Genomic DNA, 41,986 nt, shown 5'->3' with positions numbered 1-41,986 from the left:
ATGGGAAACAGGTGAATATTCCTGTACCTGCCAGAAGTGACGAATGCGATATGTTGTCAGGTCTTAACGGATTGACCTGGCTTTTGGAGCATTCCAGGAAATAGCTCTGGCGTATAGACCGTACCCGAAACCGACACAGGTGGACTGGTAGAGAATACCAAGGCGCTTGAGAGAACGATGCTGAAGGAACTAGGCAAATTGCTCGTGTAACTTCGGGATAAGCGAGACCCGTTGGTGGGCAACCATTGGCGGGTGGCACAGACCAGGGGTAGCGACTGTTTATTAAAAACACAGGACTCTGCGAAGTCGAAAGACGACGTATAGGGTCTGACGCCTGCCCGGTGCCGGAAGGTTAAGAGGAGGTGTGAGAGCGCTGAATTGAAGCCCCGGTAAACGGCGGCCGTAACTATAACGGTCCTAAGGTAGCGAAATTCCTTGTCGGGTAAGTTCCGACCTGCACGAATGGCGTAACGACTTCCCCGCTGTCTCCAGCATCGGCTCAGCGAAATTGAATTCCCCGTGAAGATGCGGGGTATCCGCGGTCAGACGGAAAGACCCTATGAACCTTTACTGCAGCTTTACAGTGGCATCAGAGACATTCTGTGTAGGATAGGTGGGAGGCTTTGAAGCAGGGGCGCCAGTTCCTGTGGAGCCATCCTTGAAATACCACCCTGAATTTTTCTGATGTCTAACCGTGGTCAGTTAGCCTGATCCGGGACCCTGTATGGTGGGCAGTTTGACTGGGGCGGTCGCCTCCCAAAGTGTAACGGAGGCGCGCGATGGTGGGCTCAGGCCGGTCGGAAACCGGCTGTTGAGTGCAATGGCATAAGCCCGCCTGACTGCGAGAGTGACAGCTCGAGCAGAGACGAAAGTCGGCCATAGTGATCCGGTGGTCCCGCGTGGAAGGGCCATCGCTCAACGGATAAAAGGTACTCTAGGGATAACAGGCTGATCTCCCCCAAGAGTCCACATCGACGGGGAGGTTTGGCACCTCGATGTCGGCTCATCACATCCTGGGGCTGGAGCAGGTCCCAAGGGTTCGGCTGTTCGCCGATTAAAGTGGTACGTGAGCTGGGTTTAGAACGTCGTGAGACAGTTCGGTCCCTATCTGCCGTGGATGTTGGAGACTTGAGAGGATTTGTCCCTAGTACGAGAGGACCGGGATGAACATACCTCTGGTGCACCGGTTGTCGCGCCAGCGGCACCGCCGGGTAGCTAAGTATGGAAGGGATAACCGCTGAAAGCATCTAAGCGGGAAACCCACCTCAAAACTAGGTCTCCCTGAGGGTCGTGGTAGACCACCACGTTAATAGGCCAGGTGTGAAAGCGTGGTAACACGTGCAGCTAACTGGTCCTAATCACCCAATAGGCTCACTCTCTTACTGTCCCCTTAAAAGGACAGCCCGTGCACAGAAATCATCCATATAACGCCTACTTCTTCATAACCAACCGTCCTCCACACCCCTTACAGGGTGGACTGGATGACCTGGTGGCCATGGCGGGGAGAGATCCACCCGATCCCATCCCGAACTCGGCCGTGAAAACCCCCAGCGCCTATGATACTGTGGCTTAAGCCACGGGAAAGTCGGTCGCCGCCAGGTCTTCCAATCCACCCTACACAAATCTTACCCCTACAAATTTCAACACATCTTCAACCGCGGGGTGGAGCAGCCCGGTAGCTCGTCAGGCTCATAACCTGAAGGCCGCAGGTTCAAATCCTGCCCCCGCAACCATCTCAAATTGCGATCTTGGATCAAAGCGTGAACGCATACCAGCGTCCGCGCTTTTTTGCGTTCCAGACGCAATCGTCAGAATGCTGGCGAGATCGCCACGCACGTCAATCCGCATGCCATCATCAGACGGCGTGAGGATAATGGCTTCAATCAGCGAGCGCACAATCTCCGCAGCCTCCTGACGCTGGGTCTCCAGTTCAGAATTGAGAGCTTCATGCAGGCGGAAGATCTGCTCACGATAAACGCCGGCCATCTCCGGGTGAAGCAGGGGAGGCGGGGCTTTGGAACTGGCCAGAAGAGCCTCGAGTTCTGTCCTGCGGGTTTCAAGCTTCAGGCTCTGCTGAGCAAGGCTCTCCCTGCTCACCTGATCTTCCAGATACAGATCGAGAAGCTTCTCCTGTTTGCCCTTTACCTTCGAGAATTCTGCCTGAGCTGCCGTGATGTCGACAGCGCCTTGCAGACGCTGGCGGTTCACCTCTTTGGTGAATTCCTCGCAGAACAGTCTGAAAAGTTCCGGGTTCAGCAGACGATGTCGCAGGGCATCCAGTACCCGATCTTCCAGAACCTCGCGCCGGATGTTCTGAAGATTGGCGCAGATGCCCTTGTTGCGGGCGTTCGAACAGCCAAGCAGGTGTTTCGAGATCATGCTGTAACCCCCCTGACAGCAGCCACACCTCAGCAAGCCCGAGAACAGATATTTCGGACGGCGTCTTGCGCGGAAATGGTCGTGACTGTGACCGGCTCTGATATCCGGGCTGGCTTCAAGGGTTTTCTGGCGGGCCTTGACTGCATCCCACAGATCCTGATCAATAATCCGCAGGTCCGGTACGTCCCGTATGACCCAGGCGGCTTCGGGGTTGAGGCGGGAGACGCGTTTGCCGGTCTTCGGATCCTTGAGGTAATGCAACCGGTTCCACACCAACCTACCGATATATATCTCGTTATTCAGAATACCGGTGCCGCGCGTTCGATTGCCGTTGATCGTGGAAAATCCCCATGCGCCACCGGTCGGGCAGGGGACATGATCCTCATTAAGGGACACGGCAATCTTTTTCGCGGATTTTCCGGCGGCATAGTCCTGAAAAATGCGGCGGACGATCACGGCCTGAGCGTCATTGATGACACGTGCGCCGCGCATGACATTGCCATGTCCGTCTGTTTCTGCGACCACATCATAACCATAGGCATTGCCGCCACCGGACTTGCCCTGTTCCACGCGTCCACGCACACCACGATGGGTCTTCTCCGCCAGATCCTTCAGGAACAGCGCGTTCATGGTGCCTTTGAGACCGATATGAAGAGGGGTGATTTCTCCCTCGGAAAGGGTAAAGACCCGCACACCCATGAACTGAAGGTTTTTAAACAGGGTGGCGACATCGGCCTGATCGCGTGAGAGACGGTCCAGGGCCTCGGTCAGAATGGCCGTAAAGTGCCCCTGCTGCGCATCAGCGATCAGGGCCTGAATACCGGAGCGGAACAGAGAGGCGCCAGAGACGGCATGATCCGTATAATCCCGGACGATCGGCCAGCCCTGTTTTTCCGCGTAGGCGCGGCATATCCGGAGTTGATCCTCAATTGAGGCATCCCGCTGATTGTCAGAGGAATAACGGGCGTACAGGGCAACTTTCATCATGGACGGTCTCTCGAGTTCCTGTGAGAGACTGGCCGCAGATGGACTCCCCGAAAAGAGGCGTGTGGTTGCGCAGGCACCAGTCAGATAGCGGCATGTCATGTCAGGGAAAATGGTGAGGCGGCCAACAGATCGATCACTATTAGGGCCGTGTATGCGTGAGGATCCCTGATGCTCTTTGTGTGAGCACTGCATTACACCAGTTGACTGTGCCTGATCCACAGCGTTGTGGGCAAGATAAATTTCAGACTTTCCGTTCTGATGCGGTTGCGTTCTGGAGTGCATTCGAAGAGAGGCTCGAGAGGACATGGGCGCGTGCAGCCTGCCGCGCCAGACGTGTGACAAGTTCCTGTAATGCCCGTGCCATTTTTTGTGCGGGCGGTATCTGACATCCCTGTGTCTCCTCCAGGTCCTGAAACGATAGTCTGCTGCTCATGACATATCCCCTTCTGTGCCAATGAGCAGAAACTTTCAGATTCCGGGAAGAGGGTGGAGGCTTAAATGATTTAGCCTTCACCCGTTCCGGTTTCTGGTTTTTTGGTATTGGAATCCCGATAGCTTTGAAGCGCCTTGAAAAGGGGCTCGGGCAGAGGTGCAAGAGGCAGGGCGAATGCCCCTGAGGCGCAGGAGCGAGATGCGGCACTTTCCTGCGTCTGATCCATTGTGGTGGGCATTGCTGTCATGGCGTACGCCTCAGGGACATCACTTTCGATCTCGGGTGTTATCGCCGGATCAAGCAGTCTGTTCTGCGCTTTGCGAGAGCCATGCTGCAGTCCCCAGTTCCGAAACCAGCGGGTGTAAGACAGGGTTCGCCTGGCAATATCGAGATCTTCCGGAGTGTCCATGAAGCTATGTCCGGGACGGTAGTCCCGACCGCTCTGCTCCTGTGAACCGGTCCATGCAGAAAGAGGATGAGAGGGAAGATAACGTCCACACCAGATCACGTCCATGGCTGCGAGAAGAGGAAGAACGGAAGCATAGGATGCTTTGAGCGTTTTGAATGTCGCCAGGCTGAGCGTGTGTTTTCGGGATTTTTTACCAGTGTTTTTCTGTGTTGATCCTCCCCGAAACTCACAGGGTGGCACAAGCAGATCTTCGGCGCCGTGCGTCTCGTTCAACGCGTGCAGACAACGTTGCAGCGAGAGGGGAAGCTCGGGATGATATATGTATTGTCGTGCCGCAATGTGGAGCGCCCGGCCCAGAATGCCACGCGGCGTACCGGTTATCAGGGTGCGATCCTGCACATAATTGCAAAATTCATAGCGCGGTGTGGTCGAACCGGAACGTTCGTAAGCTTCGCGAATTTGACGCTGCAAGTTCCAAATCTGTTCTTCATGAAAAAAGACAGCCAGAGCCTGCGTCATGTCGCCAGAAACAGGTTTGGGCATGCGATCTGTCTGAAGAGAGGGATTTCGGGAGCCTGAGGCCAGAATGAGGTTTTGCAGTTCTGGGCTCAAGGCGTTGGAAAGGGCGTCGATAAAAGCGGCGAAGGTCGCAGTCTGGTGTCCGCGGGGTGGATTCTGGATCCGCAAGCGTAACCTGTGCTCCAAAAACATGATCTGCAAGTCTGTCGGAGTGATTTCAGAGCGCGCGCCATGACTTTTTTTCCGGATCACATTGATCAGGTGGCATTGCAGCTTGAGGTTAAGAGCCGGATCGTTTTGTTCAAATTCCAAGTTATTCAAGAGGTTTATCCATCATATTTCAAGTAAATATAAGAGATGTCTTGTGTAAAAATATCCAGACACGGAATACACCTGAAGAAATATATTTCTGATTTTATCAGAAAAAATCTTCTATACATGATGTTTACGATAAAACGCCAAAATCGCCAAATCCGAACGATATATGCACGAAGTGGACGAAAACAGGACAAAAACACGATAAATCGCAAAAAGTACCGTTTTTAGCGATTTAGGTGTCGAAATCGGGGTTTTGAGACAAAAAACGCGACAAAACTGCATACACGACATTTTGGTCGCATTTTCGGTCGTTGAGTGCGGTAACGGGAGTTTTTGCACAAAAACCCCCGATTTCGACACTTTTGGCTATAGAAATCGGACACTTACCACAAAATTGACACATTTCCTCGATTTCGACACTTATTGCACAAAAACCCTCGATTTCGACACTTTTGGCTATAGAAATCGGACGCTTGCCACAGAATTGACACATTTCCTCGATTTCGACACTTATTGCACAAAAATCCCCGATTTCGACACTTTTTGACATAGAAATCGGGCAGATAGCGTCATACATGGAGACAAAGTCCCGAAAACACGACCAAAAGTGTCGATGCTCGATTTCGACACTTATTGCACAAAAATCCCCGATTTCGACACTTTTTGACATGGAAATCGGGCAGATAGCGTCATACATGCAGAAAAGCGCCGAAAACACGACCAAAATGCAAGAGTTCAAAGGGGGTATGTCAGTGAGGCCATTTTTGCCCCCAAAACACCCCAAAATCGACCTCCAGAACACCCCCTCCAACACGACACTGGTAGAAAGAGAGAGAAGCACCACAAAACAAACATGCCATAAAACCCATCAGGATCGCCGTAGAGACGTGGAAGCGCCATTTAAGCTAATAGGCACCAGAAAAACGCCAAAACCCATTCAGGAGGCAATCCTGATGATTTTCTGTACAAGAGCCTTGCAAAAGAGACGCATATCATCATGAAAAGTGGAAAAAAATGCAGAAAAAATAAAATTACAAAATAGAATGATGATATGTAATAAAATTTCAAGGATTAAAAAAAGTGGCACGATACCGTGTTTTTGGTGCAAGCACCGAAAAACACTTCTACCGATTGCGCGCCTGACGGCACCCAATCGGATCGCGAGACACCCCGCTCGCAGCGCGAAAAGCATTACACATGAATGACTTGACGCAAAATATGTCGCGCAAGCACTCGTCCCAACCAACAAAAAAACTGCCGAAATACCGAGAATGATCTGTCATAAAAAATGCCCTTCCACTGCACGCGTTGCAAAAACTCTCAAAAAATAATTATCGAAATCGGAATATGGTCGAAATCGAAACGAAAAATTTTGCATGTCCGGTGATAGAGGGTCTTGCCGATGGCAGAGGCGGAATGTGCGTATAAAATTAACATTTCCACGGATTTGAGAGAGGCTTCATTTTCGAAATATGCCAGATGACGCAACAACGCGTTCAAATGTGTCGCCGAGAAACATGTATATTCTGTACAACATATCCGGTAAATCTGGTTTTTCATGACTTGATTTTTAGAAAAAGATCGCAGGACAGGTTTTTCCAAACGTTTGCAATCGTCTGAATATCCCTTTCGGGGCCGGAAACAGCCGATAAGGCGCACTTTGAGAATTACTGCAAAGCACTTCGTCTATACTTGTGGGCGGGAAAACTTACGCGTCTGTCTCAACTGTGTTTTTGCCGTGTTGCGGCGAGCAGATGTCAGCGTAAACGTGCGCATCATGGTGTCAGATATCCAGATTTTCTGGTGGCTTGCTGGTTGCATCGCTCATTACGCACGGTACGTGGACTCTCAGAAGCCTGTGACGCCTGCTCAGGAGAGAGCGTTCCCACGGAACTGTTCTGTCTGAAGCCGCATGTTTTCATAAGTGCATCGGGATTTGGACGTTTACGAGGCTGCTCTGCCTGCCTCCCCAGAAAAGGAAGGCCCCTCAGGGGCCGGTTTCCTTCGTGAACTCCAATTCAGGATTATAGACATGGCGACGCTTTTGACAAAATTCCGTGCTCTCGGGTCAACTTTTTCCCCGTTTTACCCAACGGAGCATGATCTTCAGGTGTATAAACGTCTGACCGAAGAACTGGGGGCTCCACCCAATGCCCATATCTGCCGCTTTCTTGGGGCAGAAGGACAACATCTTGTCTTTCTGGGAGATAGCGGTACGCGCGAATGGGCTCGCGTGCAGCGTCTCGCAGCGCAGCGCTGGCCCGGTCTGCCTCATCCCGGTCTTGTCGCCAGAGACGGGAAAACCATGGACTCCCTGCCTGAACGCATTGTCTATGACATGCTGCAGGGGCTTTTGCGCCGTCATATGAAGCTGGATGTGCATCAGCCCATCCTCCAGCAGGCTGGTGATTACCGTGCCGACATGACACTGAGAAAAGGTCAGGCCTCTCTCTTCATCGAGGTTGTTGGGTGCTGCGGATCTGATCGTATCACGCGCAACCAGAAGGAACAGGAATGGCTCCAGCGGTTTGATAAGCGCATGGCGTTTTACCGCGCACATGCAATTGCGCCCGTGTGTATCTGGCTGGATCAGTTTGCCCAACCCGGAACGCTGCGGAAGCTGTGCATCAATCTGGTGGATGCAATTGCGCTTGAGGGAGTCCGATCATGAACAACATGACACAGGCTTCCCAGAAGCTTCCGATCTGGAAACAGGGCACCATCCGGCTCATCGACATCGCACCGGGCGTGAGTGGGCGTTTTCGTCTCCGTCAGGGGCTGCCTGTCTCTCTGGCATGGTATGACATCCTCTTTCGTGAAGGACATATCCGCGTGGAAATCAATGGTCAGGTCTGTCACGGTCACCTCGAGGAGGTGCCGGGAGAGACGGGGGGATGCAGCCATGTCATCGATGACCGGCTGTTCAATGCGCTGTTCCCACACGGACAGACACTGCCTCTGTGTCTTGCAGGCTATAACATGGCGTTCCTGCACACTCTGCTCGGGGCGCCATGGGATGAGCCGCCGTATCTGTTGTGTCTGTATAAAATGTCCCGCATGTTCGATTTGGGCAAAACGGGGGATTATACGCTGGCTGAAATCGCCGAGTATACGGATCCTGAAGTGCATGTTCCGTGGTATGAGAATGAAGCTCTGACACGCGTGGAACTCGGGCGCGTTGTGCTGCGCAAACTTCTTTCGATGTGCCGGCTGAACATGATGATGGCGCTCTCTGGGGCCAAGGTGCCGCCTCCACCGACGTCAGAACCGTTTGGCAAGATCCGTGGGTGGCAGCAGATGGAAGGCGGGGCCTTTCGGGACTTTGAATAAACGCTCAGGCGTGCATCACGTCTGAGCGGTGAGGGGACTGCAAAGACATGCAGTCCCCTTTTATTTCTACTTGAGGCTTTACATGACAGGAGGCGTGAATGCCAAAAGAATACCCGGAGTATCGGGTTTTGTACCGTAAGGTACTATATTACTTCATGTCTTGAAGAAGCTTTCGAGGAGCATTGCCTCTCTCCCCATAAAAGGAAAAGCGTTGAACGCGTTTGTGTCACCGGGTTTCCCATGTTACTGCGCGCGAGGCGTGCGCGATGGGAAAAACCACCATGTGGACGGAAACACCCTGCTGACGGAGCGTCTTGTAAAAGATTTTGACGCCGCCTGTAACGTGTTGGATGTGGCATTGCGAATCTGACACATTCCCGGTCTTCTGCCTGTTCTCAGGCAGAAGACTTTTCCAGGTTGGGGAAAAAAAGCCGTTATTTCGGAAAAGAGGGAGGTACAAAGTTATTGTAAGGTCACCAGTGGTCATACATCATATCAGCTTGGCAATGTAACCTTGTATCTGAAGATCTTTATTCTAAGTTTGCGCTAGTCCATCTCTGTAAACGGAAAAAGAGGTCGTAATTCACCTTCCGTGTTACCTATATTGCTGTAGCGCTTGATGGAATTTTACGAAATTTTTTCCAAAATATTAACGAGCGGGATAAATTATGCCGGATACAGTAGAAGATAATAGTCTGAATTTCTTTTGGGGTAAGGCGCGGCCAGTAGCTGAAGCGGAAGAAGTTATATCTTCTATGCATCCACTTATTGCTCATATGCTGGATGTGGCAGCGGTGGCAATCTTACTCCCAGAGAGCAAATGTTTGGGGTTGGATTGTCGTCAATTAGGTATGCTGATTGCATTACATGATATTGGCAAGTTGACCCCTGCTTTTCAGTCGAAAGTTCCGGAATGCTGGCCAGAACAGGCATTTGGACGTTGTCCCGATGAGGTTGTGATATCACGTCACGATGCGGATGGCTTATTCCTGCTTGATCATGTCTGTAAGGATCAACTGGCACCGTTATTTGGTACAAATACAGATGGTCTTGATTGGTCACCTGCCGATAAAAAACAATTATGGCGTGCCGTAGCGGGGCATCATGGACAACCTGTTTCATCGGACGGAAATAAATCCCAGGATGCCGATCTTAAACTATTGGCGCCATATGCTCACAAAATTGTGGGGGTTTTGTTAGATATTTTTCGTCCGCCTCCCATTCCGTCATATTCTTTTCTGGAGGATCTGCTGCAACTGGAATGGCGCCTCGCAGGTTTGACTGTTCAGGCTGATTGGATCGGGTCACGGCAAGAATGGTTTCCTTATGTCCGGCCTGAAGACGTGGCTGATGCTTCAGGCTATTTTTGGAATCAGGCACTTCATCGGGCGCAAGCTGCGATTGCGAGTGCAGGCCTCAGCCCTGCACATATTTCACCATTTCGGGGTATTGCGAGTTTATTTCCTCATATTCGTAATCCTTCGCCAATTCAGGCTTTGCTGGAAGTGGCATCTTTTCCCGCTGACCCGACATTGATCGTGATCGAAGATATGACGGGTTCTGGTAAAACAGAAGCTGCATTGGTGGCTGCGCATCGGCTGATGGCATCTGGGCATGCCTCCGGGCTATTTGTCGCTTTACCGACAATGGCAACGGCCAATGCCATGTTTGATCGGCTGGCCATTGCGTATCGTAGTTTGTTCCAGCCATCCTCTCATCCTTCTCTCGCTCTGGCACATGGACGCGCTTTGCTGGATGAGCGGTTTGTCTCGGTTCTGGCCCCAGATGATGCACTGGATAGCACAACAGTAAACAAAGGCCGTGATGACACGGCCGAAATCTGTTGTTCAGCATGGCTGGGAAATGAATCACGTCGTGCGCTTCTGGCGCAGGTAGGAGTGGGGACTATTGACCAGGCATTGATGGCTGTCTTGCCAGTCCGGTTTGCAACCGTAAGGCAGGCTGGTCTGGCCGGTAAGGTGTTGGTGGTTGATGAATGCCATGCATACGATCCTTATATGCAGGAGGAAATGGTGGCTTTACTACGTTTCCATGCTGCTATGGGAGGCTCTGCAATTCTGCTTTCCGCGACACTGACCAAATCTGTGCGCCAGAAACTGGTGACGGCATTCAGAGAGGGGCTATGTCAGAAAGAGCCTGTCGGTTTGTCTTGTAAGGCTTATCCACTTGTTACGCTTGTTGGGAAAGATGGGGCGGAGGAACTTCCATGCGCGCCTCGTCCCGGTCTGGCGCGTAACATTGCTGTTCGGCAAATGAGCGATGCATCATCCATCATGGCATATGTTTCTGATGCGGCAGCTCAAGGTGCAGCTGTGGCATGGGTTCGTAACACGGTCGATGACGTTATTACCTCGGCAAAAGCTTTGGAGGCAGAAGGCCTTGATGTCATGGTGTTTCATGCGCGTTTTGCCATGGTGGACCGTTTGGCGATCGAGCGTGAGGTGCTTGCTCGGTTTGGAAAGAACGGAACCACTGCAGATCGATCAAGGGTTTTGATAGCCAGTCAGGTTATTGAGCAGTCTCTGGATCTTGATTTTGATGTACTTTGTACAGATCTGGCACCTATGGATCTGATTATCCAGCGCGCGGGCCGGTTACGCCGACATGAACGTGCGCAGCGTCCTGTTGATTGTGATGAAATTTGCATTTTTTCACCCGATCCGGTGACTGATCCAGATCCGCAGTGGATCAACCGGGTTTTGCCCGGCACCGCAGCCGTGTATCGTGATCCTGCCCTGTTATGGCGCACAGCAAAAGTGCTGCAATGCAAAGGGCAAATACGTAGCCCCGATATGATACGGGAGTTGATTGAAGAGGCTGCTGATACTTCTGATGTGCCAAATGGGCTCATGATGGCCAGTGATGAAGCAGAAGGAAAAGGCCGCGCAGCACGTGGCGCAGCTGTCCGGAATGTTTTGAATTATGATGCGGGATACACTCCAGATAGTGCGTTATGGGAGCGGGACGTTCGCATATCAACACGGTTGGAAGAGCGTCCGTACGTAACGGTACGTCTGGGCGTTATGCAAGAGGGACAGATATGGCCTTGGGCTGCACTACAACAAACGGCTCTTGCTTTACCGCATGAGCGGAAACGGGCTTGGGCGCTTTCTGAAGTTTCAGTGGCACAGCATATGCTTGCGGTATGTCCGGTTGCTGACACTCAGGTGGAAGCTCTTGATGCAGCCCGTGCAGAATGGTCGCGTTGGGAGCGTGAAGCAGAAGACCAGTTTCTTTTGTTGCTTCTTAGTGAGACTGAAGAGGGCTGGAAAGGCTACGGATCTAATGGAAAAGGGCAGGATGTTGATATCTGCTATGATGAAAAATATGGGTTTCAAATATTCAAAAGGAATCTAACATAAAAACAAAGAGGCATATTTGTATTTTTATTGAAAATTTTATTATTATATAAGGGGGTTGTTAGAATAAAAAATGGTGAACGAGGCATTAAATCTCATTTCAGATGCATGGCTGCCAGTTCGGCATAAGTCCGGTGTATCTAGCATTATTCGACCTGCTCAAATTGTAGAAGGGTTTAAAGAAGACCCAATTGTTGATTTTGGCTGGCCACGAGCCGATTTTCGTATTGCATCCTTTGAATTTCTGATCGGACTTGTCGCTACAGCCTGTCCACCCGCAAATCGAAGGGTGTGGCGGCAGAATTGGTGTAATCCACTGTCCGTTGAAAAGCTTGATGAAGCTTTTGCGCGTGTTGCAGATGCTTTCTGGCTAGATGGATCGGGGGCACGTTTCCTGCAGGATTATGAAGATCTTCAAAGCGGTCAGGAACTCGTGGAGAGGTTGCTGATTGATGCGCCTGGAGAAAGCACAGTGAAGCGGAATGCGGATCTTTTTGTACACCGCGGTCAAGTCGGACGCTTGGGACGAGCTACGGCGGCTATGGCATTGTTTACGCTACAATCATGGGCGCCGAGTGGTGGTGCAGGCAATATGACGGGCCTGCGTGGAGGTGGGCCACTGACAACATTGGTTTTGCCATCAGAAGACGCGCGTTTATGGGAAATTGTCTGGGCGAATGTTCCCGATGGGGAGGCTGTGAAAAGTAATGACATGGAAAGGGTTTTTCCATGGATGGCCCCTACAATTCTTTCTGGAAAAGGTGGAACGGATGTACGCCCCACAGAAAACGCACATCCCCTCCAATGCTGGTGGGGAATGCCGCGGCGGATCCGGTTGGATTTTGAAAATGTTGCTGAAGGATACTGCGACCTTACTGGTCAGAAAGACGAGGTTCTGGTGTCAGGGTGGCGACAAAGGCCCTATGGGCCGAAATATGCAGGTTGGATTGGAACGCCTTACGGGTCTGGGGCAGTAATTCATCCCCTTACGCCCAGATATCGACAAAAAGAAGGAACCGAATGGCTGGCCGTTCATCCGCAACCCGGGGGTATTGGTTATCGGCACTGGGCAGGTATTGTTGCCCAGAGTGCCGATAAAAACCGGTTGCCAGCAAGTTGTGTTGCGAATTGGCGTAACGAGCGGGCAGGAGAAATTGGTCTTCCAGAAAATGCCCGTTTGCTTACGGCCGGTTTTGATATGGACAATATGAAGGCGCGTAGCTTTGTGGAAAGCGAAATGCCACTACCGGGCTCATTGGATACCGAGTTGCAAAAAGCTCTTGATGCCTTGGCTCTTCAGTGCGTGAGCGCGGCAGTGCACGTGGCAGATATTTTGCGAGGAAGCGTTCGGGAGGCCTTGTTTGGCAAGGGTACAGTTTCTGTGGACGTAACGCTGCTTTCCAATGTGCGTGAACGGTTCTGGGCTAAAACAGAAAATTCTTTCTTTGCCATTTTGCAGGATGCAACTGGAACAGATGACGAAGGTATGGTGGCTCTAAGAAAATCCTGGCTGCACATACTGGCTCAGTCAGCTCTTGGGGAGTTTGATGCTACCGTTATTCTGGAACCTGACACGGGAATAACAGAAGCGCAGCGTTCAGCGCTGGCGCGCAGGCGTCTGGGAGCCGCCGTTTCAGGTATGGGCAAGGAGGGAAAAAAGATACGGAGTGAATTGGGTCTCCCTGAACTCGTCAAAAAGAAACAGAAGATAGCAGAGAAGGTATCCTGATGCTCCTCAGTAATAAGGAAGCCATTCGGCAGGTTGTAAACTGGTGGCATGGGTTACAACCTGATCCTGAGAGAAAACAACTTGGAGACCGTGCTACGCTAGCCCGCTTGCGACGATGTGCAACTGTAACAGAGGCTCTTTTTGAGCCACAAACGCAGGCACTTGTGCACAAGTGTGGTGCCAAGAAGGACTCTGAATTATCTCGTCTGGCATTGGTTGCGGCAGTTTTGGCGCATGTTCGGGCAAACAAGACTGGTGCATGTATGGCTCGGTTGATAGGACCATCTGATACAAGTGACAGTGCAACCGCGCTGTGCAAACCGGTTCGGTTTCGTAGGTTACTGGATATGGAAACCTATGATGACTGTTTGCGAAGCTTTCGACGGCTTGTTGTTATGGCGGGCGAACCTTTGGATGTCGCAGACTTGGCGCGTTCTGTCATAATGTGGCCGCGTGAAGATACATGGGATGATCTCGCAGGTGATCAGGTGCGGCGCCAGTGGGTCTATAATTACTGGAATGCGGGGATTCCCGAAAACAGTTCTGAAAAACATAATTGATTTAAAGGGAATATTGAAAAATGTCTCGTTTTCTTCAACTTCACCTTTTAACATTCTATCCACCCTCCAATGTTAACCGTGATGATACGGGTAATCCCAAAACCGCCACTGTAGGTGGCGTTACACGGTTGCGTATTTCCTCGCAGGCACTCAAGCGGGCTTGGCGTACATCAGATATTTTTTCATCAGCTCTGGCTGGGCATATGGGTCAGCGCACACAGCGTCTGGGTGAAGAAATTCTGGGATATCTGCGTGACAAGAATGTGGAAGAGAAAAAGGCTGTTGCCATCGCGCGGGAAGTTGCGGGTGTCTATGGCAAGGTGAAAAGCGAAAAGGATAAGAATCCTGCGCGGACAGAGCAGCTTGTATTCATTTCTCCTTCAGAGCGTGATGCTGCGCTTGCCATGGCGGATCGTTTGGCAGCGGGTGAAAAGGTGGATCTGAAAAAAGAGCAGGATACACTTTTGCACAGGGCTGATTCAGCGGCAGATATCGCTTTATTTGGGCGTATGCTGGCCAGTGCACCATCCTTTAATCGTGAGGCCGCTGTTCAGGTGGCGCATGCCATTACAACCCATCGTGTTACGGTTGAGGATGATTATTATACGGCTATTGATGATCTGAAGCAGGATGAAGAAGATGCAGGTGCAGGCTTTCTAGGCGAAGCTGGTTTCGGATCTGGTGTGTTTTATCTCTATCTTTGCATTAACCGTGATTTATTAAAGAAAAATCTTGGAGAACATGGTGAAACAGGTGTGGCAGAAGCAGCCTTGGGGGCATTGGCAGAGGCTGCCATGACCGTTTCACCTTCTGGAAAGCAGAACAGTTTTGCTGCTCTTGCCCGTGCGGGATATGTGCTGGCGGAAAAGGGAAATAGCCAGCCTCGTACATTGGCTGGTGCTTTTGCGCGGCCAGTTGGAGGAACAGACTTGATGGAACATTCCGTCAAAGCGCTGAAAGAGTTTCGTGAAGAACTGGCACGTGTTTATGGGGCAGGAGTGGATGAAACATGTGAGATGATCTTAGGAGATAAGAAAAGTGCGACGTTGGCAGATATTGTCGCGTTCTGTCGGTCGTAAGGAATATGGGGCATTTTCTGACATTTGCCATGGTAGCCCCCATGGCATCCTTCGGCACGCTCTCTGTCGGAGAAAGACGGGATGGTGAGGACCGACCTGCGCGGTCTGCCGTACTGGGATTGGTAGGGGCCTGTCTGGGCATTACACGTAAGGACGTGTCTGGACAGAACGCATTGGCAGAAGAGTATGGCCTTGCTGTTTTGTGTCATGCTTCTGGTCACGTGTTAACGGATTATCACACAGCTCAGACAGCACCTTCACGCCGAAACTGGCGGCCTACAACACGGGCACAGGAACTGGCTGATGCTCCTGGTGAGTTGGCGACAATTCTTTCACGTCGAGATTATCGGATAGGAAGTTGGTATCTCGGTGCCATTTGGGTGCGAGGCAGCACTTCTCACTGGTCTTTGGCAGAAGTGCGTGATGCCATGCAACACCCTGTCTTTACGCCCTCTTTGGGGCGTAAGGCTTGTCCACTGGGTCTGCCTCTTGCACCAGAACTTGCGGAAAGCGAGTGTGCGGTATCTGCTCTTTTGTCACGCCAGACAAATGGTCCCGAAAGTCAGGTTCATAACCGTTCTGGTTTGTTCAGGAATCAACTTTCCAAACGAAATACACCTACTGAAACACTTGTTGTCATGGATATTGCAGACGTGGCGGAACAGGGTGGTGGCCATACTGTTATTCGGCGTGAAATGCGCCGTGACCAACCTCTTTCGCGTGCACGATGGCAGTTCGGGCTGCGTGAAGAGGCTTTGCTTCTGTGTAAAAGGGAAACGGCGTGATGACTGTAGGTTTCCTTTCGCGCGTTGCATTACGGCGCGATGCGTCTGTGCAGGCACTGGCTGGACTTCTGGTTCCACAGGGAGAAGGTCGTCAGCATGGAGCCGCACATCATTTGCTCTGGGTATTGTTTGGTGATGACCCCAGTCGTATTCGTGATTTTCTATGGCGACAGACCGAGCCAGGACATTTCATGATCTTATCAGCCCGGAAGCCAGTGGATAGCCATGGGTTGTTCGAAATTGAAAGTCGAGAGTTTACGCCCAAATTAAGGGAAGGAAATCGGCTACGCTTTCTTTTAAGAGTAAACGCGACAATTGATCGAAAAGTGCCAGGACGTAAGCGCAGTCAACGCCATGATGTGGTGATGGATGCATTGTATAAATTGCCGCCAAGAGAGCGGGCTGCAGCGCGTGAAAGCCTTGTAACCACCGCAATGGAAGCATGGTTGGCCAGACAGGGGCACCGTACTGGTTTTGAGCTCAAAGAGGGTAAGCTGGCTATTGAAAGTTGTGATGTCTTGCATATTCCGCGTGCACAAGGGCAGGGGAAGGCAACTTTTGGTGTTGTCGATGTAACCGGAGAATTATGTGTAAGAACACCAGATCTTTTTACGCAGGCTCTTATGCAAGGTTTTGGCAGGGCACGTGCTTTTGGTTGTGGATTGATGCTTGTCCGGCGCACAATTTAAGGAGGCTTGATTGTGTCTCGTCCTTTACCGGGCTTACCACCACCGCGGCCAATTCCGTTAAAAGAGCGTTCATCAATTCTGTTTGTTGCAATGGGTCAGCTGGATGTGTTGGACGGGGCATTTGTTCTGGTCGATCAGAATGGTATCCGCACACATATTCCCATAGGTGGCTTAGCTTGCCTTATGCTGGAACCTGGCACACGGGTGAGTCATGCCGCCGCTGCATTGGCAGCGCGTGCTGGTACTTTACTGATATGGGTAGGAGAGGCCGGTGTGCGTCTGTATGCCTCAGGTCAACCTGGGGGCGCACGAGCTGACCGATTGCTGTTTCAGGCGCGGTTGGCACTTGATGATACGGCCCGTCTAAAAGTTGTGCGTAAGATGTATGCACTGCGTTTTGGAGAAGATGCACCAGAAAGACGGTCTGTAGATCAGCTTCGTGGTATTGAGGGTGCACGTGTAAGAGAGACATATCGTCTATTGGCGCATTCTCATGGTGCCGACTGGGATGGGCGGCGTTACGACCCACACGAGTGGGATACTGCGAATGTGGTTAATCGCTGTTTATCAGCTGCAACTGCAGCACTTTATGGCATTACGGAAGCTGCTATTTTGGCTGCTGGGTATGCGCCAGCAATAGGTTTTTTGCATACAGGCAAACCCCAAAGTTTTGTTTACGATATTGCAGATATTGTAAAGTTTGAAGTTGTGGTACCTGAAGCGTTTCGGGTAGCTGCAGCGGTGCAGCGCGATCGTCTGCTTGACGGCCAGAGGGTGACAGATCCGGTGGCGGCTGTAAGGCATCGGTGCCGAGATCAATTTCGCAAGACAAAGATTTTAGCGCGCCTTATTCCTCTTATTGAAGATGTATTGGCTGCTGGTGGAACTGAGGCACCATCCGTACAGCCCGAAGCAATGCCGGTTGCTTTTGCAGACCCGAAAGGTTTGGGTGATGTTGGTCATCGTGGTTGAAAATGCTCCGCCACGTTTGCGTGGGCGGTTGGCTGTATGGCTTCTGGAAGTGCGGGCTGGGGTTTACATTGGGAGTTATGGCCGGCGTGTGCGTGAAATGATATGGGGGCAGGTTTGCGCCTATATTGAAAATGGCAATGCTGTGATTGCATGGGCGGCCCCCAATGATGCTGGGTTTGAATTTGATACCTGCGGTAAGAATCGTCGCGTGCCTGTAGATCTTGATGGCTTGCGTCTTGTTGCTTTTGGGCCTGAAGCTGCTCTTCCTATACATCCTGGACCAACAACGACAATGCTTCCAAGGCGACGTGGAAAAGGGTAATATACGAACTCCATTCAGTTGGTAGTTTCTTTGACAATAGAATAATTCTTTAAAATCAAGTGCTTTCACGAAGAGTGTTCCCCGCACACGCGGGGATGAACCGGCCGGGGCTTTCTGATTGCTGACCTTATGGGGGTGTTCCCCGCACACGCGGGGATGAACCGCAGCATAAACACCTTCGATCAGATCATACATAGTGTTCCCCGCACACGCGGGGATGAACCGCGGCGCTTTGCCCTGTTCTGTCTGTTCCTGCAGTGTTCCCCGCACACGCGGGGATGAACCGGTCTCTTTTCTCATCTTATTTCTTGCAACCCGGTGTTCCCCGCACACGCGGGGATGAACCGCGGCGTAGAGCGCTTTACAACAGAAGTCGTGAGTGTTCCCCGCACACGCGGGGATGAACCGGAGCCGTCTGTCGTGGAGGCAAATACCTTTTGGTGTTCCCCGCACACGCGGGGATGAACCGGCTGCTGATGAGGCTGAGGCCAAGAAAAAGGCGTGTTCCCCGCACACGCGGGGATGAACCGATCTGGCAGTGTTGATCTATTGCCGCTTCGTAGTGTTCCCCGCACACGCGGGGATGAACCGTATTCTCCCCCGAATTCTACAGTTCCGAATTCGTGTTCCCCGCACACGCGGGGATGAACCGTTTCGTTCACGCTCCGTCATTTTCCACGCCATGTGTTCCCCGCACACGCGGGGATGAACCGAATGAGCACAGAACCAAACGAAAAATTCCTAAGTGTTCCCCGCACACGCGGGGATGAACCGGCGGTTCTGACGTGGTGGGGCGCATCGCTTCGGTGTTCCCCGCACACGCGGGGATGAACCGGTTTATCAAGGGTGTTGGAGAAGACATGCAATGTGTTCCCCGCACACGCGGGGATGAACCGGCCGATATTGATGCCGAGTATATTGATCGGGGGTGTTCCCCGCACACGCGGGGATGAACCGGCTACAACAGCGAGAAGCGGTTGGACGAATTAGTGTTCCCCGCACACGCGGGGATGAACCGACTTACTCACTTCACCGTCAGGGCTTGTTACTGTGTTCCCCGCACACGCGGGGATGAACCGATGCACTGAGCATGGTGCAGGATGCTTCTGACGTGTTCCCCGCACACGCGGGGATGAACCGGTTGCCCGTATCCAGCAACCCGGCTGCAAGATGTGTTCCCCGCACACGCGGGGATGAACCGGTTTATCAGTTCTTCGACACCAAAATCATTCAGTGTTCCCCGCACACGCGGGGATGAACCGCTAAAGTCCACATCACAAATGCCTCAAACTATGTGTTCCCCGCACACGCGGGGATGAACCGCCAGCTGGATGCGCTGGCCAAAACCTATTGGGGTGTTCCCCGCACACGCGGGGATGAACCGGCTATTGGATATTTTCGATCTGTTTTTTCCGCGTGTTCCCCGCACACGCGGGGATGAACCGTCGCCCACGGCCTTAAAAGATGTTGTGACTTCGTGTTCCCCGCACACGCGGGGATGAACCGATGTTAAACCAGAGCATCAGGAATATGCTCGTGTGTTCCCCGCACACGCGGGGATGAACCGACCGCCTGCGCTGGCGGCATCAATCGCGGCTGGTGTTCCCCGCACACGCGGGGATGAACCGCATGAGTGGAAAGTGTTCAAGATGGTTAGGGTGTGTTCCCCGCACACGCGGGGATGAACCGGTTAAAACGCAAGAAGACCGTATGATTCGAGGGTGTTCCCCGCACACGCGGGGATGAACCGAACGCAGGCGCGGCTGTTCTGATTTACAAACCGTGTTCCCCGCACACGCGGGGATGAACCGGTCGGACCCTGTCGTACCTTCGCGCGCCAAGGGTGTTCCCCGCACACGCGGGGATGAACCGGGTTCAAACGAACCCGTCTTATGTTCTGCCGGGTGTTCCCCGCACACGCGGGGATGAACCTCCTTCAACGGTTGGTTCAAATGGTTTCATTTCGTGTTCCCCGCACACGCGGGGATGAACCGCTTTACACAAATAACGGGAGCGGCCCTGCAACGTGTTCCCCGCACACGCGGGGATGTGAGTTGCCTAGGTTTTGTGGAGACAGAAAAAACCGGAGCAATTCAGACGCAGAGGAATGGTGGAGATCATGGATACGGACATCCTTTCGGCCGGCTCCCTTTCGGATGCGCCGCCATGGCTTCTGCACATCCGTCGGGTGGCTGCCATCCTTGCGACCGGTAATCACATACGGGTTTTCTTAGTCGTTTTTCGTATGGGTGAAGGTTTTTCCTCCATTGTGCCAGAATGACCTCTTTGTCCAGCCGAGGCTTCGTCATGGCGGGAGCCTGCTGGTTAAGGATGGTCTATCTGTCATGAAGAGCGTTTAAAAGAAGACGTCGCAGGCACGCTGGTTGACACTCTGGGTCAGCTATTATGCTTCATTATCACCGGCGGTCAGATCCATGATGCCACTCAGGCATCCGCATTGTTTGAAGGCCAGATTGCGGCTGTAGTTCATCGCCGATAAGGCTTATGACAGCGATGAATTGCGCAAACAGATTGCAGACATGAAAGCAGAGGCCTTCATTCCGTCAAGACGGAAGCGTAGGATCATCATCCCGCACGATTGGATTATTTACAAACAGCGTAACCGTATCAAGCGATGCTTCAATCGCTTGATACATTTTCATCGCTTCGCAATGAGCTATGATCGTATAACTATCCATTTCACGGCTTCGTTCGCCTCCTTTCAGTCATTCGTCATGGTATTTCCGAAATGAAAAATAGGTAACCTTAAAAATTTTTTATTTCATTTAGATATGTTTGATTATTTGAAATACCAGCCTCCGTGTTGGCTTGGCTCAGGGACATCAAGGCCATCGCGATCATACAGTTGTTTCATGGCGTGTTGAATCATGTCACCCTGCAAGATGGTATCGTATTCATGCAATTTTGAGGCAAGAGACGCGACATCGTTGTTGGAATCTCCCATGGGCCAGAGTGCCGACGTTGCCAGTTGTCGCTTGCGCTGCATAAGGCTCTGCAAGAGAAGGTCAAAAGACTGTTCCCGATAATTCGGATGGATTGCAAGCGGTACGTGAATCGTAACTTCTCGCGTTTGTCCCAATCTGTGAACGCGATCATTACATTGTTCTTCTACGGCAGGATTCCACCAGCGTGAAAGATGGATGACATGTGTTGCTGCTGTGAGAGTCAGGCCCGTTCCTGCGGCCTTTGGTCCAAGAACCAGAACGTCAAAGCCACCATTTTCATGAATATTTTTCTGAAAATTATTGACTATTTGCTGTCGTTTCTTGATGGGGGTGTCCCCGTTGATCAAATCTATCTTCTTCAGGCCCAGCTCCACTTTTGCCAATTCGATGAACCGATGCTGCATGCGGCGATGTTCGATAAAGACAAGAGCCCGTTCGCCTGCGGCACGGATACGTTTGAGAATATCGAAAGTTACTGACAGGCGTGCAGATGCCTTGATAAAGTCTTCTGTTTCCATATCTGCATCCAATGCAGGGTGGACTGAAACACTGCGAATATGATGGAGCATTTTTAGCGCGGCCCCAGCTCCCCCCTTTTGAAGCTTTGCTCTTGCCTCTTCGTATTTCTGTGCCTGAAGGGGGGGCATTTCCTGTGGATGCAGGAAACGGGACTTGGCGGGAAGATCTCGTGCGACTGTTTCCTTCAGGCGCCTGATGGCGAAAGCTGGCCGTGTCTGGAAAGATGAGAAGAGGCGCCGGTGCAGTTCTTCCATATTGCTCGGTTCTGCCGTACCGTAGCGCTCCTTGAAATCATGCAGGGAACCGAGTGCTCCCGGTGCCAGCGTATCCATGATCGCCCAGATATCTGTAGTGGAATTTTCAATCGGTGTTCCAGTCAGGCCAATTCGAAAATCTGTTCTGAGCGTGTGTGCCGCAAAAAACGAAAGCGTTCCTGGAGTTTTGATATTCTGTATTTCGTCAAACACGGTTACGGAAAAAGGTATACGTGCCAGAGAATGTTGATAGTTTGTGAGTGTTGAATAGGTTGTCAAAATCCAGGTAAGATGCCCGCATCCCCGTTCAATAGTGTTGTGGATATCAGAGAAATCAAGTTTCTCCTCTCCTGTTTCCTTGTCTGTTCCGTGCTGTCCCGGTCGCTTGCGTGCACTGATGGCGGTGCCATAAAGCCGCACCAGAAAGCCGAGGCCGGGTTTTGCAACGTGCAACTCTACCTCTTCTTCCCAGTTTTTAAGAAGTGATGTAGGTGCGACAATAAGAATGGGTCTGCGTGGGCCAGTCTGCTTCATGTGTTCGTTCAGCCAGACCAGAAACGAGAGTGTCTGAAGGGTTTTGCCGAGTCCTTGTTCATCAGCATTGAGAATCCCTGGTAAGCCCGCCTTCCAGGCTTGTATCTGCCATTGGAGACAGGAAACCTGATGATCTTTAAGGCGTGTCAAGATAGCTGAAGGAACGGCCTCTCTCATGGTGCTGTAACGAGGGTAAAGAGGAATATTCCATGAAAGATTTTCAGTATTTTCAAGAGTTTTTAGGATAATAGGCCCCTGTTTGGGGGGACAGTCATCATCTTCCCGTTCATCTTCTTCGGACACATGGTCTTGTTCCTCAATCTGCCTGTCTATAAATTCAAGCATCTGCGGCGTTGCGGGAAGTGTGTTACCGGCGATGGAAACGACACTTTCACCATTGGCAAGGCCTGCTTGCATCTTTTCACGTAGGGCATGTAATGCGGAAAGCGGCATGTTATTGATCAGCGTAGACGTTTCCGAAGTGAAAATTTCAGGTAACCACGTTGTGCCACTTGGGTCATTCCGACCGATCAGATTGCCATGGTAAACCTCAACACCGACAACCCGTTCGGAATACTCCTTCGTTTCGACAAAAGCTGGAACGGCGATGGCTTCGATAGCCTCTTCTTGCTCTTCAGGGGAGAGGTTCGCTAATTCTCCCTTGGCATATAGATCCGCTTCAACCGCTTCCGTAATGCGGGTACGCGGATTACGGATGAATGCACGTCGCTCTTGTGGTGAAGCGCGTTGCATCTCCTTCATAGTCTTTAGGACAGGAGCAACACTCGGGTCTATGACAAGGTAGTGACCCTGCGCGAGATTATAGGCCTTGAGAACATCGCGTTCACGAAATTTTCTCTGGAATCGAAGAAGATCTGGATGTTCCAGTTCACCGTTGGCTTCGGAAGACATTCCGTTTGTATCAAGCCGTCTTGAGGAAAATGGAACTACCTCAAAATCTGTCCCAGCCTCGTTTGGTGAAATTGAGAGGCAGTCAGAAAGCGAGATTTTCAAGCCCTGTAGAAAATCAGTCATCGACAGCCGTGTCGTAGGGTTTTCACCAGCCATTTCGATGCCGGGGTCCAAGGCCTGTCTGAAACGGGCAAGGGCTTCCCAGTGACGCGTGTCATCCTGGGTGCGAACAAAGCCATCGGCAACATCCAGCGCATCGAGCATCCATAAAGGAATACGCTGACCACCTGCCATGTCGAGAATGGCACCGGTGCGCTGAGGTCTTCGATGCTGACCGCCTCGTTCCCAATGATAAGTCAGGCGGAAGTTGGGACTTCCGATCACACCTTCTGCATCTGTGCATAGTGTCAGATCGGTGAGGGGAGGGAGACCAAGGATTTCGGCAGTTTCAGCATCAAGGGCAGCTACAAGGCGGTGACTCATGGTAATACGAGTTTTGGTAATTTCCAGATTTTCGCCCATTTCATCAGACAAAGCGCGCAGATCGCCCACTGCAAAGATAAGTCTGTGGTCCTGCTCGGAGAGATTCTCCAGATCCGGTTCTGAAGAGGACGGCATGAACATACGGGCTAGCAGCTTGCGGCGCGCGGGCTGCACATCAAGAACAATGGTCTCAGGAGAATAGGTAAAGCTGAAATTCATGAAAGGACGCTCCGGTGTGCACGTGACTGCCAGTCTCCGAGATGCGCAAAACTATCAAGGCAGGACCTTCGTCTTATATCGGCGACATCATAGCGCGCTTTGTACAGTTGAGGCGTTCCGGGCGCATCTGCATCAAAAATATGTAGTTTGAAATTATATGTACCTTCAATAACGATTTTCTTGCCAATCCGCATGAGCAGAAGTGATTTATCTTTTTCTCCAGTCTGACGCCCAAAACGTAAGGAATCTTCCCTCGTGTTGGAAGGCAGTTTTTCCAAGGCCGTGTGGTATCCTTCTTCGTTAAAAGCTACCCAGAGTTCATCGACACTTTCCTGTTCAAGCATTGTTTCCCAAAATTCTTCCCGATCTGACCACATGTGACCGTGTTCAACCTCTGCTAGAATCTGAAATAGGAAACGGAAGTCTGCCCGCATCAACCAGAGAAGAAACGTCTTTTCCAGTTCAGGATCAACTTCGTTCCATACCGGATGGCGGCTGGCCTTGGGGTGACCATAGAACTCGGTCAGATGATCGGTGAGGAGGGATGCGATTTCCTTGGGGGGCCGCTTCTGACGCCATGGTACCAACAAGGCGTTGATGGCAGCTCCGGCTCCGGTCTGCCTCAAGGCTTGGCCATCGGGTCTGAGCCAGTCCAGTAGACGGTTGATCTCCCGTTTCTGCCTGAGGCGTGGTGCGATCCGCCGAACAAAAGCGAGGTGGGCAAAGTCCATCAGGCCAGGTGCATGTGGCTGACGCAGACCCATGGCCCGCAGCCCGTGCCATGGGTCATCCATTGTGTCCATTTGTGCAGCAATCGTTTCAGGTGCCGTACGAGGATCAAAAAGATCTGGAATATGGGATATGAGATCCTGCCAGTGTGGACCGATGCGCGCCCTGTTTCTCTGAAGGGCAGCCGCCAACTCATGGGTCTGGCGGGCAGCTGGATCAAAGCTTTCCATATAGACGCGAACCATCGGGTTGATGAAACCACTACGGGTGGAAGCATCAAGTTCCTTCAGGAGAAAGGAACGAATGGAGGCAAACTCGGAATTGTCTCTGAACTCGGGAGAAAAAGCGAACCCTGCGCTTTGAATGACAAAGCTCAACGGAACACCGTGCCAATTATTGGTCTGGATATGGCGCAGCATTTCGCGCAAGATGCCTATGGGGCTACGTTCTGGGGTAATTGTTGGTAAGTCATCAAAGCGATCCAGCACACAGCGAATCGTTCGTAGAATATTTTCAAAATTTGGGGGTGGAGGAAGCCGCAAGGGAACCATGTTCGCAAGCTGTTCAGACAGCGGTGTCTGCGTATTCCCATTTTCCTTCACCTTACCCATGAGGAGCATCCATAAGGGCGGTCCGGAGATGTTCGATTTCTTCTGAGCGGGCTGGGACGTACATGATAAGCCGTAAATCGATCCGGCGATTTTCGGCTTTTCCTGCAGCTGTATTATTAGATGCAATTGGCCGCATTTTGCCATAACCCGCCACGGAGAGAACCGGCTGCCTTTGATAGCTCAAATGAGATGTAAGGCGTGGCTCCTTGGTAACCATCACGCGAAAGGTCTCGTCTGCCCGGTTGGTGGAAAGAACAAGGTTGCTTTGATCATCTCCGTCTGAGTCCGTATGGCCTTCGATCTGTACGGCCTCGATGACAGCAAAATTCGGGTTACATTCCGAGTGCCATGCAGATTGGGGGCCAAGCGTGTAACAGGGTAGAAGCTGTTGCAGACGAACGCCAACGGATTGCACGATATTCACGCGCTCTGGTCGCAGCATTGACGAACCAGACGCAAAAAGGCCATCACCTTGAAAATGAAGGGCATCAGATTGCTCACTCAATGTCACCTTGAGGTCAGGAAACTCGATATTCAGTTGATCTCGGAGTTTTTCCAGTATCTGTTTCCGTTCCATCATGGCTTGATCAATGTAATGTTCCAGCGGATTTGGCTGTTTCAATCTGGCGATCTCATCTTCGAGGTCATGAACCCTTTTTTCTGCCACATCCTTCTCGACCACGACCTGCCGGTAAATTGATAGTGGGATACTTTTCTCTGGATTATATTTGCTGGAAAAATAGGCCAGAAGCAGGATGACGATGAACAGAAAACTGACGGTCAGATCCGTCATTGAGACGAACGCCGTTTCTTCCTCGACCTCCTGGCTTTCCCGATTTCTCTGCCGTCCCCGCATTAGGAATGCCCCTGCTGCGGGGAGAATTCATTTTGCTGCTCAATAATACTTTGCAGTTTGGAAACGGCAGAGTTTAGTCCCTTTGACATCTCCTCAACGTGTGAACGGATCGATTGCATCGCCTGTTCGACCTGTATTGCGTAAAGATCAAAGGCCTTGCCAAGTTCTTCATCGATCGTATCAAGTCTTTCGCCCTGTCCTTGTAAGCGCTCAAGTACCTGCGTAACAGCTTCCAGCGTGGTTTCTATGCCGCGTCGCTCATCACCGAGCGTCTTACTTGCACTTGCCAACACCTGCGCGGCACTTTCTGCCGTGCTTTGCGCACTGCGTGTAACAAGCGAGACAGCATTATGCGTGCCTTCGGCCATTTGTCGCATGGCACTTTCAATTCTTTCTGTGGTGGCCCGAACAGGTTCGGCAGCTGCAATCAGATCCTGAGAGGAACTACGGAAAGTACCTGCCGCTTCTGCCCCGGCCTGAGCGCCATCGCGCACAGCGTCGGCAGAACGGCGCATCGCGGTAGCTCCTTGGTCCAACACCTCCACAAAACTGCCTAGCCTCTCCGAAATCGCAGTAATTGGCGCAATCAGCTCGCTATTGGCTCGTGTTGAAACTTCACTGGCCACGCGGGCAATATCGTTTCCTGCCTGACCAAATGCGGAGAGAACTGATTGTCCAGTGGCAGCAATCGAAACATTTGCCGTTTCTCCAGCTTCTTTCATACGCAGTTGCGCGGCCTCGGCACCAGCATGGGCTGCATCTTCCATTTCTGAGCGCATGGTTCTGGCTGCTTCGCTCAATTCCTGTGCCGCAGTCGACATCGCCCGTGCCCCTTCGGACGTGTTGTCGCGGATGCCCTCCAGTGTACGATTCATGACTGAAAGCAGCAGTTCTGCGCCTTGGTTAAGCGCACCAGATGTTGTCTGAGCGGTTTCCGACATCGTGCCGCGCAGGTCATCTACGGCTTGCCCCATGCGGACAATTGCCTGCTCCATTTCGGATCCCATCCGTCCGGAAGATGTATCCATTTGCGTTACAAGCTGCCCAATCCTGTCAGCCGCTGTGGCAAGTCGATCACTTGCTTGTGAAAGCGCAGCCCCTACACTTGAAGATAACTGGGATGAGAGATCTGAAGCTAGTTCAGACAGGCTATCAGAACCTTGCTGGCCAACCTTATCAAGGATTGGCTGCATGGCGGTAGTAATGGAATTCGATATTGCCGCAGGCAGTTCATCCCGTAGCGGCTTTCCTATTTCAGCCACCAGTTGGGTCGTAAGGGCCTGATTATGCTCCCGCGCTTCCTGCATGGCTTTCAGCTGATCAAAGCCGATTTGCTCAAAGCTTACAAATGTCAGTTTCTTTTCGATTGTTCCACAGAGCCCGTTCAAGGCCTTGTCAAGTTTGACGGTAAGATACCGCAGAAGCATTGTAAAAACGATGGAACAGGCAAGTCCCATAAGCGACATAATGAATTTCGCCGATGCAATTTGCAAAAGGTGTTGCATTGCTTGATCGGTGATCGCATTTGATTGTGCCATAGTCTGCAGAGCAGCGATCAAGCCTAAAAACGTACAGGCAAGGCCAACAGACACGAAGAGTCCTGGACAAATACGAAAAAAACCACTTCCAAAATGGAGATCTTCAACATTGAAGAATAGGGACGGCCTTACTGAATTATGTAAATGGGGTGGTTCCTTCGTATCGAATACAAGAGTCTCATCAAACTCATGCCATGCTTCCTGAAGAGAGCATTCGGCACTATTCGCTTTTGCGGCTTGTTCACTCCAGTGGGCAATGCTTTCTCTATCTTGGGGAAGACCGGTTTCTATTTTCTCACGCAGCTTTCTTATCGCGGTCAAGCGAGAACGATAGCGGCGAATAACCTGAACTGACGCAATTGCCAGCCAGATAAAGAGTATAAGAACAACAAGTCCCGGGCTTGGATCCCATACTAGGATTTGAGCAAAGTCCAAGACAAAATTACGGACAAAGATACCGACCGAGGAAAACAAAGAAAGCATGAAGACCCAGAGTATTTGACACTATATTATAATCGCATCTCCCCAGATGCGGCACAAGACATGTTATTACAGGATGTAGCGGGATTATGCATCATACGGAATGAGCATTGTTAGCAACTGTGTTTAAGCGGCGGAGCTAACCATCTAAAGACTTTGCCTATCATCGGCGAGATGACCAGTTAAGAAGAGGGCAGTCGGGCACTTTCAACGGCATGGAATAGTGGCAGTGGTAGGTATCCAAAAAACGCCACACTCCTGAAGAATGTGTTCACAATGCCCTTCATGTAGAATGGTGGTCCGGTTTGGGATGCCTGTTGTATAAGCAATTGGAAAGGCCCGTTGATCGCATTTCGTTGAGGGAAAGGCGATCAAAATGTTCTGTTGGGGGCCATGGGATATTACGACAGAGGTTATACAACGCGATCTGATCAGGCGAGACCGTGCACTTGGGTGCTTGGTTAAGTCGACCTGCCGCTCAATCTGAGCGATAGGACTTTGAAGCATGATGTTCGCTTTGCGAAACACAGATCAGAACTCTGTATGATCAATGTTAGGCGAAAGTGGACATGGCTCTGAATAATTAAACGGTCCGTTTGGCGAGGGCAGGGGGCTTATTGATTTCCGTGAGAGGGTTAGGCGCGGACAGAAAAAAGTGTATCGAAACAACCTATTAATCCCACTTTGTTCTTAACTTGCCAGTGCTGCAATTTGAGAGCCAATCCTGCCCCCGCAACCAATTCCATCATAATTCCCTACAAATCGACGTCTGATCGCCATGAAATACTGGTGCATCAGACAGTTACACGCGTCTCGCCCCTCGAAAGAGGGTTGGGCAATCACGCGCGTCTACGTATCGCCATGGCCTACAGGGCCACCTCAAATGGTTTCTCCGATCGTTTGTTCAATATTCATCGAAGGAACCAGATCAATGTATGAAGATCAGGAAATGCGCGAGGAAATCCGTTCCCGCATGAAGGGCCGGATCCGGTTCAATGTCGCCACAGACAGGATCGAAGTGATCGTAGGGGAGCCGGACGAACTTCTCCGGTGGGAGCCGATCAACCGGCTCACCATGCTCCAGCATCTTCCACCGTCGGTGGTAGAGAGGCTTTGGGACATGTTTGCCGATGCGGCAGGATCAGGCTTCTATGCCGAAGATCGGTTGGCCGGGGTGAAATTTCTTGGGTTACACAGAGTGGCAGAGTATCTTGAGGAAGAGGAAGGCATCCGGATTGAGGAAATCCCGATGCCTTCGCGCTCTGCACCAGCACCAGCTATGAGTCTCAACACCTATCTTGCGGGGCGAGATCGGACAACAATCGCCGAAATCCTGAAGGCCGTTCCAGACACCGTCGAAAAGGAATTACCTCTCAGGCTCAAGCATGCCGGCGACTTCCATCTGCGAAGCCGCCGGATACCGCTTCAGTATCAGTTCTCCTTTTCCATGATGAACCAAGGAGAACTCAAGAGGCGGGGGTAAGGGCCCTCCCATGGAAATATTTCGTGCGAAGGGTAGAATGGGGGTGAGCGGACAGTCTGTTTTTTCTTAACCAAGAAAAAACAGAGATATTTTTAATGCTTTGAGAACCATTTCCAGAATCGAGGATTCTTTTTTTCTTTGGTTTGTAAAATCGATGTTTCCGTAAAGCCTCCCTCTCTATGTTCTTTAGGAGAAAAATCTTGAATTGTATTATCGTTTATTACTTCATCAAGGAATAATTCGAACTGTTTTCGTGCTCTGTCGCGGTCATATTCTAATAAATTAATATACTTTCCCACCTCGTTTCCAATTTTATCATCTTTCGAATATATTTCTGTTGATGAAATACTAATTATAAAATTTACCAAATTCACGACGATTTTTTCTTTCTTTTCTTTTTTAAGTGAAAGTAAAAATTTTATTAGACTTTTGTTGTGTGTCATTGCCAAACATGCTCGGGGAGAGTATGGGAATACGTGTATAGATTTCTTATCCCCGATATCTGGAAAAGATGCATATGGGTAATTTGACGTGATAAATGAATTATTAGGCTCATTTATATTAATTATTATATATTCTATTCCTTGATATAAATTTAATAATGCAGAAGAATCTAAACAATTATCCAGCAATACCAATTTTGATAAATTGTTATCCTCCATGAGATTCTTAAAAGAATTATCGAATGCATCTTTTCCAAACGAAGAAACAATCTTATTATAAATATCTGATCCTTCTCTTAAAACATCTCGCATACCAATCTCAGTATTCTTCATAATTTTCGGATTACGGGCCTGCAAAAGGTAAATATATTTTATAAAATATTTGATATCTTCTTCATCTAAAATATCTAAGATTCCGGATTGGTTTTCGATAATTTTTTTTAAAGTTACCGATCCTTTATCATCAACTTCTCCAAATATGCTTTGCTCAAAATTTAGATTTTCTATATTTTTTGTGTTATGTTTTAAACATAATATATTTATAAATAATTTTATTATTACGTCATTTCTATATTTTGGTTTTATACTATATAAATAACACGAAGAGGATGTTTTCTTTATTGATCTTTTTCGCGTTGATAATTTATTTGTTTCTTCTATTATGCTTGTTTTCCAAATTTTATTCTCACCTACGGACCAACTTCTTAAAAAAATTGAGGATTGTAATGGTGGTTTCGTGGTTCGTCATTCATTTGGTTAATCTTCCTTGATTTGACGCAGACTTATAATCTAATTTGCAGAATTTTTTTTAAAAATTGCTTCGAGCACCTGTCTGCTCTCATATCTTACCTGATCGGCGAAACGTCTGGAAAGAGGGCATGAGCAGCCTGTCCGCTTGCCGTGTGCAAAGCGGACTTACAGCTTTCGCCTATCTCGGTCATAAGAAGAGCCGTTCCAGTTTCCGTAAAGCGGACGGTCGGCAATAATTCTCGTTTCCGCCGATGTCCTCCTCCAGACTTCTGATTGCTGCATGTGCAGCTGATCAGGAGAAAGTATCATGGAAAAGAAAACGCGTTTTCCATCGCCTACGCTGAAGGCGTCCGTGCCTTGGAATGCAGGAAAAATGGTTGGCGCCAAGCGGGCGCTCAAAGAAAAGCACGTCTGGGCTATTCGGTTTTGGCTGGGGAGCGAACAACGTGTCAGAGACAGAGCTTTGTTTGATCTTGCTCTCGATAGCAAACTCAGAGGCTGCGATCTTGTCAGCCTTCGTATCGGCGACATCGTTACCAGTGGTCAGGTGCGCCACCGAGCCATGGTCGTCCAGCAGAAAACTCGGCGACCTGTGCAATTCGAAATTACAGAAACAACGCGAGAAAGCGTGCGGGCGTGGCTGGAACATCGAGGTGGTGGCTTGAATGAGTATGTTTTTCCAAGTCACCTAAGCGCCAAAGCTCACCTGAGCACAAGGCAATACGCCCGGCTTCTGGATCAATGGGTTCAGGCGGTGGGACTGATCGCCGGGGAATATGGAACTCATTCGCTCCGCCGGACTAAGGTTGCCATGATTTACAAACGAACCGGTAATATCCGAGCCGTGCAGATCCTGCTGGGTCATTCAAAACTGGATAGTACGGTTCGATACCTTGGGGTGGATGTCGAGGACGCTCTGGCTCTGTCGGAAGTCTCTGATCTCTGAAACAAACATGCCTCAGGAATTCTCTACCTCCTCCCTATGTGTACATGTTATGATGCCACATAGGGAGGAGACCATGAGCCAGCATCTTTCAGATAACGCACCATTACCACGGAAAATCGGTGTTCGGGAGTTCCGGGGAAACCTGACAGCGTATCTGCGTCAGGTCAGGCAGGGCAGTACGATCTTGGTGACGTCTCATGACCAGGTCGTAGCCGAACTGCGGCCGCCAGCCTCTTCCTATCGCCCCCGTCGTCAACCCGGCGCATTGCGCGGACGGATCAGAATAAGCGAAGATTTTGATGAGACACCGCCGGACCTTCTTGAAAGCATGGAACGCGACCTGTGAAGGTGCTGCTTGATACGCATGCGTTGCTGTGGTGGCTTTCGGACTCCGACCGGCTGGGTGAGACTGCACGAGAAATCATCGCAGACCCGGTTCACGATATTCTGGTGAGTATCGTGTCACTCTGGGAGATTGCGATCAAAATCCGTATCGGAAAGCTGGATGCGGATATGAATGATATTCTGGCAGCCATTCCTGAAGAAGGTTTCTCTCTATTACAAATACAGACCGAGCACCTACAGATCCTGATGTCTTTGCCTCTGCATCATCGTGATCCGTTTGACCATCTCCTTATGGCGCAGGCGCAAGCTGAACACGCCACATTTCTTTCGGAAGACGGACAAATGGATCATTACTCCATCAAGCGAATACGCTGTTCGTGAAGCAGAAACTGCCGTCAGAACACGCCTACATGAGCGACATGGAATAAGCAATGCCGCCTTGCTGATAGCGGACAGTTCACGATGAGCACATTCATACTGCTTTAATAATGCCGATCGCAATTACTGCAGCGCGGATACCAGATTGGAAAGAAACCTCATGAAGCAGGATTTCGATATCGGCTATCATGTCTGACGTTCCGTCTTCTATTTACAACACTATTGGAAAAAACGTGATCCATTTCAAACAAAAGGCATTTCTCCTGCCTCTGTATGTCTTGTTCCTGCATATGCCTGATCTGGCATCCGCCTCATCCAGACAGGAGAATGATGGATGGGAAATTTACACTAATGCCCGTTTCCAATATCAGATTTGCTACCCTTCCCGACTGCTAAAACCACAAGGTGGACCCGATAATGGTGACGGGCAGAAATTTTTAGCTTCTGATGGTAGTGAACTAACTGTTTTTGGGGGTACAATGATATTTTGCATTGGACGCTTGAATATACATTAAAGACATATAGTGCAGATCTTGTTGGTCATAACGGTAAAATTACTTACCAGGTCATAAAAAAGGATTGGGCTGTTTTTTCTGGAGATGATGGTGAAAAAACGGAATTTTACGGGAAAATTTTTATTCGGAATAATCAGTTTTACATATTCAAACTTACTTATAAAAAACAATATAAAAATCAGTACAGTAAGATTGTTGCGATAATTTCAAAATGCTTCACTCCTGGAGTATAACTCATTTTTTCATAAATTGTATTTATATAAAAATTTTTGTTTCATTATAGATTTAATCTTTGATCCATACTTTGAGTCTGTTGCATAAGAGCCGGTTAACGCATCTGCGTAAGCGTCAGGATTATTCATATATTGCCGTGCCAGTTTATAGGCTGGGTGAGTTGCCAGCAAACGACCATGCTGATCGAAAGCTTCATTCATGGAGGGAAATATCCGGAATGGCGCTATGGTCGCAACAAGCTTATGGTCTTTGGTTTCTTCATGTGTTCCGGCCATGACAAAACTCTGGCCACGTCCCGCCTTTATCCCAAAGGGATTATTGGAATGGGAAGGTATCCTTTTCCCAGAACCATTTTCCAGCATCCACTGGGCTATCGTGATGGATGCAGGTACCTTCCATTTTCTTTGTGCTGCTTGAGCTGCCTGAATAACAGCGGTTGGAATCAGGGATTATGGGTCATGGTCGCCCAGTCAATCACACCCGGCACCTTCCAGTTGGTATTGCCCGTGCCGTCACCAGCGATTTTGCGCACTGCGCCGACCAGTTCCTGGTCCCAGATGCGGCCGTAATCGGGACCGGTCACGGCGCGCAGTTCCACCCGCCCAACCACCAAGACCGCCCACCAACCAGAACTTTCTCTCACCCCATCGACAGAAGCGGTTCGATCTCAATCACCATGAGGCACCGCCACATAATCGCAAGGCAGGAGGACATGTCTTGCTGAAGCACGTCGATCCAACCGACGAATATATCGAACGCCGGTTTACGAAGGAAAAACAGTCCGTTGTTTCATTCTTCACGTCGAAGGAAGAAGCCGAATATACTATTTACAAAGTGCTTAGAGATAACTCCTATTAAGATTGATACGTGGCTCAAGAACGCCAGAAATAGAGAAAGATTCTCCGTTGACGGATATACCTCTGGAAGGGGAACTGTCGTAATCGAGAGTGCCAATCGGCAGCGCAAGGCTGCGCGGCGCATAGAAGTTTCAATTATCAAAAAAGAACACAACGGGATGATTTACTATGTCCAAACTGTTAAACTGTACCAATGATGATATTCTTGACATGTTCCCGCGTATAAAAAATCTTGGTGGCGGCCCATTCGGTGAAGACGCCGATCTCTTCGGTGATACGTTACGTGAAGTTGTTCAGGATGCACCACAAACTCATGATCTGCCGTTCAAACAGCAGACAGTCAACGAATTAAGGAATTTCCTGACCTATAGTGACGAGGATATTGAGCGCGTCAGTTGGGTTGTGCTCGGTATAGACCCAACGGTGGATGTTGAAGAACCACCGAACTGGGGCAGATTTCCAAGCTTGCGGGCATTCTGGTCCACTGTCCTGCACGTTTTTGAAAACGACCCCGAAGTGCAAGCGGGAAGAGAGATTGACCCGAGTACGTAGGCGGGTCCGTTCGTCAACACCGAATACAGGGATGTCTGTTTTCATATGGTGGCGTTCCAGAAGCAGACTTTCCGCTCTCCCCCATAGCGGTCAAAGCGCACTATTTTTGCAGCATCATTTTTGCCATCCCGTCCAGTCTTGCTTTATGGTGCTCCCATTACGGCATCACGCGTTCCAGAAGCGACCAAAATGCTGGGCCATGATTTTATGCTCCCTTCAGATGGCACAGTTCATCCAATATAATGTAATCAATACAGTCACGCGGGGCTTTGCGGTTCGGGACTGCCTGCTGCATGGTATAGGAGTGTATGATCTTGCCAAAGCGGCTTACTCGGTTGAGTGGGCTTAGTGACCAACTTGAAGCATTTTCCCAGACTGTGGATTTTGAGGTGTTCCGCGGAGCTGAACAAGGCACTGGTCTATTCAGACGGAAGCAAAGGCGGGCGTCCTCCGTTTGATCCAGTGCTGATGTTCAAAATTCTGATCATCCAGACGCTGAACAATTTGTCCGACGAACGGACGGAATACCTGATCAACGACCGCCTGTCCTTCATGCGCTTTCTTGGTCTGGGGCTGTCTGAGCGCGTGCCTGATGCCAAGACCGTCTGGCTGTTCCGGGAGCGTCTGACACAGGCGGGAGCAATTGATGTTTTGTTCAACCGCTTTGATGCGACCCTGCGGAATGCCGGTTATCTCTCCATGTCCGGCCAGATCCTGGACGCTACACTGGTAGCGGCCCCAAAGCAGCGCGATACCAATGAGGAGAAGGCCGATCTGCGGGAAGGACGGATCCCACAGGATTGGCAGGACAAGCCGTCAAAGCTATCCCATAAAGATCGTCATGCGCGATGGACGCTGAAGTTCACGAAAGCAAAGCGTCAGGATGACGGGACGATCCCGTCTACGGATCTCGCAATCCCTTTCTTTGGCTATAAATCGCATGTTTCCATCGACCGGAAATTTCGGCTGATCCGCAAATGGAAGACGACCGATGCCGCTGCCAGCGATGGTGCCAGACTACGTGAGGGACTTCTGGATCGCAGTAATACGGCGTCTGATGTCTGGGCAGATACAGCCTACCGCTCAAAAGCCAATGAGGCCTTCATGGAAAAGCATGGCTTTGTCTCGAAGGTTCACAGGAAAAAGCCACATCTTAAGCCGATGCCACGGCATATCCAGAAATCGAATGCAGGAAAATCCGTTATCCGGTCGCGTGTCGAGCATGTCTTTGCCGATCAGAAATCGCAGACAGGACTGTTCATACGAACCGTTGGCATAACGCGGGCCACCATGAGGATCGGGCTGGCCAATATCGTTTACAATAAGCTCCGCCTTCTCTTCATGAAGCGGATATGCGTGCCAGCATAGCAACTCAGAAGGCAGCAAACTCCCTGCGAAGTAAAAGCATGGTGAAAACTATTCACACAAACCAGTAACCATTACGGCCTCAGTCTCAAATTAGCCGCACAAGACATCATTTAACGGTTCTTCGATCCTTCCATGCGCAGAGCAGACGAAGCTGCATATCTCCGTATGGCGGAGGAACTGAGGGCTGCTGGTTTGTCTGTCGTGCATCATCGCGTTGGATGCTTGATGCGCGAGCATGACATTCGTGTTGTCAGGACACGATGGTTCAAGGTGACGCCTAACAGTGCTCACAGTCATGCCATCGCACCCAATTTGCAACAATGCTGTCATGGAGAGCTTCTTCAAAATCCTGAAAGCCGAACTCCTGTAGCGGCACGTATGGATAACGCGTCAGGAGGTCGAGCAGGCCGTCACATGCTACACTAATAATTTTACAATCCTCAGAGGCTACATTCTGCACTCCAATCCAAAAGTCCTCTGGATTATGAGCACAATGCTACTTAACAGATAAACCATGGTTCAGAATTAAACCGTGACATGCCCAGATACGGTATAAGGCGCTCTTGTTCCTCGGTAAGGGATAGGATATATATTATAATATAAATTTTTTAATCCGGTTTGGAATTATTTATATGTCTGGCACAAATACCCTGTGCATAAAATCAATTTCAGAACTGAAAAATTATCACTTCTTTATATCTGATTACCAGCGTGGGTACCGCTGGGAGCAGCAGGATGTCATAAATTTACTGAATGACTTGTGGCAGTTCGGCCGGGTAAATGACAGCCAGCACTTTTACTGCCTGCAACCTGTTATTGTCAGGCGGCGCGTGTCTGACGTACAGCATACGGCAGCGTGGGAAGTGATTGACGGTCAGCAGCGCCTGACCACCATCCACATCATTTTAACCACGCTAGGTGTTACGGCACCCTATATGATTGAATACCAGACACGCCCGGATAGTGCTGCATTCCTGAACAGCATGCAGCAGAACAGGGCCGATACGAACATTGATTTTTACCACATGTTCGAGGCACGCAAGGCGGTGGCGCAATGGCGCGATAAACACACGCCAGAAGCCTGTGCAGTTATAACCCGCATGCTGCAGGAGGCGGGGGAACCCAATGCCCGGATCATCTGGTACGAAGTCGATGCCCAGGAAAATGCCATTACTGTCTTTACCCGCCTGAATATGGGCCGGATTCCGCTGACCAATGCCGAACTGGTCAAGGCACTATTCCTGCGTGACAGCAACTTCCCCAATGATGCGGATCGCTTGGAACAGCAGCGCTTGGCCCAGCAATGGGATGACATGGAACGGGTGCTGCAGGCTGATGATTTCTGGTTTTTCCTGAGCAATACCACACAGGAAGCCAATCGCATCGAACTGATACTGAATCTTGTGGCGCAGCAGTGGAACAACGATACCATCAGCGCGCATGATGAGCACTTCACCTTTCTCAACTTTGCCTTGGCACTGGAACCTGTGGAGTCAGTGCCGGAACCCGCACTTGATGACGATTCACGCGTGCTGCAGGAGACATACAGGAAGAAAGCGCGCAGGCGGGAAGAGTGTTGGCAGGCTGTGCGGACGTGCTTCCTGACCATGCAGGAATGGTACCGGGACCGTACGATTTTCCATCTGGTTGGTTTCATGGTAGCAACACGGTCGATCAGGAAAGAAAAACCGTCGGAACGCAATCCCCTTGTTTCGGAACTGTGGGCAGCATACCGCAACTGCCATTCCCGCACTGCTTTCCGCGCGCTGCTGCGTAACAGGACGGGGTTCCGGTTAGATAAGACCACCCTCATGGTAGGTAAACACAAGGTCGAGGACCTGAGCTATGGTAAAACGCGCTCAGAAGTGGTCAGGACCCTGTTATTCTTTAATATTGCGACACTGCTCAATAACAAAAGCGTCAATACTCGCTTTCAGTTCGATCTTTACAACACGGGACACTGGGATGTGGAACATATCAGCGCCGTAGCCGAGAGCAGCAGTGCCAGCCGTCTGCACGATAGCCAGAAATGGCTACAATATGCCTGTAGGTTCCTAAGTCCCACACATTCGGCCGAAACCGATCTGTACAGGCAGGCAGCAACCCTTGCGGCGAAGGAAAGCGTGGACGCGGAGGCCTTTGCCGCTTTGGTTCGGGCCGTGACGGCCCGTTATACGGCAGGGGAAGATGACGGTGGCAAGGACACGCTTGGCAACCTGACCCTTCTCGACCGCAGTACCAACCGCAGTTACGGCGATAGTATCTTCCCGATAAAGCGCGCACGTATACTTGAACTTGATGCAACGGATACCTTCGTGCCGCTGTGCACCTCCAATGTATTCCTGAAGTATTACAGCCCCGATACTGACGACATGATGTACTGGCGCGACACTGACCGTAATGCCTACCAGAAGGCCATCATCGACACCATCACGGCGTTTCTGGCCCCCGGGGAAAAGGATGGCGTCAAGTCATGAACTCTAACGGTTCCCTGAGCCTATACGACCTGCTTGGCACGCAGGACTTCATTCTTCGCATTCCCGTAGCCCAGCGCGACTATGCACAGGGTAGGGATGGGGAAAAATTCCGGCGGCAGAACTTTCTTCATGTTATAAGGGATGCCTTGCAGGCCGGGCCCGGCAGCCTGCCGCTTGACCTTGATTTCATTTACGGCACTTTGGAGCAGCCTGCCTATGCCTCCCCTGAGCGTCCAGATGCCGGACCTCCGGTCCATCACACACAGGGCGCGTCTACATTTTTTTCGGTACTTGATGGACAGCAGCGCCTGACCACGCTGTTCTTACTGCACTGGTATCTGGCACTGAAGGAAGGGGAAGGCGCAGATTTCCGTAGTCGTTTTGCATCGTGCGGTACCAGTCGCCTGACCTATAACACCCGCGAAAGCGCACGGCTGTTTTTTGATGCCATGGTGCAGGAGCACATGTTGTGCGGCTTGTGGGCCGGAGTTGCAGCTAGCACGGGTATGGCGGATCATATCCGCGACCAGACATGGTTCCACCTAGCATGGAAGGATGACCCCACGGTTGCGGGTTGTTTGACCATGCTTGATGACCTGCACACCAGTCTTGGCGAGTGCGGACCCGGTTTGTACGACCGCCTGACTGGTCGCGACGGGATAGGGGCGTGCATTACCTTCCAGTTTCTGGATATTGGAGCGTTCAAACTCACGGATGATCTGTATATCCGTATGAACGCACGTGGCAGAAGCCTAAGCGCGTTCGAGAACTTCAAGGCCGGGTTGTGCGGGCACCTTGGCGTCAACTCGACCGGTGATGACCAGTTCGCGCACCAATTGGATACACAATGGGCCGACCTCTTCTGGAGTATTGCCAGGCAGCAGGGTTGCGCTCATACTGATGAATATAACAGACTTTATCTGCGGTTTTTCATGCTTATGGCATTTTACCGCGCATGTGAAACTGTCACACTGCCCTTTGACCGACAGAATCGCGAAGAGCAGGTCTATATCAGGCAACTCAGGACGGCAAACGACTACAATCCGCCCATTACCCTGAAAAATTTCAGCCTGTTTGATGGTCTGACCGTGGAGCGAATCACGCGCCTGCTAGATTATTGCGTGCGGCACCCGGTCTTTACTTACGCATCCACCAGTAATGAGGTCCCGGCAATTTTACCCTCGGCCTTGGCACTGCGTACAGGGTATGAAGTACAGGCCCAACTGTATGCACTGGCCGGTTACATTCATGCTGGTGGTGACCCGGTTGGCAATCCGCAGGCCTACCAGCGCTGGCTGCGTGTAGTGAATAATCTTGTCTATAATCACACTATTGACGATGTATCGGCTTTCATAAGGATCTGCCGCCGTTTGGGCGAGATGGCCGAACACCATGTCGACCTGTACGGCTGGATGGCCGCCAGGCCCGGCGCAGACAGCGAGCCAGACCGCAGTGTCGCTGCTCCCGACCAGTGGCACGAAGAATGCTGCAAGGCATGGTTGATCCACACTGACCCGGCGTGGGAAGCCGCTATTACGGCTTGCGAACAGCATGATTACCTGCGCGGGCGAATATGGGCAGTGCTGGAACAGTCCTGGCCCGAAAGTGCGCGCTACCCGGACCGAGCGCAGTTTATCCGCAATACAGCTCTGTTCCATGCCTTGCTTGGGCCTGCAATTCTGTCCTGCCCGCGCTATCTACTGCAGCGCGCGTTGCTGACACTGGGTGACTATACGGCAGGGAAGGACAATCTGTGCGGCCCGAAGCATCGCAGTTACAGTGAACGGTCACAGAACTGGCTGGGTGTTATCAATAGGCGCGATAGCAAATGGCAGTGTGACCAGAGCCAAGGTGAAGGCCTGTTTGCAACCCTTGTGCGCGCAGTCGACCTGCTTCTACCTGTGGTACCGGCCGCTATTCTGGTTCGGGATGTTAAGCGCGCACTGGCGGCGATAATTCGTAAGAACATGAAAGCGATGGTGAGCAGGGGAGAAACATATCATGGCTATCCATGCCCACAATACTGGCGAAATTTAATGATTTCATGCCCACAGGTGTTCCGTTACTGCAGGGAGCACCGTATTGGCAGAGATGACTGGGGACATGCCAACCCCGATATCTACTTGCTCAGTAAAACGACTTATGGCAGCTGGCATGTGGAATTACGGACTTATGTTCTCTACCAATGCCTGAAAAGACACAGACGCCTCTCTAGCATCTTTACCAAAATCAACTGCACGCCGGTCTCCAGACACGGCGTATATCCCACTTTAGATCTGACGTTTTCAGATGGTCAAACTTGCCATGTAGCGTATCGGCATGGACGTTTTGTGGCCATATCAGGCCCCGGCGGGAAAGAAGAAGTGACATTTTCCCCCATGGTAAGGGATATGCTGGAGGCCTATGTGCCGCCTGAATGCTTTTAATCTGTAAATCAAATATCTGAATAATAAAAAATAATGCATTCCCTTACACTTTTCATTACTGAAGTAAATCAAGAAGGCACCACGAACTAATTATGGGCCATCATAACCTTCTGATGCGCGATAACTACAAGGCACAAAGAGTTCTTGTCATATCCCCATATGTTGAGAAAGAATTTTTACATATGTGGTTGAGAATCTAAAGTCGAGCGAACTGATCGTTATCCTTGATGACGGATGCAGGTTCGAAGATATAAGGATGATTCAGAAACTTCCAAAGCTGAAAAACCAAGATTACTGTAGCACTCACCGGAGCGCGCGGCCTTGGGCATGCAAATGTCTTTACGTGTCATGGTTTAATTCTGGACCATGGGTTATCTGTTAAGCGGCATTGCGCTCATGACAGAGGGCTTTTCAATTGGAGTGTGGAATGCAGCTTCTGAGGGTTGTGAAAAATCTTGATGTAGCGTGTAATAGGCTGCGTAAGCTCCTGACACACCATCCATGCATGCCGCTACAGGAGTTCAGCTTTTAGAGTCTTGGAGAAGTTCTCCGTGACGACATTGTCTTAGCAGTCCCCTTTCTGCTCATGGACATGATAAAACCAGTGAGCAGAAAGGATCTTGTGGACGAATTTTTTCCTCTGCTGCGTGAAGAGGCAGAACGGATTAAACAAGATTCGGCAGGTGCTTTGTCGATAGCTGTCCACTTTCTTGATTTGTGGCCGAGACTGAAGGAGAAAAGAAGTCTCTCTCTGCAGGACAACGGATAGCTTTACTCGGTGAAGTGCAATTTGGCGTTACTTGGAGGTTAAAGCAGTCATTGCATCGGTTGATGGTAAGTATCCGTAACGGGCCGGAAGGGGCTTTTACGGCGCATGTAAAGTCGTTAGGCGCATGCAGAAAAAAGAACAGAGAAACAGCTATTTAAAAATCATTTTGTTCTCAAATTGCGATCTTGGATCAAAGCGTGAACGCACACCAGCGTTCGCGCTTTTTTGCGTTCCACATGCCCCGTATCCGTCACACCACGCTGGTCTGTAGCCCAGGCTGCACAATGGAGGTACGGCCAGACCGAACTGGGCAGGATTCTAAAGCTGGTCATTCAGGCATTCAAGATGTGGGGAATCGGTATGCGCAGGCTGCGCAGTGGAATACTACCGCTGATTGAGATTGATGACTAAGCGTTATGGCAATCTCAGCAGCAACCTACCTGTTGGCTCA

27 protein-coding genes, 1 tRNA gene, 2 rRNA genes, 3 pseudogenes and 1 CRISPR repeat array (1 of these 34 running past the window's edge) are annotated in these 41,986 nt (G+C 50.6%); of the genes and pseudogenes, 23 read left to right on the top strand and 10 right to left on the bottom strand.

The window, feature by feature from the left end; all coding sequences use genetic code 11:
* From EOV40_RS07535 to EOV40_RS07525, 3 genes are all read left to right on the top strand, one after another.
* Positions 1–1,379: ribosomal RNA gene (locus EOV40_RS07535) — 23S ribosomal RNA — on the top strand; it begins 1,365 nt to the left of the window's first position.
* A gap of 106 nt (positions 1,380–1,485) precedes the next feature.
* Positions 1,486–1,601, top strand: a 5S ribosomal RNA gene (gene rrf / locus EOV40_RS07530).
* A 55-nt stretch (positions 1,602–1,656) separates the two neighbouring features.
* A tRNA-Met gene (locus EOV40_RS07525) sits at positions 1,657–1,733 on the top strand.
* On the opposite strand, the gene EOV40_RS07520 is transcribed toward EOV40_RS07525, so the two are convergent.
* Entirely contained in the window at positions 1,690–3,363 is a 1,674-nt protein-coding gene (locus EOV40_RS07520; RefSeq protein WP_128106222.1) for a recombinase family protein, read from the bottom strand. The genes EOV40_RS07525 and EOV40_RS07520 overlap by 44 nt on opposite strands.
* A gap of 506 nt (positions 3,364–3,869) precedes the next feature.
* A complete protein-coding gene (locus EOV40_RS07515) occupies positions 3,870–4,727 on the bottom strand; it encodes a hypothetical protein (protein WP_128105549.1) in 858 nt (285 codons plus the stop codon).
* A gap of 2,350 nt (positions 4,728–7,077) precedes the next feature.
* On the opposite strand from EOV40_RS07515, the gene EOV40_RS07510 reads away from it, so the two are divergent.
* The 11 genes from EOV40_RS07510 to EOV40_RS15500 all read left to right on the top strand — a co-directional run bounded on the left by EOV40_RS07510 (position 7,078) and on the right by EOV40_RS15500 (position 20,172).
* Positions 7,078–7,716, top strand: a complete 639-nt coding sequence (locus tag EOV40_RS07510) for a hypothetical protein (RefSeq protein WP_128105548.1) — start codon at positions 7,078–7,080, stop codon at positions 7,714–7,716.
* Positions 7,713–8,375 (top strand): hypothetical protein, encoded by a 663-nt coding sequence (locus EOV40_RS07505; protein WP_128105547.1) that lies wholly within the window; start codon positions 7,713–7,715, stop codon positions 8,373–8,375. The genes EOV40_RS07510 and EOV40_RS07505 overlap by 4 nt, the downstream gene beginning before the upstream one ends.
* A gap of 668 nt (positions 8,376–9,043) precedes the next feature.
* Positions 9,044–11,758 (top strand): CRISPR-associated helicase Cas3', encoded by a 2,715-nt coding sequence (gene cas3 / locus EOV40_RS07500; protein WP_128105546.1) that lies wholly within the window; start codon positions 9,044–9,046, stop codon positions 11,756–11,758.
* 70 nt (positions 11,759–11,828) lie between these two features.
* Entirely contained in the window at positions 11,829–13,484 is a 1,656-nt protein-coding gene (casA, locus tag EOV40_RS07495) for a type I-E CRISPR-associated protein Cse1/CasA (RefSeq protein ID WP_128105545.1), read from the top strand.
* The gene (casB, locus tag EOV40_RS07490; protein ID WP_128105544.1) at positions 13,484–14,044 is read left to right on the top strand and encodes a type I-E CRISPR-associated protein Cse2/CasB; all 561 of its coding nucleotides are present in this window, start codon (positions 13,484–13,486) and stop codon (positions 14,042–14,044) included. The genes casA and casB overlap by 1 nt, the downstream gene beginning before the upstream one ends.
* A 20-nt stretch (positions 14,045–14,064) precedes the next feature.
* Positions 14,065–15,123 (top strand): type I-E CRISPR-associated protein Cas7/Cse4/CasC, encoded by a 1,059-nt coding sequence (cas7e, locus tag EOV40_RS07485; RefSeq protein WP_012813184.1) that lies wholly within the window; start codon positions 14,065–14,067, stop codon positions 15,121–15,123.
* Between the two features lie 5 nt (positions 15,124–15,128).
* Complete coding sequence (cas5e, locus tag EOV40_RS07480; protein ID WP_128105543.1) at positions 15,129–15,908, top strand: type I-E CRISPR-associated protein Cas5/CasD; 780 nt, start codon at positions 15,129–15,131, stop codon at positions 15,906–15,908.
* On the top strand, positions 15,908–16,597 hold the full coding sequence (cas6e, locus tag EOV40_RS07475; protein ID WP_128105542.1) for a type I-E CRISPR-associated protein Cas6/Cse3/CasE: 690 nt from the start codon (positions 15,908–15,910) through the stop codon (positions 16,595–16,597). The genes cas5e and cas6e overlap by 1 nt, the downstream gene beginning before the upstream one ends.
* A 12-nt stretch (positions 16,598–16,609) precedes the next feature.
* On the top strand, positions 16,610–17,569 hold the full coding sequence (cas1e, locus tag EOV40_RS07470) for a type I-E CRISPR-associated endonuclease Cas1e (protein WP_128105541.1): 960 nt from the start codon (positions 16,610–16,612) through the stop codon (positions 17,567–17,569).
* Complete coding sequence (cas2e, locus tag EOV40_RS07465; protein WP_012813188.1) at positions 17,550–17,891, top strand: type I-E CRISPR-associated endoribonuclease Cas2e; 342 nt, start codon at positions 17,550–17,552, stop codon at positions 17,889–17,891. The genes cas1e and cas2e overlap by 20 nt, the downstream gene beginning before the upstream one ends.
* Before the next feature lie 74 nt (positions 17,892–17,965).
* A CRISPR array of direct repeats spans positions 17,966–19,946; the repeat unit is 29 nt; unit sequence GTGTTCCCCGCACACGCGGGGATGAACCG.
* Positions 19,947–20,010: 64 nt separating this feature from the next.
* A complete protein-coding gene (locus EOV40_RS15500) occupies positions 20,011–20,172 on the top strand; it encodes a hypothetical protein (protein ID WP_167506859.1) in 162 nt (53 codons plus the stop codon).
* A 519-nt stretch (positions 20,173–20,691) separates the two neighbouring features.
* Here EOV40_RS15500 and EOV40_RS07450 read toward each other — a convergent pair.
* From EOV40_RS07450 to zorA, 4 genes are all read right to left on the bottom strand, one after another.
* A complete protein-coding gene (locus EOV40_RS07450) occupies positions 20,692–23,778 on the bottom strand; it encodes a DEAD/DEAH box helicase (RefSeq protein WP_128105540.1) in 3,087 nt (1,028 codons plus the stop codon).
* Complete coding sequence (locus tag EOV40_RS07445; RefSeq protein WP_167506857.1) at positions 23,775–24,995, bottom strand: EH signature domain-containing protein; 1,221 nt, start codon at positions 24,993–24,995, stop codon at positions 23,775–23,777. Before EOV40_RS07445 ends, EOV40_RS07450 begins: the two co-directional genes overlap by 4 nt.
* Before the next feature lie 115 nt (positions 24,996–25,110).
* The gene (locus EOV40_RS07440) at positions 25,111–25,911 is read right to left on the bottom strand and encodes an OmpA family protein (protein ID WP_208729115.1); all 801 of its coding nucleotides are present in this window, start codon (positions 25,909–25,911) and stop codon (positions 25,111–25,113) included.
* Positions 25,912–25,973: 62 nt separating this feature from the next.
* Positions 25,974–27,995: an anti-phage ZorAB system protein ZorA gene (gene zorA, locus EOV40_RS07435; RefSeq protein WP_128105537.1), complete on the bottom strand. Its 2,022-nt coding sequence runs from the start codon at positions 27,993–27,995 to the stop codon at positions 25,974–25,976.
* A 928-nt stretch (positions 27,996–28,923) separates the two neighbouring features.
* Between zorA and EOV40_RS07430 the strand changes: the two genes are divergently transcribed.
* Positions 28,924–29,475 carry a hypothetical protein gene (locus EOV40_RS07430; RefSeq protein WP_244296846.1) on the top strand — a complete coding sequence of 184 codons (552 nt, stop codon included), beginning with the start codon at positions 28,924–28,926 and terminating at the stop codon, positions 29,473–29,475.
* 92 nt (positions 29,476–29,567) lie between these two features.
* Here EOV40_RS07430 and EOV40_RS07425 read toward each other — a convergent pair whose 3' ends face one another.
* The gene (locus EOV40_RS07425; protein ID WP_244297027.1) at positions 29,568–30,578 is read right to left on the bottom strand and encodes a DUF4238 domain-containing protein; all 1,011 of its coding nucleotides are present in this window, start codon (positions 30,576–30,578) and stop codon (positions 29,568–29,570) included.
* Between the two features lie 397 nt (positions 30,579–30,975).
* On the opposite strand from EOV40_RS07425, the gene EOV40_RS07420 reads away from it, so the two are divergent.
* From EOV40_RS07420 to EOV40_RS07410, 3 genes are read left to right on the top strand one after another with little or no spacing between them, the layout of a single operon-like run.
* Positions 30,976–31,614 carry a tyrosine-type recombinase/integrase gene (locus EOV40_RS07420; RefSeq protein ID WP_128105535.1) on the top strand — a complete coding sequence of 213 codons (639 nt, stop codon included), beginning with the start codon at positions 30,976–30,978 and terminating at the stop codon, positions 31,612–31,614.
* A gap of 7 nt (positions 31,615–31,621) precedes the next feature.
* Positions 31,622–31,960, top strand: coding sequence for a type II toxin-antitoxin system Phd/YefM family antitoxin (locus EOV40_RS07415; protein WP_208729113.1), 339 nt, complete (start codon positions 31,622–31,624; stop codon positions 31,958–31,960).
* A complete protein-coding gene (locus EOV40_RS07410; protein WP_128105533.1) occupies positions 31,957–32,340 on the top strand; it encodes a type II toxin-antitoxin system VapC family toxin in 384 nt (127 codons plus the stop codon). Before EOV40_RS07415 ends, EOV40_RS07410 begins: the two co-directional genes overlap by 4 nt.
* Positions 32,341–33,094: 754 nt before the next feature.
* Here EOV40_RS07410 and EOV40_RS07405 read toward each other — a convergent pair.
* Both EOV40_RS07405 and EOV40_RS07400 read right to left on the bottom strand, forming a co-directional pair.
* The gene (locus EOV40_RS07405; RefSeq protein WP_244297026.1) at positions 33,095–33,460 is read right to left on the bottom strand and encodes a glycoside hydrolase family 73 protein; all 366 of its coding nucleotides are present in this window, start codon (positions 33,458–33,460) and stop codon (positions 33,095–33,097) included.
* A 71-nt stretch (positions 33,461–33,531) separates the two neighbouring features.
* Positions 33,532–33,690, bottom strand: a pseudogene (locus EOV40_RS07400) (DUF932 domain-containing protein); the annotation flags it as partial.
* Positions 33,691–34,153: 463 nt separating this feature from the next.
* Here EOV40_RS07400 and EOV40_RS07390 point away from each other — a divergent pair.
* The gene (locus tag EOV40_RS07390) at positions 34,154–34,495 is read left to right on the top strand and encodes a contact-dependent growth inhibition system immunity protein (protein WP_128106220.1); all 342 of its coding nucleotides are present in this window, start codon (positions 34,154–34,156) and stop codon (positions 34,493–34,495) included.
* A gap of 157 nt (positions 34,496–34,652) precedes the next feature.
* Here EOV40_RS07390 and EOV40_RS15260 read toward each other — a convergent pair.
* Positions 34,653–34,766, bottom strand: a pseudogene (locus EOV40_RS15260) (M48 metallopeptidase family protein); the annotation flags it as partial.
* A 37-nt stretch (positions 34,767–34,803) separates the two neighbouring features.
* Here EOV40_RS15260 and EOV40_RS07380 point away from each other — a divergent pair.
* The 4 genes and pseudogenes from EOV40_RS07380 (at position 34,804) to EOV40_RS14980 (ending at position 41,946) form a co-directional block, all read left to right on the top strand.
* Positions 34,804–35,863: pseudogene (locus tag EOV40_RS07380) on the top strand (IS5 family transposase).
* Between the two features lie 632 nt (positions 35,864–36,495).
* Positions 36,496–38,340, top strand: coding sequence for a DUF262 domain-containing protein (locus tag EOV40_RS07375; RefSeq protein WP_128105531.1), 1,845 nt, complete (start codon positions 36,496–36,498; stop codon positions 38,338–38,340).
* Positions 38,337–40,766: a DUF262 domain-containing protein gene (locus tag EOV40_RS07370; RefSeq protein WP_128105530.1), complete on the top strand. Its 2,430-nt coding sequence runs from the start codon at positions 38,337–38,339 to the stop codon at positions 40,764–40,766. Before EOV40_RS07375 ends, EOV40_RS07370 begins: the two co-directional genes overlap by 4 nt.
* Positions 40,767–41,760: 994 nt before the next feature.
* A complete protein-coding gene (locus EOV40_RS14980; RefSeq protein ID WP_167506832.1) occupies positions 41,761–41,946 on the top strand; it encodes a hypothetical protein in 186 nt (61 codons plus the stop codon).
* Positions 41,947–41,986: the final 40 nt, after the last annotated feature.

The organism is Acetobacter oryzoeni (assembly GCF_004014775.2).
In the GTDB taxonomy this organism is placed as follows: domain Bacteria; phylum Pseudomonadota; class Alphaproteobacteria; order Acetobacterales; family Acetobacteraceae; genus Acetobacter; species Acetobacter oryzoeni.
The sequence above is the reverse complement of the archived record's forward strand: the minus strand, read 5'-3'. Positions and strand labels throughout refer to the sequence as shown.

Coding starts and splice junctions, on each gene's coding strand:
- EOV40_RS07520 (WP_128106222.1), bottom strand. CDS start 3,363: ATGAAAGTTGCCCTGTACGCCCGTTATTCCTCTGACAATCAGCGGGAT.
- EOV40_RS07515 (WP_128105549.1), bottom strand. CDS start 4,727: ATGACGCAGGCTCTGGCTGTCTTTTTTCATGAAGAACAGATTTGGAAC.
- EOV40_RS07510 (WP_128105548.1), top strand. CDS start 7,078: ATGGCGACGCTTTTGACAAAATTCCGTGCTCTCGGGTCAACTTTTTCC.
- EOV40_RS07505 (WP_128105547.1), top strand. CDS start 7,713: ATGAACAACATGACACAGGCTTCCCAGAAGCTTCCGATCTGGAAACAG.
- cas3 (WP_128105546.1), top strand. CDS start 9,044: ATGCCGGATACAGTAGAAGATAATAGTCTGAATTTCTTTTGGGGTAAG.
- casA (WP_128105545.1), top strand. CDS start 11,829: ATGGTGAACGAGGCATTAAATCTCATTTCAGATGCATGGCTGCCAGTT.
- casB (WP_128105544.1), top strand. CDS start 13,484: ATGCTCCTCAGTAATAAGGAAGCCATTCGGCAGGTTGTAAACTGGTGG.
- cas7e (WP_012813184.1), top strand. CDS start 14,065: ATGTCTCGTTTTCTTCAACTTCACCTTTTAACATTCTATCCACCCTCC.
- cas5e (WP_128105543.1), top strand. CDS start 15,129: ATGGGGCATTTTCTGACATTTGCCATGGTAGCCCCCATGGCATCCTTC.
- cas6e (WP_128105542.1), top strand. CDS start 15,908: ATGACTGTAGGTTTCCTTTCGCGCGTTGCATTACGGCGCGATGCGTCT.
- cas2e (WP_012813188.1), top strand. CDS start 17,550: ATGTTGGTCATCGTGGTTGAAAATGCTCCGCCACGTTTGCGTGGGCGG.
- EOV40_RS15500 (WP_167506859.1), top strand. CDS start 20,011: ATGGATACGGACATCCTTTCGGCCGGCTCCCTTTCGGATGCGCCGCCA.
- EOV40_RS07450 (WP_128105540.1), bottom strand. CDS start 23,778: ATGAATTTCAGCTTTACCTATTCTCCTGAGACCATTGTTCTTGATGTG.
- EOV40_RS07440 (WP_208729115.1), bottom strand. CDS start 25,911: ATGACGGATCTGACCGTCAGTTTTCTGTTCATCGTCATCCTGCTTCTG.
- zorA (WP_128105537.1), bottom strand. CDS start 27,995: ATGCTTTCTTTGTTTTCCTCGGTCGGTATCTTTGTCCGTAATTTTGTC.
- EOV40_RS07430 (WP_244296846.1), top strand. CDS start 28,924: ATGTATGAAGATCAGGAAATGCGCGAGGAAATCCGTTCCCGCATGAAG.
- EOV40_RS07420 (WP_128105535.1), top strand. CDS start 30,976: ATGGAAAAGAAAACGCGTTTTCCATCGCCTACGCTGAAGGCGTCCGTG.
- EOV40_RS07415 (WP_208729113.1), top strand. CDS start 31,622: ATGCCTCAGGAATTCTCTACCTCCTCCCTATGTGTACATGTTATGATG.
- EOV40_RS07390 (WP_128106220.1), top strand. CDS start 34,154: ATGTTCCCGCGTATAAAAAATCTTGGTGGCGGCCCATTCGGTGAAGAC.
- EOV40_RS07375 (WP_128105531.1), top strand. CDS start 36,496: ATGTCTGGCACAAATACCCTGTGCATAAAATCAATTTCAGAACTGAAA.
- EOV40_RS07370 (WP_128105530.1), top strand. CDS start 38,337: ATGAACTCTAACGGTTCCCTGAGCCTATACGACCTGCTTGGCACGCAG.